Here is a 57,671-nt window from a genome sequence, read left to right as displayed (position 1 = left end):
AATCATAGCGGGGGTACGCACTTAAATTACTAAGCGAATGGCAATAGTTCGTGCCTCTTACGCGGATTATGCGCAAAGAGAGAACTTACAAAGCTCACAACGTTCCCGCACACTTCTGACGTTTCTAAAAAAGAACAGAGGCAACCGGGTTCTATACGATCCGGCGTTGGCAGGTTTAGCGTACCGACGGGTCGAAAACTTGGCTGATTGCTGTTCCCGCGAAGGGAGGTGGTGGCGCGCCTGAACCATTACCGCAAGTCCGGCTGAACGTCCCCGCGTCAGCCGGCGACTCGATCAAGATCACTGAAGCCTAGTTTCGCACACAGCTCATGACCGCGTGACAGAAGAGTGCGGTTCAGCTGTCGCGGACTTGAAACCGAGGAAACGACTATGAGCAGCAAGAACAGCTACTTGTATCCGTGGAACGACCCATCCCAGGATCAGAGCCAAAACCAGGATGAACATCAGGGTCAGAAGCAGCACGAGAACCAGGCCCAGAAGGAATATCAGGGCCAGCACGAGAACCAGGGCCAGGACCAGCATCAGGAGAGCGTCTCTTACAACCTGAATGGGAACGGCAATGGCAATTTGAATGGCAATGGCAATTTGAATGCCAACCTGAACGGCAATCACAACAGCAACGAGAACTCCAACAAGACCACCGTCGACGTCGACAGCAAGACCAATGTCGACGTGAAGGTCGATCTCGGCCTGGATGGCTTCAAGCCGACGGACAATGATTTCGTCGACATCAGCCATTCGACCGTCAACGGCCTGGCCGCCGTGAATTTCGAGGACATTCTGAACGGCTCGCTCAATGGCGAAGGCAATGATGTCGCGAACGTCTTCAGCCAGAACGCTATCATGTCGGACGACGACACGCTGTCAGGCGTCTCGAACAACGGCACGCTGAACCAGAACGGCAACGCAACGGGTGGCACTGCCCACTCGTCCGACGGCATCGATGCCGGCGGCAATGGCGGCAATGGCGGCGACGATGCTTATGCCAATGGCGGCCATGGCGGCAATGGCGGCAACGCCTTCGGAGGCATCGCGGTCGGCGGCTTCTCCGCCGGCGGACACGCCACAAGTGGGCCGGCCGCGGCAAGCGGTGGCATCGGCGGCGCGGCAACCGGCGGGGCTGCTACCGGCGGCCAGGGCTTCAGCGGCCCGGGCACAGGCGGCGCAGCTACGGGCGGTGCCGGCGGCGCGGGCGGTGCTGGCCTCGGGCTGGGTCTCGGCCTCGGCGCGGGCCTCGGCCTTGGAGCCGGTGTCGGCGGCGATGGCGGCAATGGCGGGCACACCGGTGACGGCGGCAATGGCGGCAACAGTGGCAATACCGGCGCCACGGGCGACGGCGGCAATGGCGAAGAAGGCGGCAATGGCGGCCACGGCGGCGATTCTGTTGCCGGCGACGGCGTCGACGCATTCCTGGCAGGTATCCCGATCCTGAACATTGGCGGCGACTCCGGTGATGCCGGCGACGGCGGCAATGGTGCCCATGGTGGCGACGGCGGCGATAGCGGGTATAGCGGTGACAGCGGCGCCGGCGGCGCCGGTGGCAACAGCGGCAACGGTGGCGCCGGTGCGGCCGGCGGCGACGGTCTTGGCCTCGGCCTCGGAGCCGGCAAGGGCCTCGGCCTCGGCGCGGGCCAGGGCGGTGACGGCGGCGACGGCGGCAATGCTGCCGGCGGAGCCGGAACCAGCGGCGACGGGACCGGCGGAGACGCATATGGCGGCAAGGCGATCGGCGGCGACGGCCATGGCGGCATCGCACTGAGCGGCGCCTGGGCCGGTGATTCCGCAGGCGGAGACGCCCATGTCGGCGATGCCCTCGGCGGCCTCGGCGCAGCCGGCGGCAATGGCGGCACCGCCTATACCGGCGACGGTGGCGCCGGCGACGCAGGCATCTGGGGTTCCAACAACGGTCACGACGGCTTCGTAGAAGGACTGTCGCAGGCGACGGCCGATGCCACGATCGACACGAACGCGTTCAACCAGCAGATCGTCATGGGTGCCAACCTGCAGGGCAACACCATCGATATGACGGTCGTCGGTGGTGACTACAACGTGACGGACGGCAGCGTCGACCATCATAGCTGATCTCAGGCTGGCGCATCGGACCGAACCGAAGGGAGCGCCTCGGCGAAAGGCGCAGCCGTTTTCGGCAATGCGATGTGCAGACAAAGAGATGGAGCGGCGTGACCGTCCAAGTTGAGGGCACGCCGCCAGAGCCCGAAAAAAGCGGACTGCGCGGGATCCCGCGCAGTCCCGGAAAAAGAAACAGAACGTTCGGGGTGGGGCCGCGCCGCGAACGCACCAGGGAGGCCGCCCTTGTTACTCGACAAGCTCACCCAGACCATTGCGCATTTCATCGGCCTGTTCGAGACCACGCTGGAAGAGGCTCGACTGAGAGGCGAGTACAACGAATTCACGGCGCATCAAGAGCCCCGTAAGGACCCGGCTGACCTTCCGCACAAACCAGTAGAGCTGAAGGCGGTTTACGAGCTCGTCGACTTCAAGCCCAACGTCCCGTATCTGCCGGCCGAGCCGGACCTGGTCGGGCTGCAGTCGGCACCTTATGTCGGCCTCCAGCCGCCGGTAGTCCCCGATATCCCGCAGCAGATTTCTACCCACGCGATAGCGCTGCCGCATATGCCGGCAATGCACGTGTTGGGATCGGCGCATGCAGTCCAGCCGCTCATCACTCCGCCGGGCTCGGTGGCGGTCTTCATCAACCAGGGCATCCAGCTGTCAGACGATGACAATGTCAGCGTCGGCAACCACGGCCTGACATTTCACCCGACGACAGATGTGGTGACCCCGCTGGATGAGCTTATGACAGCAGCCATGCGGCTTTCGCCGATCGCGGATACCGGGGTTCCGGGTTCGGACGACGAGATCGTGAGCTTCATCAAGAATGTGCCCAAGGAGTTCGCTTCATTCGATGAACCAGTCGACAATGCGAAGATCTCGGTCATCCAGGGCGACGCGCTCGAGGAGAGCCCCATTGTAAACGGCAAACCGGCTGACCAGGCGCCAAAGCTCGATGACCACCTCCCGAAGCAGCAGGTTGGAGCAGATGATGGCCTCCAGTCGACGCCCATTTCGAACCACGACGCCAGCGGCGAGTTCGCGAAAGGCGGAGGGCATTTTTCCGTAACCGCCTCCCTCGACCTGCATACGGGGCAGAACACGCTCGTCAATAACGCGGGGATCGTCAACGACTGGCTGGAACCCAGGGTCACTGCGGTTGTCGGCGATCATGTCGAGCTCAACGCCATCATCCAGATCAACGCCATGAGTGACGTCGACGCGATCGGCCAAAGCGTCAATGGCTGGTCGCTCGGCGCCAGCAAGCCGTCGGAAGCGTTCAACATCGCGATGTTCAAGCGCCTCGATCCTTCGGCCGGCCACGCAGCATCGAAGGACACGGCTCATGATTTCCCGAAGGCGTGGGCTGTCACCGAGATCAAGGGCGACCTGCTCATCATGAACTGGCTAAATCAGTTCTCTTTCATGTCGGACAACGACGTCTCCATCCTGTCCGCCTCGGGCAACAAGACCTCGGTGATCACCGGCGAAAATACGTCGTTCAACGACACATTCCTGAACGAGCTTGGCCGCAACTACGATCTCGTCGTCGTGGGCGGCAACATCTACGACGCAAACATCATCAAGCAGATGAACGTCCTCCTGGACGACGATCTCGTCGGCGCCGTCAAAGGCTTCGAGACCACGGGCGAAGCTTCGCTCTCGACCCATGGCAATCTGCTCTGGAACCAGGCCAGCATCCTCAATGTCGGGGGCGCGAACCGCTTCGAGGCGCTGCCTCAGTCCTATGTCGATGCAGCCGAGCACCTGAAGAACGGCAACAAGCACGCTTCGGCCGACGTACTCCACGACCAGGCCTTTGCGGGCCTGGCCGGCCTTCGCGTGCTCTACATCTCGGGCGACATGGTCAATCTGCAATATATGAGCCAGACGAACGTGCTCGGCGACAGCGATCAGGTCGCCGTGGCCATGGACGCGCTCGCTCCCCATCCCGAAGCGAACTGGACGATTTCCACGGGCTCGAATGCGCTGGTGAACTTTGCCTCCATCCTCGACGTCGATGCGCTGGGAAAAACCTATGTCGGGGGAGACCACTACTCTGACGAGCTGCTGGTCCAGGCGGATTTCATCTCGACCAGGCCAGATCTCGGTGGCCACAACCCGGATATCCTGGTCAACGAGGCGGTGGCGTTTCTGGACGACGACATGCTCCATCCGGGCAACGCTCACAATCAGCATCCATCCGGCCATTCCAATCACGCACCCGCATCCGACGCGATGCATGCGGACCCCATGCACAGCATGCTTGCCTGAACCGGAACGGGGTAGACGACGATGGCCGAAAACCGCGACCACTCCTGGGCAGCGGCAGAGAACGAAGCCAATGGGAGCGACCTCGAAGGGGACAAGCTCGACGAGGGCGGCCTTGAGGCTAGCCGGCGTGGCAGAGGTTCTGGACGACCTCGCGCAATGCATTCATCGGAGCCGGCAAGCGATGGCGTCTTGAACGCCGTCCTTCGGCGCGCTGACAAAGACGACCATTCGCTCAAAGAGCTCGAGCAAGCGATCGATCAGCTATCGGCCGCGACGTCTCCGGGCCCGCCTCCACAGCCGGCTCATGAAGTGAAGGCCGGCCCGGCAGCGAGATGGACGCCGGTCGTCATTGACGCTGAGCGCGGTCCGGCTCCGGACATCAGGCAAGGCCACGGGGCGGAGCGGGCCGACGGCACGAACGCGGGTCATCGTCCTGCCGAAACGCCTCAAGCGGCTCGACAGGCAGCAGAACGACCGCCCGAGCCGAAGCCCGAGCTGCGCCTTGCCGAGGCTCCCTCGCCCGTCGAACCCGTCTCGCCGGCCAAGGCAGAAATGAAAGACAAGCCCGCGCCCGCAGGCATGGTGGTCATCGAGGGCGATCGGGGACCGATCAAGGCGAAAGAGCAGCTTCCAGACCATGGCGGGTCCTCCGGCGGCGGCAAGGGCGGACCGGGCCGCGGCGGTGGTGGCGGCGGCGACGGGGTGTTCCACAAGCGCCTTGGCCCCGTCGACTTCGCCGCCAGCCTCAAGGCGGGTGTCAAGGCGGTCAGGCAGAACCTGCTGATCGTCCTGCTTTTCACGATCGTGGCGAACATCCTGGTGCTGGCGATCCCCGTCTATCTCTTTCAGATATCGGACCGCGTCCTTACCAGCCGGTCGATAGACACGCTGGTCATGCTCACCATCATCATCGTCGGCGCGGTCGTTCTGCAGGCTGCGTTCGATGCGATCCGTCGCGTGATCCTCATGCGCACCGCGGTCGAGGTGGCCGCCCAGCTCGGCGCGCCCATCCTGAGCGCGGCGGCCCGCGCTTCCCTTCACAGCAACGGACGCGAGTACCAGACATTGGGAGATTTGCAGCAGCTGCGCTCGTTCCTCGTGTCGGGCACGCTGCTCGCCTTCCTGGATGTACCGATCGTCCCGCTCTTCCTCGTCGCGGTGTTCCTGATCCATCCGCATCTCGGTTCGATCGTCGTGACCTCCTCCATCCTTCTTCTCATCGTCACGATCCTCAACCAGCGCGCGACCGAAGAACCATTCGGCGAGGCGAACAGCCACCAGTCCAAGGCCAATCTTCATCTCGATTCGATGACGCGCAACTCGCAGATCATCAACGCGCTGGCGATGATACCTGAGGCGGTGCGCATCTGGGGAAAGGATACCGCCAGCTCCTTGCGGGCGCAGGTGACCGCGCAGGAACGCAACATCCTCTTTGCCACGCTGTCGAAAGCGGTGAGGCTCCTCACCCAGGTCACCATGCTCGGATGGGGCGCCCATCTCGCTCTCGAAGGCGCGCTGACGGGCGGCATGGTGATCGCAGCCTCCATCATCGCCGGCCGTGCGCTCGGGCCGATCGAGGGCGCGATCGAAGGCTGGCACCACGTCGTGCAGTCGCGGGCGGCCTATTCGCGGATCGCCGCCCTTCTGCAAGCGTCCCCCCTCAATTTCGAGCGGCTCAAGCTTCCCCGCCCGGAGGGCCGGCTCGATGTCGAGCGGCTTCTCTATGTGCCGCAGGGAACCAAGCGCGTCGTGCTCAACGGCATAAGCTTCGCGCTGGAGCCGGGCGATTCGCTCGCCATCATCGGCAATTCCGGTGCGGGCAAGACGACGCTCGGCAAGATGCTGGTCGGATCGATCCTGCCGACCTCCGGCAACGTTCGGCTCGACCTCATGGACCTGCGCAACTGGGACCAGCGCCAGTTCGGCGAGAACATCGGCTACCTGCCGCAGGACGTCCAGCTCTTCCCGGGAACGATCAAGGCCAATATCGCCCGTATGCGCGAGGACGCCAAAGACGCCGACATCTACGAGGCGGCAAAGCTCGCGGACGTTCACGAGATGATCGCCTCGCTTCCGCACGGATATGAAACGATGGTGGCGGCGGACGGCTCGCCGCTTTCGGGAGGGCAGAAGCAGCGGATTGCGCTGGCGCGCGCATTCTTCGGCAATCCGCGCATGGTCGTCCTCGACGAGCCCAACTCCAATCTCGACAGCGCAGGCGACGTGGCGCTGGCCCAATCTCTCAAGCACGCAAAAGAAAACAAGATCACCATGATCACCATCACCCAGCGGCCATCGCTTCTGAGAAGCGTGGACAAGATCCTCCTGCTCGTGAACGGCACCGTCGCGCTGTTTGGCATGCGCCAGGATGTCGTGCAGGCATTGACGGCGCGCGGCTTGAGCCTGGACGGCGGAGCCTTCGGCTACACTCCGGTGAAATAGATGACGACCGACATCGCCAAGGTCCATGACATCGAATGGTTCGCCGAAGTTCCCCGTTCGATCTGGAAACACACGCTGGTCGGCCTGCTGCTCATGGCAGGGGCTTTGGGCGGCTTCAGCGCCTGGGCTTTTCTTGCGCCGCTGGCCGCGGCCGTGATCGCGCCGGGAAGCTTCGTCGCGACCGGCCAGAACAAGATCGTGCAGCATCTCGAGGGCGGGATCATCAAGGAGATCCTGGCCAATGAAGGCGATCACGTGAAAGCCGGTGAGCCGCTGCTCAGGCTGGACGAAACCGCGGCGCGCGCCAATGAGCGGGAGCTCTTCCTGCGGCGCGCCAGGCTCGAGACAACCGTCGCCCGGGTCAATGCCGAGGTGGCGGGCGCCGACAAGATCACGTTTCCAGATACCGTCGAGAAGAACCGAAACGATCCGGATATCGTCTCGATCGTGCAAAGCCAGAACCTCAATTTCGAAGCCTGGCGAACCAAGCTCGGCAGCGAAATCGGACTGCTCGTGCAGAATATCGAAAGCTTCCGTTTCCGCTCGGAAGGCTACCGGCGTCAGCTTGAGGCCGTGCGGCAGCAGCTGTCGCTTTTGCAGGAAGAATATGAGGGCAAGAGGTCTCTTCTCGACAAGGGCCTGATCCGCAGGACCGAGATAAAGTCCATTCAGCGCGCGATGGCGGACGCGGAAGGCCAGATCGGGCAGCTATCCGCCGAGATCGCCGAGACGGGCGCGCAGATCACCAAGCAGGAACAGCAGATCGCCCAGACCAGGGACACCTACCGGCAAACCGCGCTCGACGAGCTGCAGAACGTCGAAGGCGAGCTCGACGCGGTGCGCGAGAAGTCACGAGAGGCCGAGAGTGTGCTTCGCCGCGCAACGATCGATGCTCCCGTATCCGGCACCGTCGTGCGCATGTATTACCACACGCCCGGCGGCGTCATCGAAAGCGGCAAGAGTATCCTGGAGATCCTACCTGCCGACGTGCCCCTCATCATCGAGGCGCAGGTATCGCGCACCGACATAGACGACGTGAAGGTCGGCCAGACGGCATCAGTCAGGCTGACCGCGCTCAGCCAGCGCACCACGCCGGTGCTGACCGGCAAGGTCTTCTACGTCTCCGCCGACGCGCTTCGCGACACCTCGATCACGGCATCGCTCACCGGCCCTCATGAAGTCTACCTGGCCCGCATCAGTCTCGCTCCCAGCGAATTGGCCAGAGTGCCGGGATTTGCCCCGACGCCGGGTATGCCGGCCGAAGTGCTGATTGAGACCGCGGAACGGAGCTTCTTCGACTATCTGACGAAGCCGATCCGGGACAGCATGGCGCGTGCGTTCATGGAGCATTGATGGGAGGGTGGCAGGCGCTGCCCTCAGGTCCACAACGAGGGGAAGTGCTGCAGGCGGGACTGACCGCGAGGCTGACGACCGCCGCGGATGATACCGGCGATGATACGGTTTGACCGTTGGCGCTGCCCCTCATCGCCCTGCCGGGCACTTCTCCCCGTAAACGGGGAGAAGGACGCCGGCCTTTTTTTTCGGCGCTGTTCTGGAACGCTGGCGATTGGCGAAATCAAAGCGGCAGTCCTCCTTCTCCCCGTTTACGGGGAGAAGATGCCGGCAGGCAGATGAGGGGCAGCGCCAACGGTTAAATATTTGGGGCCATTGGTATAATCCCTTCCTCGGTGCAAATGGCTTTTGCAAGATGAAGGGCGCCGTCACGTAAAATCAGAAGGCTTCAGCGCTTCTTCATCGCCTCCGCGAGCGCTGCACCAAACGAGCCCTGCGATTGCGCCCGGTCCGCCTTGGCCTGAGCATGCCGACTTGCGCCTTGCTTCCGATTGTCGTCACGCGGCCCCGGCTTTCCCGCCGCAGCTGCGCCCGCATCCTTGCGCATCGACAGGCCGATCCGCTTTCGCGGGATGTCGACATCGACGACGCGAACCTTCACGACGTCGCCGGCCTTCACCACCTCATGCGCGTCCTTCACGAAGCGATCCGCCAGTTGCGAGACGTGCACGAGGCCGTCCTGGTGCACGCCGATGTCGACGAAGGCGCCGAAGGCGGCAACGTTCGTGACCGTGCCTTCGAGCAGCATGCCCGGCTTCAGGTCCTTTATGTCGTCGACCCCTTCCGCAAAAGTGGCTGTCCTGAACTCCGGGCGCGGGTCACGGCCGGGCTTCTCCAGTTCTGCGATGATGTCGCGCACCGTCGGCAGCCCGAAGCGCTCGTCGACGAACACGCGTGGATCGAGGGCTTTGAGTTTTGCGCTGTCGCCCATCAGCGAGCGCACGTCGCGCCCGCAGGCGGCGACGATCTTCTTGGCCACGCCATAGGCTTCCGGATGCACGGACGAAGCATCCAGCGGCTCCGCGCCATTGGGGATGCGCAGGAAGCCGGCGCACTGCTCGAAAGCACGCGGCCCGAGCCGCGCGACCTTGAGCAGCTCCTTGCGGCTCGGGAACGGTCCGTTGGCGTTGCGGTGCGCCACGATCGCTTCCGCCAGCGAGGCGCCGAGCCCGGAGACACGGGCGAGCAGCGAGGCAGAGGCCGTGTTGAGGTCGACGCCGACCGCGTTCACCGCATCCTCCACCACCGCATCGAGCGAGCGGGCGAGCCGGTGCTGATCGACATCGTGCTGGTACTGCCCGACGCCGATCGACTTCGGCTCGATCTTGACCAGTTCGGCGAGCGGATCCTGGAGCCGGCGCGCGATCGACACAGCGCCGCGCAGCGAGACGTCGAGATCGGGAAACTCGGCCGCCGCCGCCTCCGAGGCCGAGTAGACCGACGCCCCCGCCTCGCTCACGATCACCTTGATCGGCTTCGGCGGCGGCATGTCGGAGAGCATTTCGGCCACAAGCTTCTCCGTTTCGCGGCTGCCGGTGCCATTGCCGATGGCGACCAGCTCGACCTGATGCCGGCGGATAAGGCTGGCAAGCTCGGCCTGGGTGCCCCGCACGTCGTTCTTGGGCGGGAACGGATAGACGGTCGTCGTCGCGACCAGCTTGCCCGTGCCGTCCACCACGGCGACCTTCACGCCCGTCCTGATGCCGGGATCGAGCCCCATCGTCGCGCGCGAGCCGGCGGGTGCTGCGAGCAGCAGGTCCTTGAGGTTGCGGGCGAAGACGTGGATCGCCTCTTCCTCGGCCCGCTCGCGGAGGTCGCGCATCAGGTCGAGGGAAAGATGCAGCGACAGCTTCACGCGCCAAGTCCATCCGACCACTTCCGACAGCCATCGATCGCCCGGAAGATCCCGGCCGATCGCATAGGCCTGCGCGATCATGCGCTCGACCGGCTTCACCGGCGAGGTGTCATCGGCATCGACCTCGATATCGAGCGACAGCACGTCCTCGTTGCGGCCGCGCAGCATCGCCAGCGCCCTGTGGCTCGGCACGCCGGACCAGCGCTCGGAATGCTCGAAATAGTCGGAGAATTTCGCGCCGGCCTCCTGCTTGCCGTCGACGACGCGCGAGCGCAGGAAGGCGCGCTCCTTCATGTAGGCGCGCAGGCGGCCGACCAGCTCGGCATTTTCCGCAAACTGCTCCGACAGGATGTCGCGCGCCCCCTCGAGCGCCGCCTTCACGTCCGGCACGGCGTCGGTGATATAGGCAGCGGCCACTTCGGCCGGCACGGCCGCGCGGTTGGCCAGGATTGCCTCGGCGAGCGGCCCCAACCCGCGTTCGCGCGCAATCTCTGCCTTTGTCCGCCGCTTCGGCTTGTAAGGGAGATAGATGTCTTCCAGTTCCGCCTTGGTCGCCGCGGCGGCGATCTTGCCCTCCAGCTCATCGGTCAGCTTGCCCTGTTCGCGGATAGAGGCCACGATCGTCTCGCGCCGCTGCTGGAGCTCGCGGAGATAGGCAAGCCGCTCCGCGAGCTGGCGCAGCTGCGTATCGTCGAGGCCGCCGGTCACCTCCTTGCGGTAGCGCGCCACAAACGGCACCGTGGCCCCCTCGTCGAGCAGCGCCACGGCGGCTGCCACCTGCTGCGGTCTTGCGCCGATTTCCGAAGCGATGATCGAAGCCAGCCGGCCAATCTCTGCGGTGTCGTGTTTTTTATCGCTCATTCACTGCTCGTCCGATTTGGTGGGCGCGCACCATATTGGAGACCGGATGGGTTCGCCATGCCTTTGGGCGGACGGGGGTGCTTCTCTCCACAAGGTGATGTTCAATTGGCAGGCGCGGCAGCTCGCGTTGCCACTGCCGCTCGGAGCCTTCTACCCTCAGTTGGCGCCGCCCCTCACCCTCACCCTCTCCCCGTGAAAAACGGGGAGAGGGGATTCTGAGACGTTGCCGCCCCCTCTCTCCGTCCTTACGGGGAGAGGGTAAGGGTGAGGGGCAGCGCCAGCGCCAAACGAGTTGCTGCACACACCTAGGCAGCGAACTTTCAACCAAATCTCGTCACCAGCCCCCTGAGAAGCTTCGCTTCACGCAGCTGATCGAAACCTGTGTTGATATCCTCCAGGCTGAACTCGCTGGTCAGCAATCTGTCCACGGGCAGAAGGCCACGTTGGAAGAGCCGGATGTATCTGGGAATGTCGCGGGACGGCACGCAGGAGCCGAGATAGCTGCCGCGGATGGCCTTTTCGTCCGCTACAAGGCCGACGGCAGGGATCGGCAAAACGGTGGTCGGCGGCGGAAGCCCCGCCGTCACGAGCGTGCCGCCGCGCCGGATGATGCGATAGCCGAGCTGCAGCGCCGGCAGGGAGCCGGCGAACTCCAGGGCATGATCGAGGCCGCCATTCGTTGCGTCGCGGACCTCGTCGACATCCTCGCCGGCTAAGAAGACGTCGGTCGCACCGAGCTCGCGCGCCCATTGCAGCTTGGGTTCGGAAATGTCGATTGCGACGATCCGCTCGGCCCCGGCCGCCCGTGCACCGAGCAGGGCCGCCATGCCGACGCCGCCAAGTCCGATGATCGCAACGGTGTCGCCGGCGCGAATATGCGCGCTGTTCAGGACGGCGCCGACACCAGTGAGCACTGCGCAACCGAAGAGGGCCGCGAATTTGAGGTCGAGCTCGCGATCGATCTTCACCAGGGACTGACGCGCCACGGTCGCATATTGCGCAAAGGCCGAGACGCCGAGGTGATGGTTGAGATGATTTTGGTCGCAGCCACACGAGCTCAGCCGACGCGCGCCGGAAAGCAGCGCGCCCCGGCCATTGGCCGCGGCCCCGGGGCGACACAATGCGGGCCGCCCTTCGCAACAGTATTCGCAGGTGCCGCAGCTTGGGACGAAAACGCAGACCACATGGTCGCCGACAACCAGATCGGTGACACCCGGGCCAAGTTCCTCCACCACGCCGGCTGCCTCGTGGCCGAGCACCATGGGGAGCGGACGCGGACGACTACCGTCGATGACGGAAAGATCCGAATGGCAAAGGCCTGCCGCGACGATGCGCACGAGAACTTCGCCCTGACCGGGTCCCGCGAGCTCGACCTGCCGGACCTTCAGCGGCTTGCTTTGCGAATATGGTGCGGGCAGTTCCGACTCTTCGAGAACGGCGGCACGAATTTCCATGGCAGTTCCTCTACTCGGCCGTCCAGCCGCCATCCACCCGCAGCGCGCTGCCCGTCGCCAGCGCCGAGGCGTCCGAGGCAAGGTAGATCACCGCGCCCGTGACATCCTCCACGCCTCCCAGGCTGCCAAGCTTTATCTTGGACAGGACGGCGCCCCTGAATCCGAAATCGCGAAAGTACGGCTCCGTCAAGGGGAGTTTTGTGAAGGTGGGGCAGGTTGAAATCTGCTCGGCGCGGCTGGAATTACTGCTGCAGGCCGGTGATCATTGCGATGATTTCGTTCTTGTCGGTCTCAACAGTCTTGCGGACGCCGATCTGCTTGCCGCGCCTCAACACGCAGATGCGGTCGGCGAGCCTGAACACCTGATCGAGGCTGTGGCTGATGATCAATATGCCGATCCTGCGCTGCTTCAGTGACAGCACGATCTCCTCCACCTTGGCGGTTTCGGCTACGCCAAGCGCCGCCGTCGGCTCGTCGAGCAGGATAAGCTTGCTCGCCCAGTGCGTGGCGCGGGCAATAGCGACGCCCTGACGCTGGCCGCCGGAGAGATCGCGAATGGTGGCGTGGGCGGAAGGGATCCGGACATCGAGATCCTTCAGCAGCTTCTCGGTCTCGTCGATCATTTTGCGGCGATCGAGCAGACCGAAGCGGTTGACGGGCTCACGACCGAGGAAGAGGTTCATATAGACCGTCTGCTGGTCGGCAAGTGCCAGATCCTGATAGACGACCTCGATGCCGTGGGCGCGCGCCATCGTGGCGCTCGACATCGCCACTTCCCTGCCCTCGATAATGATCCTTCCCGAGGTCGGCGCATGCACGCCTGACACGATCTTGACGAGGGTCGATTTGCCGGCTCCGTTGTCGCCGACCAGCGCCACGATCTCGCCCGGGAACACCTCCAGGGCAAAATTCTCGATCGCAGTCACGCCGCCGAAATTCTTGCGGACCTGCTCGAGCTTGAGAACAGGGTCTTGCCGGTTGACGCTCGCTTCCATAGCGCTGCTTTCTAGACTGGCCATGCCGCGGCGTCGCCGAAGCCGTTCTCGATGGTCTCCACCTCAGGCTTTCCCTTCGAGATGCCGGAAACGCCGACGACGAAAGCGCGCGTGACGAATGCCTGCCCGCGGAAGCCGAAGACGGCGCTGTCGCCCGGCTTCGGGGCCTTGGCGCCGCCGGCATCGATCATTGCGTAATAGTCGATCGCCGAAGGCGGCGGCACCTCGACGCTTCTCAGCGCGCTCTCCGCAACGGTAGGCTCGGCACCGACGATCGCCTTCACCTCATAGTCGGGAAAGACGGGGTCGATATAGAAGCCGCCGCCGAGGCAAAAGGCCTTGCCGCCCGCAAGATGCGACACCTCGGTGAGGTAAAGGACGGCCGGAAGCTCCGGCAGGTCCTCCACCGCGTGCAGGGGTGTCGTGCCGTGCAGGCCGTTGCCCGGCTCGCACTGCGTCGCGCCGGCTTCGGCGAGTGCTTTCAGCGTGATGCTGGACGTCGTTCCCGGAGCATTCACCTCGATATCACGGCGGCCTGTTTTGGCGAGCGCCTCCGCGGACTTGGCAAGGGTCATCAGATTGTGCGTCGGAACCACCTTCCTGGCAGCATGGTCGTAGAGCAGCGCCGGGAAAGTGGTGATCCCCGCGAAGCGGCCGCCATCGGTCGAATCGAGCCGATCCGCCACCTGAACAATGTCGGCCGCATCGAAGCCGCCTTCATGACCACGGTAGAACGTGTCTCCTTCCGTGACGATGCGCGCCAGGAGGTTCTGCACATAGCCGGCCGCCTTCGCGCCGGCGGCCGCCTCTTCGGCCTTCGTCATGTTGAAGACGGTCCAGTAGTCGGGCCTGAAGGCCTTGGCCGCGGGCGCTGCCTCGAATTTCGCGACCTGCTGCAGATGGCCGAGGTGGCCAAGCTTCAGGCCGGCACGATGGGTCGCGCGGGCGCAAGCCATGTCGACCGCGACGGCGCGGTCGATGCCGCCGCGCTTCACTGCCCGGCAGAACGAGCTCGAGCGGCCGACCTGCTTGGTCATGGCGAAGATCTTCATGCCGAGCCTGTCGGCCTCGTTCCTGAGAAGGCGCGCATTGTGCTCGACCGCATCGAGATCGAGCACGTAGGACCTGGCGGGAATGCGGCCTTCCTGATGCAGGCGCATGGCCGCCTCGATGAAGGCCGGGTTGCGGCGGCGCAGGGCGTCGAGGAACATCTTATCTCTCCTCAGCGGTATTTTTCACGCAGCGACACGGCAACAGCCGCAAGTATGATGAGGCCGCGCACGATCATCTGGTCGGAGACGGACAGGCCCATCAGGATCAAGCCGTTGTTCAGCATGCCCATCATCAGCGAGCCGACCAGCGCGCCGACGATCGATCCCTTGCCGCCGTTGAGCAGCGTGCCACCGACGATGACCGCCGCGATCACGGTCATCAGGTCGGTTTCTCCGAGCGTATATTTTGCTGCTTGCAGGCGGCCTGCATAGAGCAGGCCGGCGAGACCGGCGAGGCCGCCGCTGATCGTCAGCACCGCCAGCCGGATCTTCGAGACGCTGATGCCGGAAACGCTCGCCGCGCGTCTGTTGTCGCCGGTCGCGAGCACATGGGCGCCGAACCGCGTCTCCCGGTAGACGATATGTGCCAGCGCAATCGCAATCACGGTCCACCAGATCAGCGAGGGCACGCCAAGCAATGATCCCGATCCGAAGAAGCCGGTGAAGACCGTGTCCGTCACCGGGATCGAGCGCAGATCAGTCATCGACCGCGATACGCCCGCAAACAGCCCCATGGTAGCGAGCGTGACCAGGAACGACGGCAGCCGCACATAGGCGACAAGCGCGCCGTTGACGAGGCCGATGAGAAGCCCGGCGCCCAGACCGGCAATCACGCCCGCAACCAGGCCGTACTGGCTGAGAGTGACGGCCGCTGCGAGCGCTGAGACCGCGACGATGGAGCCGACGGAAAGATCGATCTCGCCGGCCGACATGACGAATACCAGCCCAATCGCCATGATCGTCACCGGCGTCGTCTGCAGCACGATGTTGGAGAGGTTGCGGACGGTCAGGAACCCGCTGTCCCTGAGCATGATCGCAAAGAACAGGAAGATCGCCAGGAAGCCGAGATAGACGACATATCTCTGCAGGTCGAACCGGCCGACATATTTCCCAACTGCGTTGACTGAACTGGCGTCGGACACGCTTTTCAATCCTCCCGAGCTCGCTTGCCCGCAGATCCCTACTTCATCGCCTCGGCGACTGTCGCAGGAACATCCGTGTTGAGCGACTTCTTCCAGCCTTCCTTCACCGTATCCTTGGTCACCGCAATGGAATCGACCACGAGGAAAGGCTCTGCCTTCTTGCCGATCAGCGAGGCAGCCGTCGCGCGGGCAAGCGTGACGCCGATATTGTAGGCCTCGTCCGCCACGAGCGCGGCGACATTGCCGCCCTTCACCATGTCGAGTGCTGCGGGCTCGTTGAGATCGAGGGTCACGATCCTAGTGTGGTCGTTGCCCGCAGCCCTCAGCGCGGCAAGGACGCTCAGCGCCGGCTCCGCCCAGGTGACATAAATGCCGTCGAGGTCGGGATGCTGGGTGACCATGGCTTGCGCGATTTCCTCGCTGCGGGCGGGATCGGCCATACCGGCCTCGGCCACGATCTTCATATCCGGATAATCCTGCTCGATCGTCTTCTTGAAGGCGCCGTCGCGCTGATTGGTCACGTAGAAATCGGCGTCATGAAAGATGTAGCCGACCTTGCCTTGCTTGCCGAGCGCGTCGGCCATGGCGATGCCGGCCTTGTTGCCCATCTGGAACAGGTCGTCGGAGACGATCGTCACATAGTCCTTATCATGGACGTAGCCGGCGGGGGAGTTGTCGACAAAGCCGAGCTTCACGCCGGCATGGCGCGCCGGATCATAGACCGTTGCCGCGGTCGCCGGATCCACCGGCAGCGACAGGATCATGGATGGTTTCTTGGCAAGCACCGTCTCGACGTCGGACTTCTGCCGGGCGGCATCGAACCCCGCGTCGGTCTGGGCGACGACCGTGACGCCGAGCCGCTCGAGTTCGTCCTGAGCGCCCCGGTTCACCGCGTTGGTATACTCGCTCATCTCATGCCAGACCAGCGCTGCAGTGAACTTGCCGTCCTTGATCTGCTGCACCTCGGCGTCCGTCAGGACGAGCGTGCCGGCAGGCGTCGGCTTCTCGCCGTTCGGGCCGGTGGTGGCCCCTTCCGCTGCGAACGCATTCGCGGCGAACATGAAGGCCGTGGTCATCGCGAAAGCCATTGTCGATCTGCGCATCGCAGTTCCTCCTGTTACTCATTGTAGAGCAGCTCCGGAGACGAATCCGTCTCCGGAGCTCTCGTTTCACTTTGCTGCGTCGAGGACCGATTGCGGGGCTTCGCGATTGAGCGAATCCTTCCACCCCTGCCTGACATTCTCTTTGGTGACGGTGAGCGCCGGGGCAACGATGAAGGGCGGCGTCTGCTGTCCTTCAAGCGCCTTGACACCGGCGGCAGCCATGGCTCGGCCGAGTTCATAGGCCTTGTCGGCGACCAGCGCCTGGACATTGCCGCCCTTGACCATATCGAGGGCAACCGGCTCGGCCAGGTCGAGCGTGACGATCTTGGTCTTGGTGTTGCCGCTCGAGCGCAGTGCCGAGAGCACGCCGTCGGCCGGCTCGGCCCAGGTGACGTAGATGCCGTCGAGATCGGGATGCTGCACGAGCATGGCGCTGGCCAGTTCCTCCGCACGCGCCGGGTCGGTGATCCCCTGCTCGGCAACGATCTTGATGTCCGGATAGTCCTTCTCGATCGTCTTCTTGAAGGCCTGGTCGCGCTGGTTGGTCACGTAATAATTGGCGTCGTGGAAGATGTAGCCGACATTGCCTTTGCCGTTGATGCCCTTGGCGAGAGCATCGGCCGCCTGCTTGCCCATCTGGAAGAGGTCGTCGGTGACGATCGCGGCGTAGTCGGTGCCGTGCTTGTAGCCGCTCGGCAGGTTGGACAGGAAAACGAGCTTCGTGCCGTCCTTCACAGCCTGGCGGAACGCCTCGGCCGAGGTAACCGGATCGAGCGGCAGCGACAGGATGACATTGGGCTTGGCCGCGAGCGCCGTCTCGATGTCGCTGCGCTGGCGCGCGGCGTCGAAACCGGCATCGGTGGTGATGGTGACCTCGATGCCTGCCCGCGCGAATTCATCCTTGGCGCCGGCGGTGACGGCGTTCGTGAAGTCGGACGAGGTGTGCCAAAGCAGCGCGGCCTTGTAGCCCTTGTCCTTCACTGCGGAGATGTCGGCATCGCTCAGCGTGACCTCGGCGCTTGGCGTGGCGCTCTCCCCGCTTGGGCCGACGGTTTGCGCAATCGCAGCGCACACATTGAGCAGCAGGGTGCCGGCGAGAGCCGGAACAAGCAATCTTTTCCTCAGCATGGTGTCATTCCCCTTTTGTTGATGTTTCAGGCTCGAGTTCATTCGCTCACACCGCAATAGCCGGCGATGAAGGAAGCGAAGCCGACGATCCCGGCGAAATACTCCTCGATGTCGACATGCTCGTCATAGGTATGGCAATTGCGGATATCGCCGGGAGCACAATAGACGGCGGGAATCCCGAGCCGGTTGACCAAGAATGGCACTTCCGACCAGAACGGCGCGCCTTCGATCGAGCCGCGGCCTGCCATCGCTTCCGCCATCGCGGCTGATAGCATACTGACTTCCGAGCTCTGTGCGTCGATTTCTGCCGCGGTGCCGCCCAGCGCATGGTCGCGGCCGGCAGGGTAAGAGATTTCTACACTGATTTCTGGATCGACAATCGCACCTCGCACTGCCTTCTCGATCTCGGCCGCAGCAGCGTCGAGCGACTCTCCAGGCAGCAGCTTGCGGATGAGCGACAGGGTGCAGCGTTCGGGAACGGCGATGTATCCGCCGCCGGAAATTCCTGTGATCAGCAAGAAACTGCGGCCGACCAGCGAGTGTTCGGCGCGACGCGCAATCTCGTCCGAATGCTTCCACAACGCGCTCATCACCGAGTGCCCTGCGCGCAGTGCATCCTTGCCGAGCTCGGGCACGCCGAAATAGGCGGATTTCCCCGTGATCACGATGTCGGCGATGAAGAAGCCGATCTGTGCCGGATATATTGAAAGCCGCGTCGGCTCGACATAGACGGCGAAGTCTGGCCTGGCGATCTCACCAGTCTCGATCCTGCCGACGAATTCCTTGATGCCGGCCGAAACGCCGGTTCCCGGCTGGCCGCTCTCCTCGTCGCCCACGAAGGCGAAGGACAGGTCGCCCGCCAGACGAATGCCGGCCCTGTCCAGAAGGGAAACAGCGGCCAGGGATGCCGCGATGCCGGCCTTGAGGTCGCCCGCGCCGCGGCCCCAAACCGCCCCGTCGATCATCGGCGCGCCGAATGGGTCTTCTCGTGCGGTGCCGGCCCAATGCTCACGCCAGCCCTCGACATGGACTGTGTCGGTATGACCGATGAACAAGAGCCGCTTGCCGCTGCCCGCCCCTTTCTTCTCGCCCCAGACATTTGGACGGCCTGGCAGGAACTCGGCTGTCTTCACATCGCTCAAGCCGAGCGCGCGCATCTCGCTTTGGAGATAGCCGACGAAGTTCGCCTCGTTGCCGGTGATGCTTTCGTGGCCGATTGCCCCACGCCAGAGCGCGAGCGCGGCGTCGCGATCCAGCGCATCCCATAAGCGGGCGACGAGGTCGTTGGTGCGGCTCACAGGACGGCCTCCCGCAGCGGCCCGGCATTGACTGGCGGCAGCGAGATGCGGCCTTCCGGCGCGTCGACGCCGAAAAGCGTGTTGTGCAGCTGGCTGAGGCCGATCGCTGCCGCTCCTATGATCGTTGCATGCGAGCCGAGCTCGCTTGCCTCGACGGTCACCGGATAGGGAAAGCACTCAGGGAGCAGCGCCCGTACACGGGCAAGTATCTCGGGCCGTAGGCCGATCGAACCCCCGAGGATTACCTTCTCGGGGTTGGCTATCGCCGCAAGCGCAGCAATGCCCTGGGTGAGATGGCGGGCCGTATCGTCAAGCACTTTCAGCGCGGCCTTTTCGCCAGCCGCCGCATTTTCGAAGATTTCCGGCACGCTGGCGCGCCTCCCGGAGATCCTCGCGTAGCGCTCGGTGATTGCGTGGGTTGCAACGGCACGCTCGAAAGCACCGACGCGAAGCGACTCCGGATCGTAAGCATCGGCCCCGATCGGAAGAAAGCCCAGCTCGCCGGCTGCATTGCTCGCACCGCGTACTAGTTGCCCTCCAACCATGAGCCCGCCGCCAATGCCTGTTCCAAGCGCGATATAGGCGAGATTGTCGATCCCCTGCCCTTGCCCCAGCCAATGTTCGCCGAGCGCGGCCAGATTGACGTCGTTCTCGATCAGCACACCGAAGCCGAAGGCGCGTGTAAACGCGCCGACCACGTCCATCTGGTCGAAATCGGCAATGTTGGGCGCAAGCAGCACGCGGCCGGTGTTCTGGTCCGGAGCGCCGGGAACGCCGATGACGGCGAGACGGATCTTCCTTCGCGAAATCCGTTGGCGTGCCGCAGCCTGGAATGCGAGGGCGACGATCTGGTCAACGACGAACTTCCCGCCGCGAGGGTCGGTCGGCGCCGTTTCCTCGGCAAAGATCTGACAGGCGAGATCGGTCAGGGCGACACGGACCTTTGTGCCGCCGAGGTCTACCGCGACAATATGGGCCGCATCGTAGACGAGCTCATAGGTCACGGCCGTCCGTCCGACATGGCCGCTTGTGCGCCCGGTTTCCTGGACCCAGCCCTCCTGCTCCAGCGCCCTGACTATTTCGGAGATCGTCTGTTTGGAAAGGCCGGTCTGTTTGGCGATCGAGGCGCGCGATATCGGGCCGCCCTGTACGATCGCCTCCATCACCGACCGTTGAGAGAATTGCCGCGACAGACGCGGAAGGTCACCCACTTTCGACCCCATTAATTCGTTCTGGCACCGAACTTATTCGCGTTGAACCGAGATGTCAACGAAATGGGCGAGACTCTGCGTCGATGAAGCGTTCGGCCAAAGTGCGATAGAATTTAAGAGCGACTGAGGCACTTGAAACATCCTCCCCTTGTCGCCAGATCAACGTTGCGGACCGGGCCCCTCTGGCTGTCGCGCAGGCGATAGTGATGTCGGACCGTATCATAGGCCCGCGTTTCGAACTGCATGCGGGCTTGTCTCTTGGTTCAATTCGGAGATTCCGCATGACATCCTCCCTTCTTGGTTTGGTTTGCCCCTCTTGCCGGGTGGCGCTGGTGATGAGTGATCGCCAGGGCATCGAGATCGACTACTGCCCCCAATGCCGCGGCGTCTGGCTGGACAGAGGCGAACTCGACAAGATCATCGAGCGCAGCACCAGGGACGTAGCAGCGCAGGCGCCGCAGCTACAGCCGAGACGCGACCATGATGACGACTACGCGCGATCCCACGGTCACGGTTATCGCAAGCGGAGAAAATCGTTTCTGGAAGAGCTCTTCGACTGATCCGAAGCTCACGAGTGCCGGCGGCATGAGCGATGCCGCTTGCACGTCTCCCTAAGCTGACAGCGAACTGCGCAGGGTTGCGCCGACCGATGTCCCTACCCGATCAGACCGTGAAAGAACTGACTGGAAGGACGTCCGGGAAAGAGTGTGCGCATGGCAAGCTCGGGGTCGAGCCGGAGGCTCTCGGCCGCCACCGCGGCAATCAGCTGGTCCAAATCGAGCGTCGGCTTGAGATCACGGCCCTCGTAAAGTGAGCGTTGGTCGAGTCCCGGCCAGTCGGTCAAGACTCGGCCACCCCGCACGGCTCCGCCAAGCACAATGGCCGCGGAGGCCGTGCCGTGATCGGTGCCGCCCGTGCCATTCGCGGCGACGGTCCGGCCGAATTCGGTCGCGACCAGCACCGTGGTCTGCTGCCAGACGTCCCCCAGCCCGTCGCGCAGCGCGCCAACCATGGTATCCAGCGCCTTCAGCTGATTGGCGAGCCGGTTGTTCTGTGCGCTATGCGTGTCCCACCCGCCTGTCTCGATCATTGCGATGCGCGGGCCATCCGCCCGGCCGAGAAAGCTCGCGGCCGTTCTGCCGATACTTGCCGGATCTCGCTGCGCCTGGGCCCGGTCGGCCAGGCCACGCGCTTCCATGGCAGCGCTCCAGAGCGGATGGAGTTTGGCATCGGCTTCATAGAGATGACCCACACGCATCAAAAGATCGTCGGGTGCCTCGGGAAGCTCCGACGGCGCGTAGGAAGTCACTTCAGCCGGGCCACGCAGCGCGAGCGGTATCGTGGGTGCAAACGCGATCGCCTCTGCGCGCGATTTCGGGAGCAGCCCCACGAGCCGGTTCAGCCAGCCATCCTTCACCTGGTAGGGACCGGAGCCTCCCGTTTCGAGCACATTCTGCCCGTCAAAATGCGAGCGTTCGCGGTAAGGCGAGGCGACGGCGTGGACGAAAAGTGCCTGCTTCTCAGTATAGAGCCTGGAGATTTCGCCGAGCGATGGGTGGAGCGCGAAAGTTCCGTCGAGCTTGAGGGCGGTCGAGGGATCGATCGCGAGTTCGCTCCGCAGCGTGCGATAGGCCGAGTCATTATAGGGAATGACCGTGTTCAGTCCATCGGCCGCACCGCGCTGGATGATGAAGACAAAACGACGCTCGGTCTCCACATTGGCAAAGACAATGCCGGGCGACACCAGCATTGCCCCGGCACCGAGGGCTGCGAAGCGCAGGAATTGGCGACGGTGAATCATCGATCATCTCCTTTGGAACTCTGGAGAAACCAGCAGCAGCGCGAGGCCGGTCCGTGCGGAATCGGCGCGATCGATCTCGCCGGCCGTGGGCTCGCTCAGCGAATCGGGAAACAGCTTTCGTGCAAGCTCGCGCGGATCGACGTCGCTGGGCGACGTCGCAGCAATCCGCTCTGCCACCTCCACCCTTCTCACCAACGCGTCCGGCGCGGCCCAGCTGGCGGCGGTATCGTCATAGCCGGCTGGCGAGCCAGGGCGCCAGACTGGCTGGCCGAGCTGATTGAGAAGAGGCGCCACGTTGATGCCGTCCAGATCGCGGCGCCCGATGCCGCGCAGGGCGGAGATCGTCCAGTCCCAAGGTGTCTTGAATTTCGCCGGCTGAGATGTCCACGCCTCGGGCAAATCGATCAGGGCTCGGTAGACCGAAGGAAGATCGCCGCCGGTATCGCTGAAAGTGGTGCTCAGCCGCTCGACGACAGGCTGCAGCGGCGTGTCGGCCACGAAATGGCGCGCGAGCTTTGTGCCGATGTGGTTCGCCGTGGCCGGGTGAGTGGCAAGGTCCTGAAGGACGGACTCCGCCTGGCCTTCGCCAGGCTGACTGTAGGTCTTGCCCAATATCCTTCGTGATCCGGGCTCGTGCAGCGCCGGCCGGAATACGAACACACCCGGCGCGTGGTTCGGCACAGCCTCGCCGATCCGGCCCGTGGACCATCCGGTGAGGGCCAGCGCAAACTCGGTCACATCGCTTTGGTTATAGCCGGAACGGGCACCAAGCGTGTGCAGCTCCATGATCTCGCGTGCGAGGTTCTCGTTGATCCCAAGCTTCCGCCGCGTGTCGCCGGCCTCGGCACGTTGCGCGGCCTGGCTGTTCGGACCGATCGAGCCAACCCGATCGAGGAAAAAGAGCATTGCGGGGTGGTGCTCGACCGCCAGCAGCATGTCGTTGAAGCGGCCGAGCACAAATGGGCGTATCGCCTCCCTTTCGAAGGCTCCCGCCAGCGCCGTCACCCGCGGCTTGTTTGCGGAAACGGCGAAATGATTGGACCAGAAATACACCAGGCGTTCCATGAACGGGGTATTCGTGTCGAGCGCGGCAAGCGCTCGCGCCTCGACCTCGGCCCGGTAAAGCGCCTGTATCTCCTCACGAAGCGCCTTGCGGGCCTCAAGGTTGTCGGCTTTGTCGCTGCCCAGCAGCTTCTGCAATTCGGCAGCATATTGGGTGGCGATCTCCGGGGAACTCCGGGTGGTATCGAAGGCAGCCGGTTTCGCCCCAAGCCTTTCGATCTGGTCGAGCACCGATCGCTTGGGGTCGGCCGGCGGAGCTTCGTCCGGACGAGCGCCAAGCCCGAACCGGTCGAGAGCGATCGTCGCGGCGGTGACCGTCGTTTTGCCTACCATTTCCGTCTCCGCTCCTCATGCATCCGAAAGGACAGGAGTTGAACGTGAGAGGAAAGCTGATCCGTCGCGGCTAGTCAGAATTTCTTGCGGGCGTTCGGCGCAGCATGCTTGCGCGCTGCCTCAATGCTTCGACGAGAGTCTGGCGCTCTGCAGGAGAAAGTGTTTCGGCAAAGTCGACGACCGCCTGCTCGAGCCGGCTGCGCAGCGCCATATCTGCGTTTCTGATCTTCACGAGTTCGGCGTCGATGGCGCCCTTGTCCAACCGGTCCTGCGACAGAAGGCGGGCGAGATCGTCGCGGCTCGCACGTGCCGTCTCCAGATCGGATATCGAAGCGCGGCGGGCGTCGCCCAGCGCCTGCAGGAAGGCTCGTCTTTGCGCCAAGGGAAGATCTGCGGCAACAAATCTGAGAGCGCCCTGATTTTGCGCAGTCCTCGAGCGATCCATGGCGTACCACATGAAGCCCCCACCGGCTGCCGCTCCGACTATAAAGACGTTGATGGCGAGGGAAACGGCGAGAAGGATGTTGCGTAACCTGTCGCTCATCTATTCGTCCAGTTCATAGGAGATGTCGTCGAAGGCGGTGACCACATGCGCGCCGTCATTGTATTCCGCCGCGTCAGGCGCGCGGAAAATGCCGATCATCAGCGCACCCGCCAGCGCGCCGGCTATGCCGAGGCCCGCAATCGCCGCGCCCTGCCACCACAGTCGCGCATGCTGCCATATGGCCCGCGCCGCGGGTGCGGACGAGATGATGCGTTGGCCGAGCGCGCTGTCGGGCGCCGCAACGATATGACGGTCGAGCATGCCGTCCAACTGAGTTGCCTCCGCGAGCGCCACCTGTGCCTCCGCCGGATGGCTCTTCATGAAACCTAGCGCGGCCTCCTGGGTGCCCTGTGGCCACCGGCGGGGCTCGGCTCCATAGGTTTTCGTGAGCTTGCGGAATTGGTCGGGTGTCATCCCATCGCCTCCCGCCTATTCGGCGTCATGTTGTTGAAGATAGGCCCGCAAATTCCGTCGTGCCCGCGAAAGCAGGCTCTCCAGGGCCTCGACGCTGATACCCATCACTTCAGCTGCCTCCAGGTTGGAAAGTTCCTGATAATATTGAAGCACCACGGCTTCACGCTGGCGGTCCGGCAGCGCTGCAAGCGCCTGTTCGATACGCTTCTCTTCACCGCGTTCGCTCAAACCCTGATCGGGCGCAGGTCCGGGATCGGCCTGATCGGGCGGTTCGGCCACGACCAGCTCGCGCCGCGACCGGAGCCTGTCGTAGCAGAGATTGAGCGCGACGCGATGGATCCAGGTATCGAACCGGGCCGTTCCGGGCCGCCACTTCGGCGCCTGCCGCCAGATGCGCAGAAAGACCTCCTGCGCGACATCTTCCGCCTCGCTGCGATCAGCCAGCATGCGCACCGCCAGTGAGAGCAGACGCGGCAGCTTGCGCGCGACCATGCTCCGGACCGCTGCCGGTTCGCCGCGACCGATCCGGGCGAGCAGTTCTTCGTCCGTTTCTCGGCTCAAGAGTGCAATTTCATCGATTCCCTTTCCAGGAATCGCACCCGCATTACGCCAATTGAACGGACGCCGTCGCGTTTTCCGTCGCCAGATAGACGATAATCAGCCCGGCGCCCGCTTGCAGTAGCGCTCCTGGACAGAACTCCTCGAAGGTTTCAACGCTGCGCATTGGCGGGCATCTCCTCGAGAGATCCGCTTGCTTCAGCCCTCGCGTCCGCCCCCGGCTGCGGTGATGACGGCGACGATGATGAGACCGGTCACCACGAGCCGCACACCGGCGCTCACGCCGAAAGTGTTGAGCATGGTCAAGAGCAGCACCAGGAATAGCGACGCGCCCCAGATCCCCGGGACATTGGCCTTGCCGCCCGCCACCGACGTGCCGCCAATCACGACGACCGCGATCGATGCCAGCAAATATTCGTTGCCGATGTCGATATTGGCACCGCGGAAATAGCCGGCGAGCAGCGCGCCGTTGAGGCCGCCGAGTGTGCCCGACAGGACGTAGGTGAGGAAGCGTATCCATCCAACGCTGATGCCAGCGAGCCAGGCGGCGCGGATGTTCTGACCGATCGCAAGTACCGAGCGGCCGTAGATCATGCGGTTGAGCGCGAGTGCGGCGCCTATCGTGAACAGCACCGTCGCCAAGGCCAGTACCGGTATGCCGAGGACCTGCAGGTTCGTGAAATCCGCGAAACCCGGCGGTGGCTTGATCTGGAGTCCGCGCCCGTAAGCGATGTCGATCGAGTGTATGATGAAGCTCGCCGACAATGTCGCGATGATCGGCGGGATTCTGAGTGCCCAGATCAGCAGGTAGTTGCCGACACCCACCGCGGCGCCGCAGGCCAGCGCGGCGGCGAGCCCGAGCGCGATGCGTGTGTCGCTACCGTCCATGACCGTCATGGCCACGGCGCTGGCGAGCCCGATATTGGCCGGCAGCGACAGGTCGACATTGCCGGGCCCGAGCGTGATGACGAACATCTGCCCGACGCCGACGATCACCATGAATACCGCGAGCGACAGCGCGGCCGTGATCATTCCGCCGGCGCCGTATCCGCCCGTGAATATGATCGCGGCGATCCATGCCAGCAGGGCACCGAAAAACGACCAGATCCATGGTCGCGTAAACAGCACACCGACCGATGTCATCGTTCAGCGCTCCCTTCGGCTGATCAGCACGCGAGCCGCGAGCACGACGATCAGGATGATGCCGTTTGCGGCGACCTGCCAGTCGGGCGGGATACGCATGAAGGTGAGGAGCGGCGAAGCTGCAAGGGCCAGAGTCAGGGCGCCGATCACTGCGCCGATCGGCGAGACTCGGCCGCCGGTGAACTCACCGCCGCCCAGTATGACGCCGGCAATGGCCAGCAACGTATAGCCATTGCCGATATTGGCGTCGCCGGACGTAGTCATGCCGATCAGGATCATGCCGGAGAGCACGCCGAACAGACCGGCCAGCGCGAACAGCACGACCTTGGTCTTGAGCAGCGACCAGCCGGCACGGCGGAGCGCTGCCGCGTTACCGCCGGAACCACGCAGGATCGCGCCGTAAGATGTGCGCATCAGTCCGAAATGCACGACGCCGGCGATGATCAATGCCGCAACGATCGGGAACGGTACGAAGCGCGGCTTGAAGCTGGTGATCGCGGAGAGCCAGTCCGGCGCCTTGCCGCCCGGCATCGGCAGGATCATGATCGCCAGGCCCTGCCAGACGAAGCTCATGCCGAGCGTCACGACGATCGACGGCAGGTTGCGCAGATATATCAATGCGCCGAGCAGTGCGTAGACGCCGATCGAGGCGACCAGCACTGCGGCGCCGAGCAGCGGCGCGTCGCGCAGCCATGTCGCGGTGACGCAGCCGACAAAGCCGACGAAAGTGCCTATCGAAAGATCGAGCTCATTACCGGCAATGACGAACATCTGCGCGATCGTCGCGAGTGCGATCGGGATCGCCAGATTGAGCATCAGGCTGAAGCCGAAATAGCTGATGGCGCGCGGGTTGAGCCAGGCAATCGCGATCAGCACGAGGGCGAGCGACAGCGCCGGCAGCGCTGCGCGCAGCAAGCGCGCCCGGCTCGCGGCACCTGGCCGGGCTGCAGCTCTGTCCAGTGTCGCTACAGTCATTCGGCCGCTTCTCCGAAGGAGGATTGGATGACCTTTTCCTCGGTCAGCTCGTCGCGATTGAGATTGGCCACGATGCGCCCGCCCTGGAACACATAGACATGGTCGCAATTTTCAAGCTCTTCGGTCTCGGTGGTGTACCAGAGGAAGGTCCTGCCGCGTTTCGCCTCATCGCGGATAAGGTCGTACACCTCGAGCTTGGTCCCGATATCGACGCCGCGCATGGGGTCGTCCATCAGCACGATTTTCGCGTCGGAGCCGAGCGCACGCGCAAACAGCGCTTTCTGCTGGTTGCCGCCTGAAAGCGACAGGATGTTGTTGTCCATATCCGGCGTGCGGATCCCGATCTTCTTCTGCCAGAAGGTTGCCAGCTCGGCCTCGCACCGGCGTGAGATGAAGAGCCCCTTGCGCAACCGCGCCAGAGAACGCACGCCGATATTCTTGGCTATCGACCATTCGGGAAAAATGCCGTCAGATTGCCGATCGCCGGCGACCAGCGCCACGGGAGCCGTGACCTCTATGCCAGGCCGCCGAAAACTGGCCGCGCGATAGATCGCCAGCAGCAGATCTGTCTGCCCATGGCCGGCGAGCCCTGCCAGGCCGATGATATCTCCTTCGCGAGCGACGAGCTCCTGTCCGTCAGTCTGTCGCGCTGGCCGGGCACGGACGCGAAGCTGCCCCTGCGCTCGTGCGGCGGTTGCGGGGCGCTGGACAGTTTTTTCGCGAAGCTCGGCGCCTCCCATTGCCGCCACCAGGCTGCTGCGGTCGAAAGCGGAGGCGGCATCTGTTGCGACCAGCTTGCCGTCCCGCATCACCACGATGCGGTCGGCATTGTCGAGGATTTCGCCGAGCAGATGCGAAATCAGAATACAGCTCTTGCCGCCAGCTACGAAGCGCCGCACGAAGCTCAGCAACTGGCCGGCGGAATGCGCATCGAGCGAGGAGGTCGGCTCGTCGAGAATGACCAGGTCGAGCGGATCGTCCGTCACGGTGAACGCGCGTGCGACCTCGACCATCTGACGCTTGCCGATGGAGAGATCGCTGACGATGTCCCACGGATCGATGCCGTGCCCTGGGAAAATCTCGGTGAGCTTCGACAAAATCATGTCGGCGGCCTTGCGCCGCCAGCCGATGCCGCGCACCGAGGCATGATTGATGCGCGCGTTTTCTGCCACGCTGAGATTGGGACAAAGCGAAAGCTCCTGGAATACGCAGCGTATTCCGAGCTTCTGCGCGCGGACAACCGAGTAGCTCTCTTGGGGTGCTCCGCGCACCATAATGCCGCCATGGCTGGGCGCCAGCGTGCCGGCCAGCACATGCATGAGCGTCGACTTGCCGGCCCCGTTGTGACCGACGAGCCCGACACACTCGCCGGCGCGGACCTTGAAATCCACGCCGGCAAGCGCTCGTACGGCGCCGAAGTGCTTTTCGACGCCGTCGAGTCTTACGATGTTCACCTGTGTTTCGGGCATCGGCAAACGATATCTTGTCACCACACGCGCGATCTATCCCGCATGCGGGTCGTTATTTCATGTTTGCCTTGATGGCGTTGATCGCGTCCTCTTGCGTGTATTCATGGCTGGCCACGCCACCTTTCTCGATGTTCGGCAGGGCTCCTTCGAAGTCGTCCTGCGTAAAGGCGAGATAGGGCACCAGCAGATCGTGCGGCACGTCCTTGTTGCCGTCGAGGATCTGCTGCGCGACCCAGAACGCAAGTGTAGAGACACCGGGCGCGATGGATGCCGACCATGTGGTGTAGCCGTCCTTCTCCTTCTGCTCCTTCCACCATTGCAGCTCGTCCTGCCGATTGCCCATGATGATGGTCGGGCGCGGCTTGCCCGCCGCCGCGAAGGCCTGCGCTGCGCCATAACCGTCACCGCCCTGATCGACTACGCCGACGACATCGGGAAGCGACGGCAGCACCGTTGCGACAGCCTTTTGCGCTGTCGTCTGGTCCCAGTCGCCCGTGACTGAACCCACGATCTTGAACTCCGGATGCGCGGCCACGCCTTCCAGGATGCCCTGGTGGATCGCCTCGTCGATGGACGTTCCCGCCAGCCCGCGGATCTCGAGCAAATTGCCGCCCTTCGGCTGGAACTTGGCCATTTGCTCGACTTCCTGCTTGCCCATGTCCTTGAAGTCGACGACCACGCGCCATGCACAAGGCTCGGTGACGATCCCGTCGAAGGAGACCACCACAATGCCGGCATCGCAGGCCTGCTTGATGGCGCCGTTCAGCGCGTCGGGCGAGGCGGCATTGATGACGATGGCATCGTAGCCTTGCAGGATCAGGTTCTGGATCTGCGCGGCCTGTGTCGGCACTTCCTTATCCGCCGTGGTGAAGACGTCGGCTGCAGTCACTTTCCCGTCCGCCACCGCCTTCTTCGTGACGATGTCGTAGCTCTTCAGCATCGCCTGCCGCCAGGAATTGCCGGCATAGTTGTTGGAGAAGGCAATCTTCTTGCCGCTGGTGTCGGCCAGCGCCGTGCCCGATGCCAGCATTGCTGCAAGCGCGCCCAATAAGATCATTCGTTTCATTTCATTCCTCCGTTGGCTTGGCAAACCTTATTCGCCTTCGGTTACCGGCCCGCCCGGCTTCCGTCTCGCATTGTCGCTCTGAGCGACAGCATTCCATGTTCCGACATCCAAGCTAGCTCGGCTTTGAGCAATCGCAAGGCGCGATCATTCGTCAATTTCAATCAATGCCTTTATGAGCCCGGTCTTTTCGGTTGCCCAGAGCGGGATGTTGCCCACGGCATCCGCAAGGCCGGTTCTATGAGTGATCAGGTCCTCGATCGGCACGTCGCCGCCGCGTATGGCCCCAATCACCCGCTCGAAATCTTCCGAGGTCGCGTTACGGCTCCCCATCAGGGTCATTTCCTTGCGATGGAAATCCGGGTCGGCAAAGGTGACCCTATCCTTGATGACACTGACGAGGACATAGCGGCCGCCATGCGCGACGTAGTCGAAGCCCTTCTCCATGGCGAGCCTGTTGCCCGTGGCGTCGAACACGATATCGAAGCCCTCGCTCCCTGTGAATGCGCTCACGGCTTCGCCCGGGTCGCCGTCGGCGGCAATTGTATCGACAGCCAGGATCGATCGGGCCGAGTTTGCCCGTTCCACATCTTTGTCGAAGACGGCCACCGCGGCACCCGACAAGCGCGCGAACAGAGCGACCCCGAGGCCGATCGGCCCTGCGCCTACGACGAGAATCCGGTCTCGGCCGGTCACGGCGCCGCGCCTCACGGCATGCGCTCCGATCGCCAGGAATTCCACGGTCGCGCATTCGTCGGCCGTCAGTCCCGGCGCCACAAAGAGATTTTTCTCCGGCAGCGACATTTGGCCGACCATGCCGCCATCCCGATGAACGCCGAGCACCGATATGCCCACACAGCAATTGGGCTTGCCGGCACGACAAGCAATGCAATGGCCGCAGGAAAGGTACGGATTGACGACGCAGACCTCGCCTGCCGAAAGACGCGATCCCGCCGGCGCCTCGATCACCTCCACCGCAAGCTCATGACCCATGATGCGAGGATATTCCAGGAACGGATGCTTGCCTTCGAAAATGTGATAATCCGTGCCGCAGATGCCGACGCGGCGCACCCTGACCAGCACCTCGGCCTCCCCCGGCTTCGGCGCCGGCCGTTCTTCAAGCGCCAGTTCGCCTGGCTTCCAGCATACCACTGCTCGCATAGTCCCGTCCGGCATTGATGAGGAGTACCGACGCTCACGCGGCCAACCAGGTCACACCCCGGCCTGTCGTCGCTTCTGCATGTTGTCGAGATAAACCACGAGCGCGATCAAGAGGCCCTCGAGCACCATCTCCCAGAACGGATCGATCCCGAGCAGGACGGCGGCGTTGCTCATGGTGGTGAAGAGTATGGCGCCCACGACCGTGCCAAGCACTGTGCCGCGGCCGCCAAACAGGCTGGCTCCGCCGACCACCGCTGCGGCGATCGCCTGCAGCTCATAGGCGTTCGCCATCGAAGGCGAGGCGATGCTGAGGCGCGACACCAGCAGGATGCCCCCGAGCGCGGCAAGGCCAGAGCTCATCAGATAGGCGATGACCGTAATGCGGAATGTGTTGATGCCCTGCCGCCGCGCAGCTTCCGCGTTTGAGCCCATCGCATACATGTAGCGCCCGGTGCGGCTGAAGCTGAGGACGTAGTGAACGGCAACGCCGACGGCCAGCATCGCCCAGAAGAGATTGGGGAGGCCGGTCGTGCCACGCGCAAAATCCTTCACCTCGGGAGGCAAGCCGCCGACCGTCATGCCGCCGGCCAGGAGCAGCGCCAGCCCGCGATAGACCTGCAGCCCGGCCAGCGTGACGATGAAAGCCGGAATTCCAAGACGGCCGATCGCCACGGCGTTGATCAGGCCGACGCCGAGGCCGGCAATCAAGGTCAGCGCTGCCGCGACCGGAAGTTCGAGACCATGCCCGCACATCTGGGCAAAGGCGACGCCGCAGAAAGCGGCGACCGATCCCACGGAAAGGTCGATGCCGGCGATCACGATGGTGCACATCACACCGATCGCGATGATCGCTGCGATCGAGGTCTGCCGCATGATGTTGCTGATGTTGTTCTCGGTGAGAAAGTTGGGTGTGGCCAGCGACAAGGCGATCCACAGCGCGATCGTGAAGGCGATGACATAGGTCTCGATCGGCAGACGCCGTGCCCAACTGCGCAAAATGTGGCCTGCCGCGGGGGCGCCCGACCCGCCGTTTGCGTGTCGCAGAACTTGATCTGTCATCGCTCGATCCGTCAGAAAAAGCCCGGCCGCGTGTTTCGTCACGGCCGGGGAAGTTTTGCAGGGAGTATCAGTCGCCTAAGAACTGGGAGAGCTTGCGCTTGGAAACGTCGAGCAGCCCGGCAAGCTTGGGATCGTCCATGTTGGCCTTGGTCACCGTGCCCACGCCGGTATCGACGTTCTTCGGCAGGCGCACGCCATGCGCGGCTGCGTATCCGTACCAGACCCCAGCGAAGCCCATCATGTATGGGTCCTGGATGACCAAGGCGTAGATCGAGCCGTCCTTCAGATGCTCGAGTTCGCCTGCGTCGGAATCGAACGCAACCAGGCAGAACTTGTCACCAAGCTTCTGCTCGTTGATGGAAGCGCCGGCACCGGTGCCCATTTGCGCATTGTCCGCGAACAGGCCGACCAGGTCCGGATTCTTGGTCAGCATGTCGCCGGTCAGGTTCATGCCTTCGGCTTCCTCGTTGTTGGCGACGCGATTGCCGACGATCGTGATGTCCGGGTAGGCCTTCATGCCTTCGACGAAGCCCTTGTCGCGGGAATCGAGCGATTCGTGACCGGCCATCGCCGTCAGGTAGCCGACCTTGCCGGCCACCTTGCCAGTGCGCTCCTTGATGCACGCAGCCATGGCTTCAGCCGCCGACTTGCCACCCGCCTCATTGTTGGTGGTGAGGAAGGAGGCGTATTTATCGGTCTTTGCTCCTGAGTCGATTACGATGACCGGAATTCCCGCGCCACTGACCGCGGCGATAGGGTCACCCAGCGCCTCGAAAATGGTCGGTGAGATGACTATAGCAGACGGCTTCGACCCCGCGGCGCTTTCGAGAACGCCGATCTGGCCGGCGGCATCGTCCTTGGGCGTGCCGAGCTTGTCGATCTTGACGCCGAGCTTCTTGCCTGCGTCTTCCGCGCCCTTGAATACCCATTGCCAGTATTCCGACGTGGTCGCCTTCACGATCACCGCAACCGTGTCCTCGGCGCGGGCCGGGGCCAGCCCGACAGTGGTGAGCGCCGCCAGCGCGGCGGCCGATATCATTTTCAATCGCATCAGTTCCTCCCGTGTTGCGCAGCGCTCACGCTGCCTTTGCTGAATCGCTGTATCCGGTCATGTATTTGATGAGCGTCTCCTGGCTGGTCTCTCCTGCCTTCGTGATGTGGACGGTGCGGCCGCGAAACATCACTGCGATCCGGTCCGCGACCTTGAGTATCTCGGTGAGGTTGTGGCCGATGTAGATGACGCCGACGCCATGCGCGGCGAGGTCGCGGGCATGTTGGATGACGCGCTCGCGTTCCATGACGGCGAGCGCGGCCGTGGGCTCGTCGAGAAGCACCACCTTTGCCTGCCAGTAGATCGCTCGCGCGATGGCAACCGCCTGCCGCTGACCGCCGGAAAGGCGGGCGACCGTACGTGCCCCGGCGGGGATCTCGCTCCTGATCTTCTTCAGCAGTTCCGCTGTTTCGCGGCGGATCGTGCGATCGTCCACATAGGGGAGAAGCCCGAACAGACGGCGGATCGGCTCGCGCCCGAGAAAGATGTTGGCGCCGATCGAGAGGTCATCGGCGAGCGCCAGGTCCTGATAGACCGTTTCGATGCCCCGCTGGCGCGCCTCGCGCGGCGAGGAAAGATCGAGCGGCTCACCCGCGAGCAGCATATGGCCCGCATCCGCCTTGTATACCCCCGAGATATGCTTGATCAGCGTTGACTTCCCGGCGCCGTTATCGCCGACTATGGCCAGCACCTCTCCAGCCTGCAGCTGGAGATCGACGCCGCGCAACGCTTCGACCGGGCCGAAGCTCTTGCGCAGGTTGCTGACTTCCAGAACCGGAGTCATCCTGCCCGGCCCCGCAAGTAGCCGCACGATGCGGCCGAAGCCGATGCCGCCATGGTCTCCTCCCGGCGTTCGAAGTTCTGTTTCTTATAGAGAAAAACCAAGAAGAGGCCCGTGGTCAATTTGTTTTTTATGGATTAAAAAGCAATCACGGAACTGGAGCTTTCCGGATGAAGACGGACACGGTTTTCAAGCGAGCCTTCAACGACGCGCTCGATCTCGTCGCCAAGCTCGGCGATGGCGAGCAGCTTCCATCCGAGCCAGCGCTCAGCGCGCGCCTGGAGGTCAGCCGCACGACGGTGCGCAAGGTTCTGCAGGCCTTTGCCGAGCGAGGGATCGTGACGGGCGGCGGACGCCAGCGCATCGTTGGTTCGACCGCGGCGGCTTCGGAGCGCTTTCCCGAGGCGGAAACGGTCACGATGGCCGAGCAGGTCGAGAAACGCTTCATGGAGTGGATGCTGAGGGACAACGCACGCCCAGGAACGGCCATCAACGAACTCGAGCTTGCCCGGCAGTTCGGCACCGCGACGACTGGAATCCGAGAATTTCTCAACCGGTTCCAGCGCTTCGGCCTGATCGAAAAGCGGCCCAATGCCGGCTGGGTATTCAAGGGGTTCACGACGAGCTTTGCGCTGGAGCTCTTCGAAATTCGCGAGATGTTCGAGCTGCGGTCGGCGCAAGCCTTTGCCGCGCTGCCCGAGGACTCACCGCTTTGGCAGCAGCTCGAGGCGCTGCGGGAGGAGCATCATTTCTTGCTGACGGAGATCGAGCGCCGCTATCACGATTTTTCCGGCCTCGACAGCAGGTTTCACCGCCTCGTCAATTCGGCGGCGCCCAATCGCTTCATCGACAGCTTCTATGATATCATCACCGTCATCTTCCACTATCACTATCAGTGGAACAAACAGGACGAACGGCAGCGCAACGAAGTCGCCATCCGCGAGCACCTCACCTACACAGAGGCGCTCTTCAGCCGTAACGCTGCCATGATCGAGCTCGCCTGCCGGGCGCACCTCGCCTCGGCGAGAGAGACCTTGATCCGCTCCACTTCCGGGCAGGATCCGGCGGCATAGGGCCGTGCAATTGCGCGGCCTGACGCCCGGCCCGGACGCGGCCTGCCGCCTTGCAAGTCAGCGAGGCTCATCCTCACCGATAACGCGCCTGGTTCCACCGGTGGCCGAGCAGCGACAGGATGATGATCAGCCCGTTGAAGAACTGCACGTAGAAGCCGCTCAGCCCCGCTGCCACCACCCCAGTCTGGATGAAGGACACGGTGAGTGCGCCGATCGCGCCACCGATCACAGTGCCGACGCCGCCCCAGGTCGGCGTGCCTCCGACGAATACCGAGGCCAGCACTGGCAACAGGTAGCCGTCGCCCGCCGTCGGCCACCAGGTGAAATTGATCATTGTCGAGAAGGTGCCGGCGATCGCGGCGCCGATTCCGACGAAAACGAAGACCTTCACCCGCACCCAATTCACGTCGATGCCCATCTGCTTCGCGCTGTCGGGATTGTCGCCCACGATCTTCACCTGCGCGCCGAATTGATGGCGGTTAAAGAGCAGCGCCGCGAAAATGACGAAGGCGATCGCCCAGAAGATCTGCACCGGAATGCCGAACACCTGGCTGGAGAAGATCGTGTAAGCCCAGCTCTGGCTGAGCGTGACAAGCGCCGTCGACTTGCCCTCGTTGATGATCTGGATGAGGCCGCGCAGCAGGAAATTCATGCCGAGCGTGGCGATCAGCGAGGACAGGCCCGCATAGACCACCAGCGTGCCAACCAGGAAGCCCAGGACAATGCCCGTGGCGAGCGCAGCGAGGATGCCGAGGAACGGCGAATATCCCGCTTGTACGACCAGGGCGAAGACCCAGGACGCGAAGCCCATCGTCGCGGGGAAAGACAGGTCGATTTCGCCGGAGGTGACGACGAAGACCAGCGGCACCACGACGAACAGCGCCACTGGCAGCGTGGTGAGCACGGAGCTGTAGAGGTTCCAGGTCGTGAACACGACCGGGTTGGCGATCATGAAGGCCGCCATCATCACGACGAACACGCCGAGCGTTCCAAGTGCGGCGCGGTTGTCGAGAATGAAGGCGCGCAGCGGACGTTCGGAGGGGTGCCGCCAATCGCGCTCCGCGGCTTTCGCCGTCGACAGTCCACCCTGGCGATCGGACTCGGCGATGTTGCTCATTGCGTGGCGTGCTCCGAGCTGGCGGCGCCTTCGAGCCCCGGCAAACCGCCGGGATGCGCCACGCTCTCCATGAAGTTGATGAGCTGGTCGGCCGACTTGACATCGCGCTTGTTGGCCGTAAGCGCGACCTTGCCGCGGTCCAGCACTACGAAACGATCGGCAATGTCGAACACGTGATGGATGTTGTGGCCTATGAACAGGATCGAACGCCCGCTCGCGCGCACCTGACGCACGAAGTGGAAGACCTTGGCAGTTTCGGTAAGCGAAAGCGCCGTCGTCGGCTCGTCCAGAACGATGAGCTCCGCCTGTTTGTAGATGGCGCGCGCGATCGCGACGCCCTGGCGCTCGCCGCCCGAGAGCTGACCCACGATCGATTTCGGCGTGAAAACCTTCGAGGTGAAGCCAATCTCGCGCATCAGCCGGCTCGCCTCGCTGACTTCCTTGCCGACCTTCAGCCAGCCGAGAAAGCCGGTGAGCTCGCGGCCCATGAAGATGTTGCGGACAATCGTCTGCTGAACGGCGAGCGCGCGGTCCTGGAAGACAGTCTCGATGCCTGCGTCGCGCGACCGCGCGGCGTTCCATCCCGACACAGGCTCGCCGCGTACGAGAATCTCGCCACTGGTCGGCTTCACCACGCCGGCGAGGATCTTGATCAGCGTCGACTTGCCGGCGCCGTTGTCTCCGATCAGCCCCACCACCTCGCCGCGCTCGACGCTGAAATTGACCCCGCCCAGCGCATAAACGCTGCCGTAGGATTTCGTGATGTTGCGAAGCTCGATCAGCGTCTCGCCCACGATTTCCTCCCTTTAGGCATCCGGGCTCCGGAAAAGGGCCGGCCGGAGGTCGTCCGGCCGGCAGGTGCGGTCAGCGCAGCGCCTGCTCGGCGAGCTTCGCTACGATCTCGTAGTTCTTCGGCGTCACAAAGCCCGCGCCCGTGTCGACGTTCATCGGTGCAAGGCCGAGCACGACCTGCTGGCAGAGGCTCAGGATCGGCAGGTACCCTTGCAGGAACGGCTGCTGATCCGCGGTGAGCTGCACCCAGCCGGCCTTGAAGCCTTCGACGATCTGCGGGCTCGTGTCGAAGCCGAAATTGAAGATCTCACCCGGCTTCTTGCCCGCCGCCTGCATGTAGGTCGGCACGTTGCCGAGCATCTGCCCGCCGGGATAGCCGACCATCTTGACGTCCGGGTTGTTGAGCAGCGCGCCGGTGATCACGGGGATGGCCAAATTCGGGTCGGCGGCCCACTCGGGTACCGAGTTGATCTGAACGACATTGATGCCCGCTTCCTTGAGCGCGGCGACCGTGCCGCGCTCGCGCGCGCCGCGGTTCTCATTATCGAACGGGCCGATCATGATCGCCTTGTCGCCGGCCTTGAGCCCCGACAGCTTGAAGGCCTCCGCGCCGAGAGCCCTGCCCTGCCCCTCCTGCTGGGCGCCGACATAGCCGCCGCCGAACTTCGCCACGACCTGCGGCACGGGAACGTTCTGGTACATCATCCTGATGCCGGCCTGGCTCGCCTGCTCGGCGAGCGGCATGATCGCGGCATCGCCCGGATGGCCCATCATGGCGATGCCGTCGGGCTTCACCGCCACGGCCTCGCGCAACTGCTGCGTCATTTTCTCGACGTCCCAACCCGAGAAGATGTAGTCGATCTTGGGTCCGAGATCCGCTTCGGCCTGCTTGGCGCCATTGTAGACGATTGTGCCGAATGCGTCGCCTTCAGCGCCGCCGACGAAGAAGCGGATATGGACGTCCTTGCACCATTTCGCGTCGAGAGCTTGCGCCGGCAGGGTGGCGACTGCGCCAAGCAGCGCGGCAGCGACGACCACGGCCGATGGCCGCCGGAGTGTCTTTCCGATATTGCTCATTCACTTCCTCCCTTTCGTCCCTCATGAGCGAGGACTGTCGACAGTTGTCCCGGCTTCGCGCCGTGTTCTTCATGGCCGGCGCCGCCGGCTGGTGTTTCTCAAGCCGGGTTGGTCACATAGGTCGCCCCGCCCCGGCACTCCTTGAGATAATGAAGCGCCCTCACCTGCCCGGTGATCTCCAGATCGCCGCGATAGACCGGGTCATGCCAGCCCTCGATGTCGATCGCGCCACGATACCCGGCGAGCCGCAACTCGCTGATCACGCGTGTCCAGTCGCTGTCGCCGAAGCCGGGGGTCCGCATCTGCACGAACGGAACCCGGCCAAAGACGCCATGCTCGCGAATGACGTCCCACCGCACGGTCGCGTCCTTGCCGTGCACATGGAAGAAGCGCGACGCCCATTTGCGGATCTGCGGGATCGGATCGATGAGATAGACGAGTTGGTGGCACGGTTCCCATTCGAGGCCGAGATTCTCGTTGGGCAACTCGTTGAACATGATCTCCCAGGCATCGGGATTATGGGCGATGTTCCAATCCCCCGCTTTCCAGTTGCCGTCCATCGCGCAGTTCTCGAAGGCGATGCGTACGCCCTTGTCCGCGGCGCGCTTGGCGAGCCGTCCCCACACTTCGCGGTAGCGTGGCAAGCTCTCCTCGATCGGCTTGCCGCGGATGCGGCCGGTAAATCCGGCAACAGTGTCGGTCCCGAAGAGATGTGCATTGTCGATCGCCGCCTCCCAGGCAGCGAGCGTCTCGCGGTCGCGCTCCTCGGTCTCGAGCGGGTTACCGAACACGGCGATCGAGCTCACGGCGACATCGGCGTCGCCGATCGCCTCGCGGATGTCGCCGGCGAGGCGCCGCAAGTCCTTGCCGCCCAGCGTCTGCCAGAAGAAGGGCTGCATGCTCTCGAAGCCGAGCGGCAAGATCTCCTTCACATAGCTGGCGGGGTCGTCGAGATTGGCCCGCACCATCGTGCCGATCCTGATGTCGAGAAGCGGGTTCGGCATGCTCTAGTTCCTAAATCTCGATTTCGACCCGCCGGCCGGTCTCGGCGCTTTCGACCGCGCCGAAGACCATCGCCAGGCTCTTGATATTGTCTGTGCCGCGCGTCTCGGGCTCGGTGCCCGTCTCGACTGCGCGTACGAAATCCTGGATCACGCCCAGATGGCCGCCGACACGGTCGCTCGGATCGAGCGGCGGTATGGCTAGCGGCTCCACATGGTCGAACAGACCTTCGCGGACCGGGTGGACGACTTCCGCCCTGACCGCGTCGAAGCCGTCCCAGACCAGGCTGCCGCGCTCGCACACGATCCGCCAGGAACTTTCCCAGCTCGACCGTAGGCCGTTGGCGCACCAGCTGCCGCGATAGGTGAACACCTTGCCGTCGGCGAACTCGAAGGTGGCTGCGGCGGACGAGCCTTGCCTGTACCACGAGTTGGGCGGCTCCCATTCCTGGCAGTAGACGCGCTTCGGCTCGGCATTCACCATGTATCGGGCGGCGTCGAAGGTGTGGATCGCCATGTCGAGCAGAAGCACATGCCGCATTTCCTCGCGAAAGCCGCCGAAATGCGGGGCGACGAAGAACTCCGCATGGATGCTGGTCGGCGCGCCGATCGCGCCCGAATCGAGGAAGCGTCTGATGCGCCTCACATTGGCGAGGTAACGGCGGTTCTGCACGACCGCATGGATGCGGTTTGCCTGGCGAGCGGCCGCGACGATGGCGCGGGCATTGTCGGGGCTGTCGGCGAGCGGCTTTTCCGTCAGCAGATGACAATTGTGGGCGAAGGCGGACAACGCGACATCGCGCCGTGCGGCTGGCACCACCACATCGAACACCGCGTCGGGCTTTGTTCGCTCGAGGACCGCGTCGAGATTCGTCCCGGTCGCGGGGCCCTCCAGATCGTATTCGCGGGCCCGCGCACGTGCCCTGTCGACGTCAAGATCTACGAGGCCGACGACGGCAAGGCCGCTCATCCCTCTGACGGCGTCGAGCCACGCTTTGCTCATGGCTCCGCAGCCGACCAGGACGACATTCATCATCCAGCGCTCCTCCCGATCGGCCCCTCCAGGCCGACGTTCACGGTTGTCGTAAACGTTTTCCGTAAACGTTTACGACAACACACTGGGCCAGATAGAATGTCAATCGGGATTCTGCTGCCCGGTCCCGATCGGGCACCGTTTACCTGGTCCGGCTGGAGCGTGCTCGTGTTGGGCAGAGACCACTTACCGAAACTGTCCGATGCTTCCGGTCTTGGCTCGGGCTGCGACTGGTGCTAGCCGGAGCCGGGGGAGATTATCGTAAGTGTCCAGCATCCATGACCTTGCTCGCCACCTGAACATTTCGATCGGCACGGTTTCGCGGGCTCTGAATGGCCGCGCCGACGTCAACGCCGAGACCCGGCAACGCGTGCTCGATGCAGCGCGCCGGCTCAACTATTCGCCGAACCAATCGGGGCGGAACCTCAGGCGCGGTGCGACGCACGCCGTCGCCTTCATGCTTCAGCCCCATCCGGGCGATCAGCAATATGGCGAGCCGTTCTTCATCCCGTTTCTGACCGGACTACAGGCGCAGCTCGCCGAGAGCGGACTTGACCTGATCGTGGTCATGGGCGCGCCGGGCGACTACCAGCACGAGCGACTTCGCCGTGTCGTCGAGACCCGGTGGGCCGACGCGGTCGTGCTTGCATGGACCCGGCGCGAGGACGAGCGCATCGAATATCTGACCCAGGCCGGTTTTCCTTTTGCGACCCTGGGTCGAAGCCGGTCGGGCGGTAAGTCCTATCCTGCGCTCGACCTTGATTTCGAGAAGGCCGGCGTCGACGCGGTCGACCGCCTGGTCGCGCGCGGCCATCGTCGCATCGCGGCAGTGCGCCCGTCATTGAACCTGAATTTCGGCTATCTGTTTTTGGCCGGCTACCGCAAGGCGCTGCGCCGGCACGGCTTAGAAGTGGATCCTGATCTGATTGGTGCCGGTTTCATAAATGAAGCCGGCGGTTATGAGATCACGCCGCAGCTGATGGGGTCCAGCAATCCGCCGACCGCCATCATCTTCAACAATGACGCGATGGCGCTCGGCGGGTGCAGGGCTCTTGTCGAAATGGGGCTCAAGCCCGGCCACGATGTAGCCGTTACGGTCATTGTCGATACGGCGCTCTGCCGCTACTACTCGCCGGCGCTCACCAGCTTTCGTCCGGCGCTCGAGCCGCTCGGTCGCCGTCTCGCTGAAATGCTGCTGGCCTCCATGCCTTCCTTCGCGGGTCCGGACGGACCGCGCATCATCCGCGAGGTCTGGCCGTTGGAACTCGTCGCCCGCGACAGCGACTGAGAATAGGTTGATCCGCCCGTGTAAAAACGCGTGGAACGCCTAAACGCGCGGAGCCGCAGGCAGCTGACTGCGGGCCTGCCTGAGTGATCGCCCAAGCACGTCCAATATGCGGTCGTCCAACGTCTGGGAAACGTTGAAACGCATGAAGCTGGTGGCGGACCGCGACACGCTGAATACGTTCCCGGGCGCCAGGACCACGTTTTCGGCGACCGCCGCCCGGGCGACATGTGCCGCGTCGATGCCATCCGGAAGGCGGCACCACAGGAACATGCCCGCCGGCGGCATGAGCCAAGGCTCGATCCCGATCGCCTTCAATTTGGCGGCAACCTCGAACATGGCGTTGGCAAGTCGGTTGCGCAGGCCCTCCAGGTGCTTGCGGTAGCCGCTGTCGCTGAGAACGGCGAGGACCAGTTCCGCGTTCAACCGCCCTCCCCCGAACGAGCTGGCGATCTTCAGGTCCGTGAGACCTTCGATCCATTCCGGGCGCGCTGCCACGAACCCGCATCGCGCCGAGGCGGAGATCGTCTTGGAGAAGCTGCCGATGGAAATGACACGATCAAGCCCGTCGAAGGCCCCCAGACGTGGTGCCGGAACGCGCTCGAAATCGGCGAAGATATCGTCTTCGACGATGGTAAGCCCAAACTGATCGGCGAGCTTCAGTACCCTGTGCGCCACGACGGGCGACAAGGTTGCGCCGGTGGGATTATGGATGGCGGAGTTCGTGATGTAGAGCCGCGGACGATGCGTCGCGAGCGCCTCTCCGAACAAGTCAATATCTGGACCGGTGGGCGTGTACCTCACACCGACGACATTCGCCCGGTGAGCGCGAAGCAGGGCCTGGAAATTGAAGTAGCAGGGATCGTCCACGAGCACTGTGTCGCCGGGCTCGAGCAGCAAGCGACAGAGGAGATCGATCGCCTGCGTACCGGATTCCGTCAGCATGATCTGCTCCGGCGAGCACTCGATGCCTCGTTCGGCCATGCGCCTGGCCACGAGATGGCGTAATGACGGCAATCCCAACGGTGAGCCGTAATCGGCAAGAACGGAACCGTCGGCGCGAGAGAGCGAGCGAAGCGCCTTCCTGATGCCTCCCTCAGACAACCATGACGGCGGTAGCCAGCCGCACCCTGGCTTCAAGACGCCATCGCTCGACTCAAGTGACTGCCGCGAGACCCAGAACGGATCGACCGCTCGATCGACCTTGGGGCCAATTTCGGAGAGCGCCAACGGAGCCGCCTGGCTGGCGACGTAGAATCCGGAGCCCGGGCGGGAATGAATGGCTGCTTCGGCAACCAGCCGCTCGTAAGCCTCCACGACGGTCGAGGGCGAGACCTTGAGCGCTGCAGCTAATCCGCGGATCGACGGCAGCTTGTCGCCTGGCTTCAGGCTCCGTCCGGCAATGCGCTGGCGGATCGTCCTCATGACCATCTCGACCCGTGTGCCTTGTGTGGCCTGTCCGTCCATCCGTACTGCACCTTCGACCATAACAGTTCGACTGAACTGTACCGGACTGTTACTGGCTGTGCCAGTCGTTGAAGCAGATAAAAGGCCTGCAAACGAAGGGTCTCGGCATGAACCGGACAGCGGCCGGATGGATCAATGGTTTCGTGGGCGTGGCGATCTTCAGCGGGTCCCTCCCCGCCACGCGCGTTGCCGTCATGCAGTTCGATCCCGTTTTCCTGACTATGGCCCGGGCAGCAATCGCCGGTGCGCTGGCGCTTTGTCTGCTGCTCGCCTTCGGGGAAAAGCGTCCCGCCCGTCGCGACATCGCCTCGCTGGTGGTCGTGGCGCTCGGTGTCGTGGTGGGCTTTCCCCTGTTGACGGCATTGGCGCTCCGGCAGGTGACAGCAGCGCATTCGATCGTATTCGTCGGGCTGCTCCCGCTCGCGACGGCAATCTTCGCCGTCATCCGCGGCGGCGAACGTCCGAAGCCGGCATTCTGGTTCTTCTCCGTGCTCGGCAGCGCGCTGGTGGCAGGTTTTGCCTTGTCGCAAGGGCTGTCGGCTTCGGCCATTGGCGATGCTCTCATGCTCGCGGCGATCGTCGCCTGCGGGCTGGGTTATGCCGAGGGTGCGAGGCTCTCCCGAACGCTCGGGGGCTGGCAAGTCATCTCCTGGGCGCTGGTGCTGTCGCTTCCGATCATGGTCGTGGTGGCGCTGCTCTACATGCCCCCGTCATTCTCCGGCATCGCGTCCTCAGCCTGGCTCGGCCTGGCCTATGTCTCGCTGTTCAGCATGCTGATCGGATTCGTATTCTGGTATCGCGGCCTTGCACAGGGAGGCATCGCAGCCGTGGGTCAGTTGCAGCTACTGCAGCCTTTCATGGGACTGGCGCTCGCCGCGGCGCTGCTGCACGAGCCCGTCACATCGGCGATGCTTGGCGTGACGGTCGCGGTGATCTTGTGCGTCGCCGGCGCGCGGAGGTTCGCCAACTAGGCTCGACGCGGTTCCTGCGATTATGCCGCCGGGACGGCCATGCGGTGATCCGTCCGAGTCGCAAAATTGCCCTATTATCGTTAGAACGTTCTAATATTAAAAAACATGTGCTGTCCCATCATCTGTGGACGTTCGAGTAGGCGGCGCTGCCGGCAACCGCACACGGATTAGCATTGCGATTGCGGCTTTCGTCCAAGTGGCGCAATGCGTACAATCATGACGCGATCCCGCACGCACGAGGGGCTGTTGCCGAGCCAGGCAGCGCGCAGCCAGTTCCCACCACAAGTCCCTGTTCCGCTCCGTCCCCGGCCAGCAACGGCACTGAGCAGACCACCCCTCGACATTCATCGTCAGGAGGGATGAGTGGATCACATGAAGTCGCGTCTGGCCAAGAGTACGTTCTGGATCACGGTCACGCGCGCCGCGACGAACCTCTTGGGCCTGGCGAGCACGATCGTCCTTGCCCGACTGCTGATGCCGGCCGATTTCGGATTGGTCGCAGTCGCGACGACGATTCTCGCCATCGTGTCGTCCGTAACCGAATTGTCGCTGTCGAATGCGCTTATCCAGCATTCCAACCCGACCGACGAGCATTTTCATACAGCGTGGTCGCTGAACATGGTGCGCGCGGTCATCATCAGCGCACTGCTGATGGCCGCCGCCTATCCAACGGCACTCATCTATCGTGACCCCAGGCTGATCGGGATCATGATCGCATTGGGGCTGACGGTCATTCTTAGTGGCGCCCTCAACCCCAAGCTGGTGGTCTTCGAGCGAAGCCTGGACTTTCGCCCCATTCTCTATCGCAACGTGGGCTCGAAGGCTGCAGGCTTCGTCGCCGCGGTTGGCGTTGCCATAGTCTACAGGAGCTATTGGGCGCTCGTGGTCGGCTCCATCGTTGCGCAACTCGCAACGCTGCTCCTTTCCTACACGCTGAAGCCTTTCAGGCCTCGTGTCATGTGGAGACACGCCGGGGAACTCTGGTCCTTCTCCATCTGGCTGACGCTGAGCCAGATCGTCAGGACCTTGAATTGGCGCTTCGACCAGCTGCTGGTCGGCTGGATTCTAGGTAAAGCGAGCCTCGGCTACTACACCGTCGGGAACAATCTCGCATACCTCCCGACCACGGAAGCGACGAGCCCGCTGACACAAACCCTGTTTCCGGCCTTCTCGGCGCTGAAACACGACAGGGCAAGATTGCGGAAGGCCTACAGCTCGGCGCAGGCGTTGACGAGCGCGATTGCACTGCCGGTCGCGTTTGGCTGGGCGCTCATTGCCGATCCGACGGTTCGGCTCATCATGGGTGAGAAATGGCTTCCCGCCGTGATTGTGGTTCAGATCATCGCATGCGTCGCCGGAATCGCCACGCTGGCCAACTCCGTTCAGCCCCTGGCGCTTGCGATGGGCGAGCCGCGGAAGATCTTCCATCGCGACACAGCCTTCTTTCTCATTCGGATGCCTCTGATCGTGATTGGAATGTACGAGGCAGGTTTGCTCGGGATGCTCTGGGTGCGCGTGGTGACCGCTTCGATAAACACCCTGGTCAACATGCAGCTCGTCAGCAGGTTGATAGGCATCCCGGTGTGGACCCAGCTCCTGCAGAACCTGAGGACGATCGTCGCCACGACTACCATGGTCATTGTCGTCCTGCTTGTCCGTCCGCGCGTCAGTAGCGGAACGGACATGATGGGCCTGCTCGTCGAAATTGCCGTGTTGGCCTCGGTTGGCGCACTCACTTATGTGGTCGTCACGCTGCTCCTCTGGAAAGCTGAAAACTACCCCGACGGTCCTGAAAACGAGGTTTTGCGGGCAGTTCAAAAGCTCAGGTCGTTCGCCTTTGCGAGATCTTGAGGATGAGCAGAAAGAATACTCTCAGAAATTTGTTCCAAAACGCATGCAACTTTGAAGTTCGGCCAATGTGAGCCCAAGTCGAATCGGAGGTGGACATGGAAACGCTGAATGTGCGGCTGACCGAAGAGCGCGGCGCAGAGGGAGTTCGGCGTAGAGTCAAGTTCGACAGCGAGGAGATATGGTGGGCTTTCGACGGACCGGCCGATGCGCTGCCCGCGCCAATGGCAACTCATGATATGGCCGCCGTCGCAATGATCTTTCGGGCGATGTGGGAAGGCCGCAATCTCCATGTCGACGGCCCGGTTTCCTTGCCTCTGCTCGAAGGGCTCGAAGAGTTCGTGACCTGCTGGGTGTTGTGGCGGCCAGACCTGTACAGGCGCATTACGGTGAGCGCGAGCGAGGAACTGGCGCCAAGCCTGGCCCCCGAACGCCGTGACCTTGCCGTTGCTGCCTACTCGGGCGGCGTCGACAGCGCGTTCACCATCTGGCGTCATCACCGCCAGGACGCCGGTCGGCGAAGCCGCTCTCTCCATTGCGCGGCATTCATTCATGGGTTCGATATTCCCTTGCAACAGAACGCCGCCTACGACGTCGCGTTTTCGCGGGCCTCTGAGACACTTCGTTCCATCGGAGTGCCTCTGGTCCGGCTGACGACGAACTGGCGACTTGTGGGTTGTCGCTCCTGGCAAATGGATTTCGGCGCCGGCCTTACCGCGTGCCTACGCAATTGGGAAGGATCGGTCGGTTCCGCCTTGATCGGTTCGGGTGAAGATTACGCACATCTCGCAATACCTTGGGGCTCGAACCCTGTGAGCTTGCCCATGTTCTCGACGCCAAGCTTCGAGATCATCTACCACGGTCTTGGATTTACGAGGACGGAGAAGGCGGCAGCTCTATCCGACTGGCCCGAGGCTGTCAGCAATTTGAGGGTGTGCTGGCTTGATGTGGAAACGGGAAAAAACTGCGGCAGCTGTGAAAAATGCATTCGCACGAAGCTCAACTTCATGGCTGCGGGACTCCCCCTTCCAGAATCTTTGGCCGAACCTCCCACCCCAAGACAAATACGACAGATCAACGCGCGCAACAGAGTGCAGCTGGAACTTCTCGAAGATATTCTGAATTTCGCGAAAAATCGTGGCGCTCAAGAATACTGGATCGACCCGCTCAAGGTTGCCGTCAAGCGGAGCCGTCGCCGCATGGCAATACGACAACGTGGAATACGCCTGAGGCAGCTTTTGCCAATGAGCGTGAAGCAGATTTTACCAAAAAGCCTGAAGCAGAATTTGAATGCGGCCTTTGAAGCGATGTTTTGAATAGATGAGATAGATGACCTCTCATTGTCGGATGTCGGGAGAATTTCCCCATATAGAGTGAGCCCTATCAAAGTCGCAAAATTGCCCCATTATCGTCGGATTCGGCCGTTTTAAAATCCTATTACTAGTCTAACGGCTGGAACCGATCTGTCGCGATCCAATGCCCTCATCGTAGTTGTTCCGCAACGCATGCCACGTGACGCTTGAGCAGGTGAGCCTCTAAATCGGAGTTGGACATGGAAACGCTGAATGTGCGGCTGACTGAAGAGCGCGGCGCAGGGGGAGTTCGGCGTAAGGTCAGGTTCAGCAGCGAGGAAATATGGTGGGCCATCGACGGACCGGTCGATGCGCTGCCCGCGCCATTGGTAACTCACGATCTGGCTGCGATCGCAATGGTCTTTCGGGCAATGTGGGAAGGCCGCAACCTTCACATTGACGGCCCGGTTTCCTTACCTCTGCTTGAAGGGCTTGAAGAGCTCGTGACATGCTGGGTGTTGTGGCGGTCAGACCTGTACAAGCGCATTACGGTGAGCGCGAGCGAGGAGGTGTCGCCAAGCCCGACACTCGAACGGCGTGACCGCGCCGTCGCTGCATTTTCGGGCGGTGTCGACGGCTCGTTCACTCTCTGGCGTCATCACCGCAGGCAGGCCGGACGGCGAAGTCGCTCCATCCACTGCGCGACGTTGATTCACGGGCTCGATATTCCTTTGCAAAAGAACGCCGCCTACGAGGTCGCGTTTTCGCGGGCCTCTGAGACACTTTGTTCCATCGGAGTGCCTCTGGTCCGGCTGGCGACGAACTGGCGACTCGTAGGTTGTCGATCTTGGCAAATGGATTTCGGGGCAGGTCTGACCGCGTGCCTACGCAATTGGGAAGGATCGGTCGGCTCAGCCTTGATTGGTTCGGATGAAGATTATGCACATCTCGTGATACCTTGGGGTTCGAACCCCATAAGCTTTCCCATGCTGTCGACGCCAGGCTTCGAGGTCGTATACGACGGCGCCGGGTTTACGAGGACCGAGAAAGTAGCAGCTCTATCCAATTGGCCTGAGGCGGTCAGCAATCTAAGAGTGTGCTGGCAGGATGTGGAAACGGGAAAAAACTGCGGCAGCTGTGAAAAGTGCATTCGCACGAAGCTCAACTTCCTGGCTGCCGGGCTCTCCCCTCCTGAAGCCTTGGCCGAAGCTCCCAACCCAAGACAAATCCGACGGATCAATGCGCGCAATGGAGTGCAGCTGGCATATCTCGACGACATTCTGACATACGCGAACCATCGTGGCGCTCAAGAATACTGGGTTGATCCGCTCAAGGCTGCCATCAAGCGGAGCCGTCGCCGTATGGCAGTACGACAGGCTGGGACGCGCCTGAAGCAGGCTTTGCCAATCCGCCTGAAGCAGATTTTGCCGAAACGCCTGAAGCAGAATTTGAATGCGGCCTTTGAAGCGAGGTTTTGAATGAATGCCGTGAATGACCTCACAGTGTCCGAAAGCCTTTCTGACATGCTTCAGCTCGATGGCGGTCATGCGCGGATCCTCTCCCACCATGCCCTGGCGGCGCCGGCCGTCAGCTCGGGCACTTTCGCGGAGGGCTTGGCTGCATAGTCCGCAAGCGCATTGCGGAACGAGCGTGCAACCGGCCGATCATCGAGACAAGATGCAAGATCGGCCGCGCAAAGAATGAGACGGCCGTGGCCGATCGCGGCTTCGGCGACGAGCACCAGGTCGCGATTGGAGTTCCAGTCGTCGATCACCCGGACAATCGGCCTGAATGGCGTGCCTTCGATATCGAAGGCACGCCGTCGGAAGGTCAGCTCCCACCAGTGCCAGTCCGAATGAGTACGTGCGGGAAATCGCTGCAGAACCGGATGCGCGGTATCATTGAGCAGCCCAAGCGTGTGGGGCTCCTGACCGTTGGTCCAGAGCGTGTTCCAGAAGATGGTCGTATGTCCGAGGGCGGCATTCGGCTTCAGCCGGTCCGGTTCCGGCATCAGGATCAGCGTCTCGCCAGCCGCGATCCGCTCCAGGCACGCCTGGTCGAGAGAAGAGATGGCAGGCAGGCTCGTCCCGGCGATGGTTGGCTCGAATAGCCAAAGCGACCAGCGGTTGAGGTACCCTGTGCCTGAAAGCTCGACCATGAGCTCGTATTCGGCGGGACAGGCAAGGCCATCGGTTGCGATCTCGATCTGTCCGATGTCGTGCAGATGGCCGGTCGCCAGCGCCCCCGCTGCCAGCGTCCCTGACGCGACACTTGTTCCGCTGCGGTCGTTGAGACTCCAGCTCAGTGCCGCCCCGTCGAGGTCGTGTGGTCCGTAGTGCGCAAGCTGCACGAGGGCCTGGAACGACTCTCCCATGGTGAGACTGAAGCTTCCGGCACGAATGAGAGGCACGAAAGGCGCGCAAAACTCGCGGAACTGCTCAGGCGCCACATAAGGCTTCTCATCCCAGAATGCGTCCACGACGCCGACGAGAGCAGTGCCTTGCCCCGGGAAGTCCTGCAGGCCGAGCAGTTGAGTGCCGGCCCAATCTCGGGTTCTCAGCGCCGCCTCCATCTCCTCCTTGTAGAGCTTGGTCTGCAGCGCGCCGCTGGCGAGCAGGAAATCGCGGGCGAGATGCAGGCGGCCCTTGCTTTCGAGATCGTCGCGAACCATCAGGAAATTGCGCGCCTCGACGACGCCGGAATATTTTTCGATCTCCTCGATATTTGGATAGACGCACCACTGGCCGGTTTCGTGAGAAACAAGCGGCATGGGCACCTGGTCGCGCCAGTCTCTCCAATCGGTCAGGGTTTCGAGCGGACGGGCGTTGAGGCGGCCTTCGAGATTGTCGAGCCACCGCTGGTTGCGCGGCTCCGGCTTGCTCACATAGTCGGCACGCATCGTGGTCGGCCAGCCTGAACCTCCAGTGTAGATCCGCCTTGTGTCCTCAGCCTTCCATTTCTCGATGAAGCGCTCGAGGAACGCGTGAAGGCGCGCGCCATGCACCTCGTTGCCGACGCACAGCATGACGAAGCTCGGGTGGTTGCCGTAGTCGCGGACGATCCGCTCCGCCTCGGCATGGATATAGCGGTCGAGATTGGGATCGGCACCGAGAACGGGCCAGACCGGTGTTTCGACATGCAGCAGCACGCCCATTTCGTCCGCCACCTCGAAGGCCGCCTTGGGCGGGCAATAGGAATGGTAGCGGACATGGTTGAGACCATAGGCTTGCACCGTTTCGAAGACTTTGCGCCAGCCGTCGTGATCGGTTGGGGGGTAGCCCGTCAGCGGAAAAATGCAGCAATCGAGCGTGCCGCGCAGAAAGACGGGCCGGTCGTTGAGCTTGAGCCGCTTGTCTTCGACGATGAAGGAGCGGATGCCGAAACTCGTGCTGCGCCGGTCCTGCAGGATGCCGTCGCGCAGCCACTCGGCGGTGACCCTGTGCACCACCGGATCGAACTCGTCCCATAGCGCCGCCTCGGGCGGCAGTGCGACATCGATCTCGACCGGAGTATATGCGCTGCCGATCTCGAGATCGCGCGTGATGACCAGCGGCTCGCGGCGGCCCTTGAGATCGAAGCTCAGCGAAAGCTGATGATGCGCCTGTTCGGTCCAATAGGTCGGGAAGCGGATGTCGGGATCGAAGGCCTCGAGTTCGACCCGAACTCTGGCATTTCGGGTCGGAGCGAAGACGTCGAGACGGGCGATAGAGGCGCGGCAGGCTTCGATACGCAGATATCCCACCACCCCGTTCCAGTTGGTCTGCGTGTGGTCAGTCGTCGAATGGGCGACATCGATCATATTCTGGCGGACAATGGCCTCACCGACTGCTTCGAAGCGGTCGTTGTCGATCATGATCACGAGCTGATGCGAGCCGGCCTTGAGCGCGCCGAGGAAGAAGCGGTTCTCGGTCGAGAGGCTCTCGTCACGGCCGACCTTGAAGCCGTCGAGCCAGAGGTTCACCTCGCCATGGGGACGTTCGAGCGCCAGGAAATGATAGAGGCCATCGGCCTCCGCGCCGACCTCGAACTCGCGAGCGTACCAGGCCTGCCCCACATAGGGATGGCGGCGGCTGAGATGTGCCATGGTGCGCTCATCGGTGAGCGGCATCTTTCTGGCTTCGTCGACGCTGCCGGGAAGAGCGACGGTGTCGTCCAGCGGGTGCTTGAACCATTGTTCGCGAACGCCACGTTTTTCAGGGTCGAGCGCAAATGACCAGGTCCCTTCGAGGGGGATTGAGAACAGCATGCAAGCCTCTATGAAAAGGTAGAAGGCGGCGGCCGGCACAAGGCGACCGCCGCCGCAACCAGCAGGGATGTGCTACATCTTGGCTTTGACTTCGGCCTTCGCCTGGGCGAGCGCCTCATCGACCGTCGCCACCCCTTTGACGACATTATCGATCGCCGTCTGCAGCGCGAGAGTCGCCGCCGAGTCCAGCTGATTGAGCGTGGAGGGGATCAGCTGTGCCTGCACGGGCGCGAAGATCTCGTTGACGTTCTGCCCGTCATAGTAGGGATCCCTGTAGTTGATCCAGTCGGAAGAGCCTGCCGGCGTGAATGCCGGATAGAGATCGTCGCTCTGATACTGCTGCTTGAGGCTCTCACCGTCCGTGACGAGCCATTTGACGAAGGCCCAGGCCGCCTCCTTGTTCTTGGACGTCTTCAGGATGCCGATATAATCGCCGCCGCTGTTGAACGACCGGCTGCCACCTTCGGAAGCCGGAGCCAGAGCCACTCCCCATTTCCCCGCATCCGCGGTCGCATAGGCGCGCTTGAGCAGGCCGCCGAACCAGTTTCCGTACATCACGGTCGCGATCTGGCCCTTGCCGAACGCGCCCTGCCATTCTGGAGACCAGGCCACGAACGGCGATATCAGGCCCGCATCAGCCGCCTTTTTGACGATCTCCAGCGCGTCGTGGAACACGGGGTTGTCGAACTGCAGATTGCCTTCCGCATCGAAATTGCTGACGCCTTTCTGCGCCATCATGGCGCGGACGATTTCCTCGCCGTTGGCGAGCATCCAACGTTCATTGGGCTTGGCCACTTTCTTGCCGACATCGATGAAAGCATTCCAATCCGAAAGCAGCTTCGTGACTTCCTCGGGGTCGGTGGGCAGCCCGGCTTCCTTGAAGATGTCGCGGCGATAAAACAGCCCGCCGGGGCCGGTATGCTTCGGCAACGCGACGATCTTGCCGTCAGGAAGAGTGACGTTCGCCACTGTGAAGGGAGCGAAATTGGAAATGAATTCGCCCGCGTTGTAAGGTGCCTGCCGGAGGTCTTCCCACTGAGGTCGATCGCGCAGCAGCGCCATCATGTTGATTTCCATCATCGCCACATCGGGGCCGCTGCCGCCCAGCATTCCCCGCTGCAAGTTGTTGAGATAAGCCATCTTGGCGGCCGGAAAGCCTTGCACCTCCACCTTGATATTGGGGTAAGCCTTGTTGAAGGTCGGCAGGAGAGCCGCAAAGGTCCGGTCGTTGTTCGGCCAGGTCCATACGCTGATAGTACCTGAGATCTGGGTATCGGGGGCATTCTGGGCCTCGGCCGGCGGGGAGAGCATTGCGCCAAACCCGATCGCGAATGCGGCCGCGCTTGCCTTCATCCAGCTCGTCATAGTCGGTTCCTCCACTTTTTCCGGGTGTTGCGCCTGGACGGCGATAGAATCCACTGGGACTACGGTTTCATTTGACCGTCCCCGAGGTCAGGCCGGCGATGAACTGCCGGCTGAGGAATGCGAAGAGAATGAAGACCGGCACGAGCCCGATCAGCGTCGCGAGCATGACAGCGGGCATGTCGGAGTAGTGCGTCTCCGAGAGCATGGTCAGCGCCAAAGGCACGGTGAAGCGCGTCCCCTCACCCAACACCACCAGCGGCAACTGATAGTCGTTCCAGGTGCTGATGAGGGTCCACACGCTCAGCGCCGCGAGCCCCGGCCGGATGATGGGCAGCACGATGAAGAAGAAGGTCGCGAAACCCTTGGCGCCGTCCATCTCCGCGGCTTCGTACAATTCGCGTGGAATGGTGGTGCCGATATAGGTATACATCCAGATGACGCCGAAGCCCGACGCCAGCGTAGGCACGATCAGCGGCCAGAAGGTATTGAGCCAGCCCAGCCAGCTCATCTGCAGGAAGAAGGGGATCAGGGCCAGCGACGGCGGAAAAAACAGCGTCGCGAAAGCCATCACCAGCAGGAATTTATGGCCGGGGGCCCGCGCGTAGCGCGCGAAACCATAGCCGGCCAGCGCGCTTACCAAAACGAGCCCAATCGTCTTGGGGACAGCAACGGCAAGGCTGTTCCAGACCGGACGGAAGGGCGGATAGACGTTGGCGATGTTCAGGTAGTTCTGAACGACATTCCCGCCGAACCAGAATGGCGGCGGGAACTGAAACACCTCCGATAGGGTCCGCGTCGCGAACACGGCGGTCCAGTAGAGCGGCAGCAGGAAGAAGACCGACAGCAGGACAAGCGCCAGCGTGACCAGCACGTTGAAACGGCGCTCGCGATTGGCGAGTAGGCCCTTCACGCCGTCGCCCCGGCCAGGCGGCGAGTGACCGCCTGGTAGAGTACGGTCAGCGCCACGACCGCCGCGAAAATGTACCAGGAGACGGCAGCGCCCAGGCCGAAATTGAATTGGGTGAACGCGGTCGCATAGAGATACATCCCGATTGTGGTTGCGGAGTTGTCGGTACCGCCCAGTCCCTGGCTCAGCACATAGGGCTCGTCGAACATCTGCAATCCGCCGAGGGTGGCGGTGATGATTGAAAAGGCAAGGGCGGGCAGAAGCAGCGGCACGGTGATGCGCGAAAAGATCGCCCAGCGCCCTACGCCATCTATGCGCGCTGCCTCATAGATGTCGCGCGGGATCGACTGCAGGCCGGCGAGAAAGATGATCATATGCCAGCCGGTCCATCTCCAGACGACCAGGAGGACGACCAGCGGCTTGATCCAGAACTCCGAACCCAGCCAGTCGAAATAGGACGGCGTGCCCGTGAGCGCCCCGGTGAACAGGTTCACCAGGCCTCCGTTCGACGTGAAGAAAATGCGCAGGATGATCGCGGCGACAGCAGGCGCCACCAGCAGCGGCATCAGGAAAACCATCCGGAAGTAGGTTTTGCCGAACACGACATATTCGTTGATCAGCACGGCCAGTACCAGGGCGAGCCCGACCGTCAGGAGCGTCGACCAGAACCAGAGAAACAGCGTGTTCCAGATCGCCTTCTGGAAAACGGGATCGCTCAGCGCCCGCACATAGTTTTCCAGGCCGACGAAGGCCGGGTCGCTGAAACCATCCCACTTATTGAAACCAAGATAGAGGGAGAATGCGACGGGGAAGATGGAGAACAGCGTGAAGATGGCAAAGAAGGGAGTGACGGTCAGGTAGAAGGTGCCGTGGCTTTTCCGGCCGCGGTATCGCTGCTTCGCGTTCGGCGCGTCAGCCGCCATGACTTTGCGCTCCTCCATGATCGCAGCAGCGCTGATGCGCTACAAAAGCCACTCGGGGAAGAAATAATCTGATGTTTTCGACGATGTCAACACGCCTGCTGGAGTCTGTGTCGCCAGATTTTCGAGATTTTATATGGATTGCGGGCGCCTTGACGGCCATAGTCAGCTATCCTACTGGATCATTCATCAGATGTTTGAGGGCATCGTGAAAGTCACTGAGATCCGTGCCATGGTGGCGAACGCCGGGATGCGCAGCAGCAAAGACGAACAGCATGGCGATAGCTGAAGCCACCAGGACGCTGGTAAAGCCGCGCGTTCACCAACAGCTGGTCAAGACCCTGGCCCAACGCATCTTGAGTCAGGAATTCAAGCCGGGAACATTGCTGCCGCCTGAACCTGAGCTCTGCGAAACGCTAAAGATCAGCCGAAGCGCCTTACGCGAGGCGATCAAGGTTTTGAGCGGCAAAGGGCTGGTGACGCCGCGCCCGCGCACCGGCACCGTGGTCAGGCCGCGGGACGAATGGAACCTGCTCGATCCGGAGCTCCTCGCCTGGTCGATGGAGCTCGAACCGAGCGCGGAATTCGTCCTCAGCCTGATCGAGGCGCGTCAGGTGATCGAGCCGGCAGCGGCACGCTTCGCGGCATTGCGCGCAGCCGAGAACGATATCGCCGTCATCGAGAGCGCCTACGAGCGAATGAGCGAAGCCCTGGCCGCCCTCGATTTCGACGCCTTCAACGAGGCCGACATCGACTTTCACAAAGCGCTTCTGCGGGCGAGCCACAATGTCGTCTTCCAGAAACTGTCGACCATGATCGGCGCCGCCCTTGCCTATTCCTTCCGTCTCACGATCCAGCGAGCACGCGAACCGGGCGCCTCGCTCCCGAACCATGGCGAAGTGCTCGAGCGCATTCGTCTGCGCGACGCCGACGGCGCCTATGCTTCCATGGCGCGGCTCCTCGACATCGCGATTGTGGACCTCGGACTGTCGAGCATTCCTCCACGCATCCGGCGATAGAGCAGATCGCGAAAACCCTGCCGCTATGCAGCAGCCGGCTTGACAGCCACGGTGCTAGCCGCAGGTTCTACCGGGGTCGCGGATGCCGCTGTCTCGGGTTGAATTCCGGTGAAGCCGGCGCTCTGCATCATCGGCGAGCCGAACTTGATTCCGTTCTCGTCGAATGCCTTTTTTATCATTACGAGTGCGCGGCGACGAACGACAGACTGCTGACCGGGCTTGGTCTTGAGACTCAACTGCAGTTCGACTCCGTAGTCGCCGAAATTCTCAACGCCCTGCATCTTGAGTGGCTCCATAGTGATCGGTTGGAGCTCGGGATCGTCGGCGAGTTCAAGTCCGATCGCCTTGATGAGCTTGCGTGCCTTTTCCAGGTCCGAATCGTAGGTAATGGTCAGGTTGAACTTATCGATCGAATAATCGCGGCTCAAATTCTGGACCGCACCTAGTACTCCAAAGGGCACGGTGAAGATCGGCCCGCGACTATGTCTCAGCCTCACAGACCGTAGGCTGAAGGATTCCACCGTCCCCTTGTAGCTGCCGCTCTCGATATATTCCCCGACCCGGAATGCATCATCGAGCAGGTAGAACATGCCGCTGATGATGTCCTTGACCAACGTCTGGGCGCCAAATCCGATTGCTACTCCTGCGACGCCCGCACCGGCGATGAGTGGCCCTATGTTGATGCCCAATTCGGAAAGGGCCATGAGTATGGCAACGGCTGCCAGCGTGGCGAACAGCACGTTTCTCAGCACGGGTAGAAGTGTGCTGAGCCGCTCTTCGTGCTGCGCTGCCGCGCTTGGATCCCCTGTCAGGCTGGCCGCCTTGGCAATCTGCCTGTCGATCAGGCTCCGCGCCAGCATCCAGATGAAATCCGCCACCAGCAGGATCATGAGGGCGGTGATGATCCCGTGGGCGGCTCGGGTCGCAGGAGTGTCAGCTGCGCTGAGTGCGACCAGGTCGATACCCCAGGCCCAGGCAATCAACAGCAGGGCTGAAATGATAAGGATGAAGCGTATGCCGCGAGTGAGGAGCGCTGCACCAGGAATCGAGGCATCCAGAGCACCTGCGGAGCCGGATGGCTTGCTGAGAACGTTGAGGACACTCCGTTCGGTGATCGAGATCGACCACAGGAGTCCGCCCACAATTGCCGCCAGCCAAAAAAGATTTGTGGCACCAACCGCCCATAGGAACCACAGTGCAACGAAATAAGCCGAGAGGAAGCCCGAATAGGTCTTTCCGCTGATCCAGGCCTCGTTTCGCTGCTGCTCGTTTGCAGCTGTCGGCCGTAGCGCACGCCTTACCGTGTTGATGCCCACGGCGAGCAAAGCCAGCCCGAACAAATAGGAGACGATCTCGTGCGCCTCTACCGAGAAGGACATGAGATACAGGGATAGCGCGGTCGCATGACCAAGCGCGACAATGATGACGACCGCGGTGAGCCGCCGGGTCCAGAAAGCCGACGTCGAACCATCCAGCGGTACGACTCGCAGCGCATCGGCGCGGTCTGCGGAAACCGTATCGGGCGGCGACAGCAGGACACGGAGGACGGCTTGGGCAAAAAACACGAGGATCAGAGCCAGCAAATAGGCAAGCACGATCTTTTCGACCAACGGCGGCCAATACTCCAGGGCGAGGAAAACGGCGATGCTGGCCGCGGCGAGAATTGCGATGCGCCCCAACTCATGGCCAAACCGGACCAGAAGTGCGATCAGGTATTCGCGCCTCGTCGTGATTGGCAATTGCGCTGCCAGCGATACGAATTGCTTCGTGCCGCGATCATAAAGCCACAGAGCGCCGAACGCTGCTACGCCGAGCACGACGAACAGTCCGAAAAGGCCGGCGAATCCCACGCTTTCGATATCGGCCGCAAGGATCGATCCGGCCGCTCTGAACTGGTTGGGCAGCGTCGGCAACGCTTTCGCAAGACCGTAAATATGACTGCGAACGGCGCTGACACGATCGGCCAGCGGATGCGAAAAAGGCTCGCTCTGCGCCGGCTGGACAGGGACCGAGCCCGCGGGCGCTCGGTGGGTCTCAAGCCACTTCTGGACATCCGGGTTGGCGAGAAGCGAGAGGAATTGATCTACGTGAGGCGGCAGTTGCTCGCTAACCGGCGCCGGTTCAGCTTGGCACGGGAGCGCGCCCCCGAGGAGCATCAGTGTTGCGAAAACCGCAGCGCGCATCACTATTGTCCCGCCACGTCAGCTATTCATCCGGGGTCCGTGGCTGGTCCCGACGTATTCAGCGGACAGCATGCAATCGTCCGATCCAGTGAGCCGTCGCTCCTGATCAACTTCACATAATCGCCCTGGAGGGAATTGACCCAGATCAACGCCTGGCGCCGGCTCCCCCCAAAGGTGACGAGGATATGCGCCATCCCGTTCCGTGTTCGCGGTGTTCTGCTCTAGGATTATACGGCCGATATTACTCCTTGGCGAGAACCTGCGGCCTCTCGTGTCGGTAGCAGATGAGTTGTCCGGGTTAGGTAGCACACGAGTTGTCCGGTTTTCTGTCTCCGTGAGGAGGCGGGTCGATGAACCGGACGACGTGGCTGCAGGACCGCAGGATGCAAAAGTTCAGGG

Annotated in this window: 46 protein-coding genes; 12 read left to right on the top strand and 34 right to left on the bottom strand. The window is 62.8% G+C overall.

The genetic code is table 11. The features are described 5' to 3' along the window. The first annotated feature begins 390 nt into the window (after positions 1 to 390). From SAZ10_RS31730 to SAZ10_RS31715, 4 genes are all read left to right on the top strand, one after another. Positions 391 to 2,103, top strand: coding sequence for a hypothetical protein (locus tag SAZ10_RS31730; RefSeq protein WP_318613520.1), 1,713 nt, complete (start codon positions 391 to 393; stop codon positions 2,101 to 2,103). Positions 2,104 to 2,334: 231 nt separating this feature from the next. Then, positions 2,335 to 4,368 carry a type I secretion protein gene (locus tag SAZ10_RS31725; protein WP_318613519.1) on the top strand — a complete coding sequence of 678 codons (2,034 nt, stop codon included), beginning with the start codon at positions 2,335 to 2,337 and terminating at the stop codon, positions 4,366 to 4,368. Positions 4,369 to 4,524: 156 nt separating this feature from the next. Next, positions 4,525 to 6,810, top strand: a complete 2,286-nt coding sequence (locus tag SAZ10_RS31720) for a type I secretion system permease/ATPase (protein WP_412535336.1) — start codon at positions 4,525 to 4,527, stop codon at positions 6,808 to 6,810. Continuing rightward, positions 6,811 to 8,163, top strand: a complete 1,353-nt coding sequence (locus SAZ10_RS31715) for an HlyD family type I secretion periplasmic adaptor subunit (protein WP_318613517.1) — start codon at positions 6,811 to 6,813, stop codon at positions 8,161 to 8,163. Between the two features lie 388 nt (positions 8,164 to 8,551). On the opposite strand, the gene SAZ10_RS31710 is transcribed toward SAZ10_RS31715, so the two are convergent. The 10 genes from SAZ10_RS31710 to SAZ10_RS31665 all read right to left on the bottom strand — a co-directional run bounded on the left by SAZ10_RS31710 (position 8,552) and on the right by SAZ10_RS31665 (position 20,262). Beyond that, positions 8,552 to 10,879 carry a Tex family protein gene (locus tag SAZ10_RS31710; RefSeq protein ID WP_318613516.1) on the bottom strand — a complete coding sequence of 776 codons (2,328 nt, stop codon included), beginning with the start codon at positions 10,877 to 10,879 and terminating at the stop codon, positions 8,552 to 8,554. Positions 10,880 to 11,199: 320 nt separating this feature from the next. Then, positions 11,200 to 12,333 carry a zinc-dependent alcohol dehydrogenase family protein gene (locus SAZ10_RS31705; protein ID WP_318613515.1) on the bottom strand — a complete coding sequence of 378 codons (1,134 nt, stop codon included), beginning with the start codon at positions 12,331 to 12,333 and terminating at the stop codon, positions 11,200 to 11,202. A 10-nt stretch (positions 12,334 to 12,343) separates the two neighbouring features. Continuing rightward, entirely contained in the window at positions 12,344 to 12,556 is a 213-nt protein-coding gene (locus SAZ10_RS31700) for an SDR family oxidoreductase (protein WP_318613523.1), read from the bottom strand. 19 nt (positions 12,557 to 12,575) lie between these two features. Beyond that, positions 12,576 to 13,352, bottom strand: coding sequence for an ATP-binding cassette domain-containing protein (locus SAZ10_RS31695; protein ID WP_318613514.1), 777 nt, complete (start codon positions 13,350 to 13,352; stop codon positions 12,576 to 12,578). Next, positions 13,340 to 14,539 carry an alanine racemase gene (locus tag SAZ10_RS31690; protein ID WP_318613513.1) on the bottom strand — a complete coding sequence of 400 codons (1,200 nt, stop codon included), beginning with the start codon at positions 14,537 to 14,539 and terminating at the stop codon, positions 13,340 to 13,342. The genes SAZ10_RS31695 and SAZ10_RS31690 overlap by 13 nt, the downstream gene beginning before the upstream one ends. A gap of 11 nt (positions 14,540 to 14,550) precedes the next feature. Further along, on the bottom strand, positions 14,551 to 15,522 hold the full coding sequence (locus SAZ10_RS31685; protein WP_318613512.1) for an ABC transporter permease: 972 nt from the start codon (positions 15,520 to 15,522) through the stop codon (positions 14,551 to 14,553). A 38-nt stretch (positions 15,523 to 15,560) separates the two neighbouring features. Next, on the bottom strand, positions 15,561 to 16,625 hold the full coding sequence (locus SAZ10_RS31680) for a substrate-binding domain-containing protein (protein WP_318613511.1): 1,065 nt from the start codon (positions 16,623 to 16,625) through the stop codon (positions 15,561 to 15,563). Between the two features lie 66 nt (positions 16,626 to 16,691). Continuing rightward, a complete protein-coding gene (locus SAZ10_RS31675) occupies positions 16,692 to 17,753 on the bottom strand; it encodes a substrate-binding domain-containing protein (protein WP_318613510.1) in 1,062 nt (353 codons plus the stop codon). A 38-nt stretch (positions 17,754 to 17,791) separates the two neighbouring features. After that, positions 17,792 to 19,051 carry a M20 family metallopeptidase gene (locus SAZ10_RS31670; RefSeq protein ID WP_318613509.1) on the bottom strand — a complete coding sequence of 420 codons (1,260 nt, stop codon included), beginning with the start codon at positions 19,049 to 19,051 and terminating at the stop codon, positions 17,792 to 17,794. Next, positions 19,048 to 20,262, bottom strand: a complete 1,215-nt coding sequence (locus SAZ10_RS31665; protein ID WP_318613508.1) for an ROK family transcriptional regulator — start codon at positions 20,260 to 20,262, stop codon at positions 19,048 to 19,050. The genes SAZ10_RS31670 and SAZ10_RS31665 overlap by 4 nt, the downstream gene beginning before the upstream one ends. 281 nt (positions 20,263 to 20,543) lie before the next feature. On the opposite strand from SAZ10_RS31665, the gene SAZ10_RS31660 reads away from it, so the two are divergent. After that, the gene (locus SAZ10_RS31660; protein ID WP_318613507.1) at positions 20,544 to 20,822 is read left to right on the top strand and encodes a zf-TFIIB domain-containing protein; all 279 of its coding nucleotides are present in this window, start codon (positions 20,544 to 20,546) and stop codon (positions 20,820 to 20,822) included. Between the two features lie 95 nt (positions 20,823 to 20,917). Here the strand turns inward: SAZ10_RS31660 and SAZ10_RS31655 are convergent, their stop codons facing one another. The 13 genes from SAZ10_RS31655 to SAZ10_RS31595 form a co-directional block, all read right to left on the bottom strand. Next, positions 20,918 to 22,063 (bottom strand): DUF1501 domain-containing protein, encoded by a 1,146-nt coding sequence (locus SAZ10_RS31655; RefSeq protein ID WP_318613506.1) that lies wholly within the window; start codon positions 22,061 to 22,063, stop codon positions 20,918 to 20,920. A gap of 3 nt (positions 22,064 to 22,066) precedes the next feature. After that, positions 22,067 to 23,458, bottom strand: a complete 1,392-nt coding sequence (locus SAZ10_RS31650) for a DUF1800 domain-containing protein (protein ID WP_318613505.1) — start codon at positions 23,456 to 23,458, stop codon at positions 22,067 to 22,069. Positions 23,459 to 23,528: 70 nt separating this feature from the next. Next, positions 23,529 to 24,002 (bottom strand): periplasmic heavy metal sensor, encoded by a 474-nt coding sequence (locus tag SAZ10_RS31645; protein WP_318613504.1) that lies wholly within the window; start codon positions 24,000 to 24,002, stop codon positions 23,529 to 23,531. After that, a complete protein-coding gene (locus SAZ10_RS31640; RefSeq protein ID WP_318613503.1) occupies positions 24,003 to 24,416 on the bottom strand; it encodes a hypothetical protein in 414 nt (137 codons plus the stop codon). A 15-nt stretch (positions 24,417 to 24,431) separates the two neighbouring features. Further along, entirely contained in the window at positions 24,432 to 24,977 is a 546-nt protein-coding gene (locus tag SAZ10_RS31635) for an RNA polymerase sigma factor (RefSeq protein ID WP_318613502.1), read from the bottom strand. Positions 24,978 to 25,172: 195 nt separating this feature from the next. After that, positions 25,173 to 26,117: an ABC transporter permease gene (locus tag SAZ10_RS31630; RefSeq protein ID WP_318613501.1), complete on the bottom strand. Its 945-nt coding sequence runs from the start codon at positions 26,115 to 26,117 to the stop codon at positions 25,173 to 25,175. A 3-nt stretch (positions 26,118 to 26,120) separates the two neighbouring features. Next, the gene (locus tag SAZ10_RS31625; protein WP_318613500.1) at positions 26,121 to 27,092 is read right to left on the bottom strand and encodes an ABC transporter permease; all 972 of its coding nucleotides are present in this window, start codon (positions 27,090 to 27,092) and stop codon (positions 26,121 to 26,123) included. Next, on the bottom strand, positions 27,089 to 28,561 hold the full coding sequence (locus SAZ10_RS31620) for a sugar ABC transporter ATP-binding protein (RefSeq protein ID WP_318613499.1): 1,473 nt from the start codon (positions 28,559 to 28,561) through the stop codon (positions 27,089 to 27,091). Before SAZ10_RS31620 ends, SAZ10_RS31625 begins: the two co-directional genes overlap by 4 nt. Before the next feature lie 52 nt (positions 28,562 to 28,613). Further along, a complete protein-coding gene (locus SAZ10_RS31615; RefSeq protein WP_318613498.1) occupies positions 28,614 to 29,627 on the bottom strand; it encodes an ABC transporter substrate-binding protein in 1,014 nt (337 codons plus the stop codon). 144 nt (positions 29,628 to 29,771) lie between these two features. Beyond that, positions 29,772 to 30,785, bottom strand: a complete 1,014-nt coding sequence (locus SAZ10_RS31610) for a zinc-binding alcohol dehydrogenase family protein (protein ID WP_318613497.1) — start codon at positions 30,783 to 30,785, stop codon at positions 29,772 to 29,774. A 51-nt stretch (positions 30,786 to 30,836) separates the two neighbouring features. Beyond that, on the bottom strand, positions 30,837 to 31,844 hold the full coding sequence (locus tag SAZ10_RS31605) for an ABC transporter permease (protein WP_318613496.1): 1,008 nt from the start codon (positions 31,842 to 31,844) through the stop codon (positions 30,837 to 30,839). 67 nt (positions 31,845 to 31,911) lie between these two features. After that, on the bottom strand, positions 31,912 to 32,895 hold the full coding sequence (locus SAZ10_RS31600; protein WP_318613495.1) for an ABC transporter substrate-binding protein: 984 nt from the start codon (positions 32,893 to 32,895) through the stop codon (positions 31,912 to 31,914). Between the two features lie 25 nt (positions 32,896 to 32,920). After that, positions 32,921 to 33,679: an ATP-binding cassette domain-containing protein gene (locus SAZ10_RS31595; RefSeq protein WP_318613494.1), complete on the bottom strand. Its 759-nt coding sequence runs from the start codon at positions 33,677 to 33,679 to the stop codon at positions 32,921 to 32,923. A 167-nt stretch (positions 33,680 to 33,846) separates the two neighbouring features. Between SAZ10_RS31595 and SAZ10_RS31590 the strand changes: the two genes are divergently transcribed. Continuing rightward, the gene (locus tag SAZ10_RS31590) at positions 33,847 to 34,749 is read left to right on the top strand and encodes a GntR family transcriptional regulator (RefSeq protein ID WP_318613493.1); all 903 of its coding nucleotides are present in this window, start codon (positions 33,847 to 33,849) and stop codon (positions 34,747 to 34,749) included. Positions 34,750 to 34,822: 73 nt separating this feature from the next. Here the strand turns inward: SAZ10_RS31590 and SAZ10_RS31585 are convergent, their stop codons facing one another. The 5 genes from SAZ10_RS31585 to SAZ10_RS31565 form a co-directional block, all read right to left on the bottom strand. After that, positions 34,823 to 35,866 carry an ABC transporter permease gene (locus tag SAZ10_RS31585; RefSeq protein WP_318613492.1) on the bottom strand — a complete coding sequence of 348 codons (1,044 nt, stop codon included), beginning with the start codon at positions 35,864 to 35,866 and terminating at the stop codon, positions 34,823 to 34,825. Continuing rightward, positions 35,863 to 36,660: an ATP-binding cassette domain-containing protein gene (locus tag SAZ10_RS31580; RefSeq protein ID WP_318613491.1), complete on the bottom strand. Its 798-nt coding sequence runs from the start codon at positions 36,658 to 36,660 to the stop codon at positions 35,863 to 35,865. The genes SAZ10_RS31585 and SAZ10_RS31580 overlap by 4 nt, the downstream gene beginning before the upstream one ends. A gap of 70 nt (positions 36,661 to 36,730) precedes the next feature. Next, positions 36,731 to 37,735, bottom strand: a complete 1,005-nt coding sequence (locus tag SAZ10_RS31575; RefSeq protein WP_318613490.1) for a substrate-binding domain-containing protein — start codon at positions 37,733 to 37,735, stop codon at positions 36,731 to 36,733. Positions 37,736 to 37,833: 98 nt separating this feature from the next. Beyond that, complete coding sequence (locus SAZ10_RS31570) at positions 37,834 to 38,739, bottom strand: sugar phosphate isomerase/epimerase (RefSeq protein WP_318613489.1); 906 nt, start codon at positions 38,737 to 38,739, stop codon at positions 37,834 to 37,836. A 10-nt stretch (positions 38,740 to 38,749) separates the two neighbouring features. After that, complete coding sequence (locus SAZ10_RS31565) at positions 38,750 to 39,772, bottom strand: Gfo/Idh/MocA family oxidoreductase (RefSeq protein ID WP_318613487.1); 1,023 nt, start codon at positions 39,770 to 39,772, stop codon at positions 38,750 to 38,752. Positions 39,773 to 40,034: 262 nt separating this feature from the next. Between SAZ10_RS31565 and SAZ10_RS31560 the strand changes: the two genes are divergently transcribed. Further along, positions 40,035 to 41,057, top strand: a complete 1,023-nt coding sequence (locus tag SAZ10_RS31560) for a LacI family DNA-binding transcriptional regulator (protein ID WP_318613486.1) — start codon at positions 40,035 to 40,037, stop codon at positions 41,055 to 41,057. A 39-nt stretch (positions 41,058 to 41,096) separates the two neighbouring features. Here the strand turns inward: SAZ10_RS31560 and SAZ10_RS31555 are convergent, their stop codons facing one another. Further along, on the bottom strand, positions 41,097 to 42,542 hold the full coding sequence (locus tag SAZ10_RS31555; protein ID WP_318613485.1) for a PLP-dependent aminotransferase family protein: 1,446 nt from the start codon (positions 42,540 to 42,542) through the stop codon (positions 41,097 to 41,099). Between the two features lie 86 nt (positions 42,543 to 42,628). Here SAZ10_RS31555 and SAZ10_RS31550 point away from each other — a divergent pair, with 86 nt between their 5' ends. The 4 genes from SAZ10_RS31550 (at position 42,629) to SAZ10_RS31535 (ending at position 48,110) form a co-directional block, all read left to right on the top strand. After that, positions 42,629 to 43,492, top strand: coding sequence for a DMT family transporter (locus tag SAZ10_RS31550; protein ID WP_318613484.1), 864 nt, complete (start codon positions 42,629 to 42,631; stop codon positions 43,490 to 43,492). Positions 43,493 to 43,864: 372 nt separating this feature from the next. Next, positions 43,865 to 45,343: a lipopolysaccharide biosynthesis protein gene (locus SAZ10_RS31545; RefSeq protein WP_318613522.1), complete on the top strand. Its 1,479-nt coding sequence runs from the start codon at positions 43,865 to 43,867 to the stop codon at positions 45,341 to 45,343. Between the two features lie 95 nt (positions 45,344 to 45,438). Continuing rightward, positions 45,439 to 46,656, top strand: a complete 1,218-nt coding sequence (locus SAZ10_RS31540) for a hypothetical protein (RefSeq protein ID WP_318613483.1) — start codon at positions 45,439 to 45,441, stop codon at positions 46,654 to 46,656. 236 nt (positions 46,657 to 46,892) lie between these two features. Further along, a complete protein-coding gene (locus SAZ10_RS31535) occupies positions 46,893 to 48,110 on the top strand; it encodes a hypothetical protein (protein WP_318613481.1) in 1,218 nt (405 codons plus the stop codon). A gap of 65 nt (positions 48,111 to 48,175) precedes the next feature. Here the strand turns inward: SAZ10_RS31535 and SAZ10_RS31530 are convergent, their stop codons facing one another. The 4 genes from SAZ10_RS31530 to SAZ10_RS31515 form a co-directional block, all read right to left on the bottom strand. Beyond that, positions 48,176 to 50,878, bottom strand: a complete 2,703-nt coding sequence (locus SAZ10_RS31530; protein ID WP_318613480.1) for a sugar-binding domain-containing protein — start codon at positions 50,876 to 50,878, stop codon at positions 48,176 to 48,178. Positions 50,879 to 50,950: 72 nt separating this feature from the next. After that, entirely contained in the window at positions 50,951 to 52,243 is a 1,293-nt protein-coding gene (locus tag SAZ10_RS31525; protein WP_318613479.1) for a sugar ABC transporter substrate-binding protein, read from the bottom strand. 67 nt (positions 52,244 to 52,310) lie between these two features. Continuing rightward, positions 52,311 to 53,153, bottom strand: coding sequence for a carbohydrate ABC transporter permease (locus SAZ10_RS31520; protein ID WP_318613478.1), 843 nt, complete (start codon positions 53,151 to 53,153; stop codon positions 52,311 to 52,313). Beyond that, on the bottom strand, positions 53,150 to 54,073 hold the full coding sequence (locus SAZ10_RS31515; protein ID WP_318613476.1) for a sugar ABC transporter permease: 924 nt from the start codon (positions 54,071 to 54,073) through the stop codon (positions 53,150 to 53,152). Before SAZ10_RS31515 ends, SAZ10_RS31520 begins: the two co-directional genes overlap by 4 nt. Before the next feature lie 272 nt (positions 54,074 to 54,345). Between SAZ10_RS31515 and SAZ10_RS31510 the strand changes: the two genes are divergently transcribed. Then, the gene (locus SAZ10_RS31510; RefSeq protein ID WP_318613475.1) at positions 54,346 to 55,089 is read left to right on the top strand and encodes a FadR/GntR family transcriptional regulator; all 744 of its coding nucleotides are present in this window, start codon (positions 54,346 to 54,348) and stop codon (positions 55,087 to 55,089) included. A gap of 23 nt (positions 55,090 to 55,112) precedes the next feature. Here the strand turns inward: SAZ10_RS31510 and SAZ10_RS31505 are convergent, their stop codons facing one another. Continuing rightward, the gene (locus tag SAZ10_RS31505) at positions 55,113 to 57,272 is read right to left on the bottom strand and encodes a mechanosensitive ion channel family protein (protein ID WP_318613473.1); all 2,160 of its coding nucleotides are present in this window, start codon (positions 57,270 to 57,272) and stop codon (positions 55,113 to 55,115) included. Between the last annotated feature and the right edge of the window lie 399 nt (positions 57,273 to 57,671).

Source organism: Mesorhizobium sp. BAC0120 (assembly GCF_033542235.1).
GTDB lineage: Bacteria > Pseudomonadota > Alphaproteobacteria > Rhizobiales > Rhizobiaceae > JAWRCU01.
This window is presented reverse-complemented; position numbering and strand designations above follow the sequence as displayed.

Bases quoted from the DNA above. Each gene is read 5' to 3' on its own strand.
- SAZ10_RS31690 (WP_318613513.1), bottom strand. From the start codon at position 14,539: ATGTTCCTCGACGCCCTGCGCCGCCGCAACCCGGCCTTCATCGAGGCG.
- SAZ10_RS31660 (WP_318613507.1), top strand. From the start codon at position 20,544: ATGACATCCTCCCTTCTTGGTTTGGTTTGCCCCTCTTGCCGGGTGGCG.
- SAZ10_RS31715 (WP_318613517.1), top strand. From the start codon at position 6,811: ATGACGACCGACATCGCCAAGGTCCATGACATCGAATGGTTCGCCGAA.
- SAZ10_RS31610 (WP_318613497.1), bottom strand. From the start codon at position 30,785: ATGCGAGCAGTGGTATGCTGGAAGCCAGGCGAACTGGCGCTTGAAGAA.
- SAZ10_RS31655 (WP_318613506.1), bottom strand. From the start codon at position 22,063: ATGATTCACCGTCGCCAATTCCTGCGCTTCGCAGCCCTCGGTGCCGGG.
- SAZ10_RS31545 (WP_318613522.1), top strand. From the start codon at position 43,865: ATGAAGTCGCGTCTGGCCAAGAGTACGTTCTGGATCACGGTCACGCGC.
- SAZ10_RS31590 (WP_318613493.1), top strand. From the start codon at position 33,847: ATGAAGACGGACACGGTTTTCAAGCGAGCCTTCAACGACGCGCTCGAT.
- SAZ10_RS31555 (WP_318613485.1), bottom strand. From the start codon at position 42,542: ATGGTCGAAGGTGCAGTACGGATGGACGGACAGGCCACACAAGGCACA.
- SAZ10_RS31505 (WP_318613473.1), bottom strand. From the start codon at position 57,272: ATGCGCGCTGCGGTTTTCGCAACACTGATGCTCCTCGGGGGCGCGCTC.
- SAZ10_RS31535 (WP_318613481.1), top strand. From the start codon at position 46,893: ATGGAAACGCTGAATGTGCGGCTGACTGAAGAGCGCGGCGCAGGGGGA.
- SAZ10_RS31620 (WP_318613499.1), bottom strand. From the start codon at position 28,561: ATGCCCGAAACACAGGTGAACATCGTAAGACTCGACGGCGTCGAAAAG.
- SAZ10_RS31565 (WP_318613487.1), bottom strand. From the start codon at position 39,772: ATGATGAATGTCGTCCTGGTCGGCTGCGGAGCCATGAGCAAAGCGTGG.
- SAZ10_RS31705 (WP_318613515.1), bottom strand. From the start codon at position 12,333: ATGGAAATTCGTGCCGCCGTTCTCGAAGAGTCGGAACTGCCCGCACCA.
- SAZ10_RS31575 (WP_318613490.1), bottom strand. From the start codon at position 37,735: ATGAGCAATATCGGAAAGACACTCCGGCGGCCATCGGCCGTGGTCGTC.
- SAZ10_RS31550 (WP_318613484.1), top strand. From the start codon at position 42,629: ATGAACCGGACAGCGGCCGGATGGATCAATGGTTTCGTGGGCGTGGCG.
- SAZ10_RS31515 (WP_318613476.1), bottom strand. From the start codon at position 54,073: ATGGCGGCTGACGCGCCGAACGCGAAGCAGCGATACCGCGGCCGGAAA.
- SAZ10_RS31600 (WP_318613495.1), bottom strand. From the start codon at position 32,895: ATGCGATTGAAAATGATATCGGCCGCCGCGCTGGCGGCGCTCACCACT.
- SAZ10_RS31585 (WP_318613492.1), bottom strand. From the start codon at position 35,866: ATGAGCAACATCGCCGAGTCCGATCGCCAGGGTGGACTGTCGACGGCG.
- SAZ10_RS31650 (WP_318613505.1), bottom strand. From the start codon at position 23,458: ATGGTAGGCAAAACGACGGTCACCGCCGCGACGATCGCTCTCGACCGG.
- SAZ10_RS31510 (WP_318613475.1), top strand. From the start codon at position 54,346: ATGGCGATAGCTGAAGCCACCAGGACGCTGGTAAAGCCGCGCGTTCAC.
- SAZ10_RS31675 (WP_318613510.1), bottom strand. From the start codon at position 17,753: ATGCTGAGGAAAAGATTGCTTGTTCCGGCTCTCGCCGGCACCCTGCTG.
- SAZ10_RS31530 (WP_318613480.1), bottom strand. From the start codon at position 50,878: ATGCTGTTCTCAATCCCCCTCGAAGGGACCTGGTCATTTGCGCTCGAC.
- SAZ10_RS31630 (WP_318613501.1), bottom strand. From the start codon at position 26,117: ATGACATCGGTCGGTGTGCTGTTTACGCGACCATGGATCTGGTCGTTT.
- SAZ10_RS31570 (WP_318613489.1), bottom strand. From the start codon at position 38,739: ATGCCGAACCCGCTTCTCGACATCAGGATCGGCACGATGGTGCGGGCC.
- SAZ10_RS31695 (WP_318613514.1), bottom strand. From the start codon at position 13,352: ATGGCCAGTCTAGAAAGCAGCGCTATGGAAGCGAGCGTCAACCGGCAA.
- SAZ10_RS31710 (WP_318613516.1), bottom strand. From the start codon at position 10,879: ATGAGCGATAAAAAACACGACACCGCAGAGATTGGCCGGCTGGCTTCG.
- SAZ10_RS31720 (WP_412535336.1), top strand. From the start codon at position 4,525: ATGCATTCATCGGAGCCGGCAAGCGATGGCGTCTTGAACGCCGTCCTT.
- SAZ10_RS31615 (WP_318613498.1), bottom strand. From the start codon at position 29,627: ATGAAACGAATGATCTTATTGGGCGCGCTTGCAGCAATGCTGGCATCG.
- SAZ10_RS31640 (WP_318613503.1), bottom strand. From the start codon at position 24,416: ATGACACCCGACCAATTCCGCAAGCTCACGAAAACCTATGGAGCCGAG.
- SAZ10_RS31625 (WP_318613500.1), bottom strand. From the start codon at position 27,092: ATGACTGTAGCGACACTGGACAGAGCTGCAGCCCGGCCAGGTGCCGCG.
- SAZ10_RS31525 (WP_318613479.1), bottom strand. From the start codon at position 52,243: ATGACGAGCTGGATGAAGGCAAGCGCGGCCGCATTCGCGATCGGGTTT.
- SAZ10_RS31595 (WP_318613494.1), bottom strand. From the start codon at position 33,679: ATGACTCCGGTTCTGGAAGTCAGCAACCTGCGCAAGAGCTTCGGCCCG.
- SAZ10_RS31645 (WP_318613504.1), bottom strand. From the start codon at position 24,002: ATGAGCGACAGGTTACGCAACATCCTTCTCGCCGTTTCCCTCGCCATC.
- SAZ10_RS31730 (WP_318613520.1), top strand. From the start codon at position 391: ATGAGCAGCAAGAACAGCTACTTGTATCCGTGGAACGACCCATCCCAG.
- SAZ10_RS31540 (WP_318613483.1), top strand. From the start codon at position 45,439: ATGGAAACGCTGAATGTGCGGCTGACCGAAGAGCGCGGCGCAGAGGGA.
- SAZ10_RS31605 (WP_318613496.1), bottom strand. From the start codon at position 31,844: ATGACAGATCAAGTTCTGCGACACGCAAACGGCGGGTCGGGCGCCCCC.
- SAZ10_RS31680 (WP_318613511.1), bottom strand. From the start codon at position 16,625: ATGCGCAGATCGACAATGGCTTTCGCGATGACCACGGCCTTCATGTTC.